Consider the following 57,671-nt stretch of genomic DNA (forward strand, 5'->3'; position numbering starts at 1 on the left):
AAGACGGTGGGCCGGGGGCCGTATGCGTGCCCCGCGTGTGCGCGGCTTCTCGATGTCCGTCAGCGGCGTGTTGCGCAGAGCCGGACGCGAGCGCAGGAGGTGTCCGGCTCGGGCGAGGAAGTCGTCGGTGTCTTCGGTGAGTTGCCGGTCGTCCGGGCGCATGCCTCAGGGTGCCTGGTGCACTCGGTCCGGCGGAGCACGTGACCGGGTACGAGCCGCCACCGCGGCCGGTCCGACAGCTCTTTCCCGGGCTCGTCTCTCTTATGCTCACGGCATTCGAACGATCCTTCAGGAGCAGCGAGATGAACCGACGCACCCCCCTGGCAGCCGTGCTGACGCTGATCGGGCTGCTGTGCGGATGCGGCTCCGGCTCACCTGCGGATGCGCCACCTTCGCCGGCCGGTCAACAGCCTTTCTGGCAAGCGGAGTTCGACGGAGCGGCGGCCGCCCGCCCGTCACCGAAGGCGTGGAACACCGAAACCGGGAACCGGGAGGCCGAGGGGTGGGGCAACAAGGAGTTGCAGTACTACACGGACGACGCGGCCAACTCCGGCCTCGACGGCGCGGGGCACCTCCTGATCTCGGCGCGTCCGGCTGCCGCCGGATCCGAGCTGCCGTGCTACACCCAGGAGTTCTGCACCTGGACGTCGGCCCGGCTGACCACGGAGGGAAAGGTCGCGCTCACCCATGGACGCGCCGAGATCCGCGCGAAGCTTCCGACCGGCACGGGACTGCTGCCGGCGATCTGGATGCTGGGCGACAACGGAGTCGAGTGGCCCGGGCAGGGCGAGATCGACATCTGTGAGGTGGTCGGCGGGGAACCGGGAACGGTGTACGGCACCGCGCACGGGCCCACCTACTTCAACGAGAACGGGATCGGCGGCTCCTTCACCCTGCCGGCCGACGCGTCGCGGGCGTTCCACACGTACGCGATCGACAAGCAGCCGCACCGCATCACCTGGTCCGTCGACGGGAAGCCGTACTTCACCCTGACTCCGGCAAAGCTGCCCGCACCGGGCGACTGGGTCTTCGAACAGGACATGCATCTGCTGCTCAACGTCGCCGTCGGAGGCGACTGGCCCGGCCCTCCCGACGCCTCTACGCCGTCGCCCGCGACGATGACGGTCGACTACGTGCGCTTCTACGGGGAGGGCCGGGCGTGACGGTCGTCCTCCGGCCGACGAGGGACTCGTCCCGGCCCCCGCCGGGCGAAGGGCTCGTCGCGGCCTCGGACAAGGGCGCCTAGCGGTTGACGGAGCGCATCCCCGCCTCGTCGTACCGCTCGCCCGCCGCCTCGGGCAGCTCGGCGTCGATACGGGCCAGGTCGTCCTTGGTGAGCGTGATGTCGACCGCGGCGGCGTTCTGCTCCAGGTAGGTGCGGCGCTTGGTGCCCGGGATCGGCACCAGGTCCTCGCCCTGCGCCAGCACCCAGGCGATGGCCAACTGGGCCGGGAGCACGTCCTTCTCGGCGGCGATCTCCTTCACCTTTGCCGCAAGCCGCAGGTTCGCCTCCAGGTTGGCGTCCTGGAAGCGCGGGTTCTCACGGCGCCAGTCGTTCGCGTCCAGCTCGTCCGGCGAGCTGAACCGCCCGGCGAGGAAGCCGCGGCCGAGCGGCGAGTACGGCACGAAACCGATGCCCAGCTCACGGCAGGCGGGCAGCACCTCGGCCTCCACGTCCCGTGACCACAGCGAGTACTCGCTCTGCACCGCGGTGACCGGGTGCACGGCGTGGGCGCGCCGGATGGTCTCCGCGCTCGCCTCGCTCAGACCGATGTGCCGCACCTTGCCCTCGGCGACCAGCTCGCCCAGCGCACCGACCGTCTCCTCGATGGGTACGTTCGGGTCGACCCGGTGCTGGTAGTAGAGGTCGATGTGGTCGGTCCCCAGACGCTCCAGGGAGCCGAGGACCGAGCTCCGGACATGCTCGGCCGAGCCGTCCTGCGGTCCGACCGTGCTGATGTCCCCGGGTACGGCGTTGTCCATCCGGTAGTTGAACTTGGTCGCGATCACGTACTCGTCGCGATGCCCGCGGATCGCCTCGCCGACGAGCGACTCGTTGGTGAGCGGCCCGTACATCTGCGCGGTGTCGAGGAAGTTCACCCCGACCTCGAGGGCGCGCCGGATGGTCGCGATCCCCTCCTCCTGGTCGGTCGATCCGTAGAAGGCGGACATCCCCATGCACCCCAGGCCGATGGCCGATACCTGGAGGTCTCGCAGACTGCGCTTCTGCATGCCGTGTCCCAGCCTTTCCATGCCGTTCGTTCGTCGTTCGGACGCCACGAAGCCCTCATCCATCCAGCCACGATTTCCACCGCCCGGCATCCCATGAGAGGCCCCGGGCGACACGGGCCTCGTGCGCCGCGGTGTGCCTGCGACACTACGACCTGAAGCGCACTCCAGCGCAAGCCGGCCGTTCCGCCGAAGCAGCCGGGGTGGGAGCGGCCGCCGCCCTCGGGGCTGACGCCGTCAGCCGGGGGTGCCCTGCCGCCGCTGGATGGGAGGAACGGCCGGATCCGCGAGGGATCTTGGACCCGGTCTCTCCTCGGGGGCACGGCCGGCCGGGACGACGGCGGCAGACGGCCGATTCCGCGTCCACGCCTGCGACGGTCAAGGAAACGGGTCCGGTTCCCGCGAGAACGGTGAAGAAACCAGGGAAATCGGCCGTGTGTTCCTTCATTCGCCGGGCACAAGGAGCGTCGGAGGTTGATAACTATGGTTCCCCTGCTTCTCGTTCTGCTGCTGGCCCTGATCCTCTTCGGCGCGGGTTTCGCGCTGAAGGCACTCTGGTGGATCGCCGTCATCGTGCTGGTCGTCTGGCTGCTGGGCTTCGTCATGCGCAGCGCCGACACGGGCGGCCGCAAGGGCCGCTGGTATCGCTGGTAATCCGCCACGCGCGACACGCCTGGGGGCCCCGGAAAGACATCCGGGGCCCCCAGGCATGTCCCGCCGTCGGAACCGCTCTCCGGACAAATGGTGTAGACACCAACCTCCCGGGCACCCGGCCCCGTGGCTGGGGGCCGGTGGAGCAGCGGAACCTGCACCTCCAACCACCGGACCCCAGCCGACCCGGCCCGCGGCCCGCGCCCGGGGAGTCGCATCCGTGACCGGATGCGACTCCCCGGGTGAGGCGGGTGAGCCGCCCTACTGCGGATCCGCCCGGCCGGAGGGTCTACGCGCGGCGACCGCGGTCCAGCTCGCGCACGAGGCGGCAGCGCGTCATCGGTACCGGCCGTCCGGCCGACCGGGAGACGGTGCTCGCGCTGGGCCCACACGCGTTCCTGGGCCCCGAGACCGATCGGCTCCAGGACGCCGGCCGGTGGGCGTGGCGTCCGACGTGATCGGCGGTGACATCCTCGACCGCTCTGCCGCACTCGTACGCGCCGGCGGCACACTCGTCACCATCACCCGGCCCCTGCCGTGCGGCCCGCGGACGGCCGGGCGGTGTTCTTCGTCGTGGAACCCGACCGCGCGCGCCTCGCGGAGCTCGCACGGCGACTGCGTGACGGAAGGCTCGCCGCGCAGATCGGCGAGGTGCGGCCGCTTGCCGAGGCGGCCGCCGCCTTCGCCTCTCGGCGACGCGTCCCGGGCCGGACCATCGTCCGGGTCGCCGAGGGCCGGGACTGAGAGAACGCCGCCGAGAGAACCGGCCGATTCTCCCATTTGTGCGCTTTATCCATGATCGCCCTATGCTGTTCTACGGGAGAGCTCGAGGCAGTCGACGTGCCGGCTCGGTGCCGGCGGGAAGCGGGCTTCCATGGCTGAGCGATTCAAAAGGTCCGGGCTGGTCGGTGAAGTGTCGGCCGAGTTCGCCGGCACCATGATTCTCATCCTCTTCGGCTGTGGCGTGGTGGCCCAGGTGGTCGCCGGCGGAGCGCTTACAACGCCACCCGGAGGGCTCGGAAACCACGACAGCATCGCCTGGGCCTGGGGCCTCGGCGTCACCCTGGGCGTCTACGTCGCCGCGCGGCTGAGCGGCGCCCACCTCAATCCGGCGGTGACGGTCGCGCTGGCCACCTTCAAGGGCTTCCCCTGGAGCAAGGTGGCGCCCTACGCGCTGGCCCAGACCGCCGGCGCGTTCGTGGCGGCCCTCATCGTGCGGTGGAACTACACCGAGGCACTGGCGAAGGCCGACCCCGGACACACCATCAAGACCCAGGGCGTGTTCTCCACGCTCCCCGCCAACGGCAACCCGAACCTGCCGGTCCACGAGTGGGGCGCGTTCCGTGACCAGATCATCGGCACCGCGATCCTGCTCCTGCTGATCCTGGCCGTCACGGACCTGCTGAACACGCCGCCGGGAGCCAATCTGGCCCCGTTCATCGTCGGCCTGATCGTCGTGGCCATCGGCATGGCGTGGGGCACCAACGCGGGATACGCGATCAACCCGGCGCGTGACTTCGGGCCCCGGCTGGCCAGCTTCTTCACGGGCTACGGCACAGCATGGCGAGATCAGTACGGGAATCTCTACTTCTGGGTGCCGATCGTCGGTCCGCTGATCGGCGGCCTGCTCGGCGCCGGCCTCTACAAGGCCTTCATCGGCCGGTTCCTGCCGACGGCGGAACCGGAGCCTCCCGGCCGAGTTCCGGCCCCCGAGGAATGACACCCACAGCAGAGGCGGCAATCCATGGCTGACTTCGTGGGCGCGGTGGACCAAGGCACCACCAGCACCCGATTCATGATCTTCGACCACTCCGGCAACGAGGTGGCGAGGCACCAGCTGGAACACGCCCAGATCCTTCCGCGCTCGGGGTGGGTCGAACACGACCCCGTGGAGATCTGGGAGCGCACCAACTCGGTGATGCAGAACGCGCTGCGCCACGGCAACCTCGCCCCCGAGGACCTGGCCGCGATCGGCATCACCAACCAGCGGGAGACCACGGTGGTGTGGGATCCGCGCAACGGACGCCCCTACTACAACGCCATCGTCTGGCAGGACACCCGCACCGACTCCATCGCGGCGGCCCTGGAACGCTCGGGCCAGGGCGACGTCATCCGCCGCAAGGCGGGGCTGCCCCCGGCGACCTACTTCTCCGGCGGCAAGATCCAGTGGATCCTGGAGAACGTCGACGGTGTCCGCGAGGCGGCGGAACAGGGCCACGCCCTCTTCGGCAACACGGACGCCTGGGTTCTGTGGAACCTGACCGGCGGTCCCGACGGCGGTATCCACGCCACCGACGTGACCAACGCCAGCCGCACCATGCTGATGGACCTGGAGACCCTCGACTGGGACGACGAGCTGCTGGGCTTCTTCGACATCCCCCGGCAGATGCTGCCCACCATCAACGCGTCCTCCCACCGCGAGGCGTTCGGCGTGACCCGCACCTCCCGGCCGCTGCGCGCCGCCATCCCCATCACCGGGGTGCTCGGCGACCAGCAGGCCGCCACGGTGGGGCAGGTCTGCTACGCGCCGGGCGAGGCCAAGAACACCTACGGCACGGGCAACTTCCTGGTCCTCAACACCGGTACGGAACTGGTCCGTTCGCAGCACGGTCTGCTCACCACCGTGGCGTACCAGTTCGGCGACAGCCCGGCGATCTACGCCCTGGAGGGCTCCATCGCCGTCACCGGGTCCGCGGTGCAGTGGCTGCGCGACCAGATGAAGATCATCAAGGACGCGGCGGAGAGCGAGACGCTGGCGCGCACCGTCGACGACAACGGCGGGATGTACTTCGTTCCCGCCTTCTCGGGTCTGTTCGCCCCGTACTGGCGCTCCGACGCCCGCGGCGCGATCGTCGGGCTGGCGCGTTACAACGACAACGGCCACCTGGCCAGGGCCACCCTGGAGGCTATCTGCTACCAGAGCCGCGACGTGGTCGAGGCCATGGAACAGGACTCCGGAGTCCACCTCGACGTGCTCAAGGTCGACGGCGGCGTCACGGCCAACGACCTGTGCATGCAGATCCAGGCCGACGTCCTCGGCGTACCGGTCAGCCGTCCGGTCGTCGCCGAGACCACCGCGCTCGGCGCCGCCTATGCGGCGGGTCTGGCCACCGGATTCTGGCGCGACACCGACGAACTGCGCACCCACTGGCAGGAGTCCAAGCGCTGGGAGCCCCAGTGGTCCGACGACCAGCGCACGGAAGGGTACGCGGGCTGGAAGAAGGCGGTGGAGCGCACGCTCGACTGGGCCCAGGTCGAGTAGTCCCCGCGACAGCAGGCGAGCGCCGCCCGTGAGCGTCGGGCGGCGCTCGTCCGTTGCGCGCCGCCGAACCGCCCGGTCGGCTCCGCCGGGCACTGCTCAGTTCGGCTTCAGGTCCGTGTGCAGCAGGTGGTGGTCCGAGTACGGGGTGGGCCGCACGGCGTGTCCGAGGGGGGTGAGGCCGCGCAGGAAGACGTAGTCGAACTTGCTGTGCCAGTCGGTGGTCGGCTCGCAGGCGCCGGCGGACGAGGGACGGCACTGCGGGTCCGTGTCCGTGGCCAGTGCCCACATCGGGGCCAGTTCGGCAGCTTCCGGCACCGCGTTGAAGTCGCCGAGAACGACGGCTCGGTCGTACCGCGCGACGGCCGCGGCGAGTACGCCGACCTGGCCTGCCCGGACCTCTTCCTGACGTCGTTCGGCGAGATGGGTGTTGAAGACCCGCACCGGCCTGCCGCCCACCGTGGTGGTGACCGCCATGTACCCGCGGTCCTCGGATCCGCCGTCGGGATATTCCACATGGACGCGGTCGGTCATCGGGGTCGACGACAGGAGCGCTTCGCCGTAGCCGCCCGGATTCCACGGCGCTCCCCCGCAGCGGCCCCAGCTCTGCAGAACCGACCCGTACTCGACGTGGTAGACCAGCCCGTAGCGGTTCTCCAGGTGATCCCGGATCTGCTCCACGTCGCGTACGCATGCTTCCTGCAGGCCGATGACCTGGGGCGCGTACTTCGCGATCTCCGCCGCCCGGTCGACGTCGCTCTCCTTGCAGGGGTTGCAGATGTTCCACGTCATGACCCGGTCGGGCACGACGTGTTTCACGGCCCCGGCGGGCGGGGGCTTGCCGGAGGAGGCGTCGCTCGGTCCGCCGGGGCCGACGAGCACCAGACAGGCCACGATCACCGCGCCCACCAGCCACCACGTGCCTCTTCCGAACACCGTCGCCTCCTCAGCGTGACGCACAGCGCATCTGACGTCCCTGTGGACGAGGTTATGGGACGAGGGCGTCGGCAACACGTCAACACCGAAGCGCGCACTGCCCGCCCGGCCGCCCCGGTGGCGGCGGAACCCGGGGCGCCGGCTGTGGAAGGCCGGCGCCCCGGGACCGGTGCGCGGGGGCGGTGCGGAACGTCAGCCCACGGCGCCGATGCGCTCGACACGCTCGTCCACGCCGTTACGGAGTTCGCTGAGCGTCGTGCCGGGCGGTGCCGTCTTCGGGGTGGAGGAAGGCGGCTGCGTCTCGTCCGCGCAGGTCGTGCCCGAGGCCGGGACCTTGAGGTCCACCAGGTAGTCGATGACCGCGTCCGTCGCGCAGGCGCTGCGGCCGAACGCCGTGTGGCCCTCCGCCTGGAAGGTGAGCAGCGAGGCGTTGTCGAGCCGCCGGGACAGCGCCACCGCGTCCTGGTACGGGGTGTCCGGGTCGCCGGTGGTGCCGAGGACGAGGATCGGCGCCGAACCCCTCGCCCGGTAGGAGCCGTCGTAGCGGCTGACGTGCTCGCCGGGCCACTGGACACAGGCGGTGGCGTGCTGGTGGTCGTAGGTGGGAGGGCCGTACGCCATCGCCGGGCCGAGCAGCGGCGCCGCCTTGGCGTTGGCCGTGACGTTCCGCTTCAGCAGACGCAGGTCGCTCGGGTAGTCCCGGTCGACGCACTCGACGGCCACGTTCGGGCCCAGGAAGTCGAAGCTGGCCGGGGACGGCGGCCGCAGCAGGAAGGACGTGTTGTCCCGCAGCTGGGCCTTGCGCAGTGCCGCGCCGAACTCGGGCCAGATGACCTTGCCCTCGTTGATGTTGAACATCAGCCGGTAGACCAGCGTGTAGCCGTTGGCCCGGCCGCCGTTCGCGGTCGGCACGGGGTTGGCGTCCAGGTCGGCCTTCAGCTTCTCGAACGCCGCGCGCGGGTTGCCGTCGCCGAACCCGCAGGTGGCCTGATCGGCGGCGCACCAGTCCAGGAAGCGGCTCATCGCGCCGTCCAGCGCCAGGTACTGAGGCCGGTCGTAGGCGTACGGGCGGTTGGCGTAGTGCACCGGGTCGTACGCGCCGTCGAGGGTCAGCGCCCGCACCCGCTTGGGGAACATGGCGGCGTAGACGGTCCCGATGTAGGACCCGAACGACCTTCCGTAGTAGGTGAGTTGCTTCTCCCCGAGCGCCTCACGCAGCAGGTCGATGTCCCGGGCGACGTATGCGGTGCCGATGTAGGGCAGGAGGTCGCCGGAGTTGTCCACGCAGGCCTGGTCGAATTCGGCGGCCTGACGAAGCGCCGGCTCGTAGGCGTCCGGACCGGGCACGCCCTTGGCCTCCGTGACGGCCCGCGTGTACCGCGCGTCGTCGAAGCAGGTCAGCGGCGAACTGCGGCCGACACCGCGGACGTCGTAGCCGAAGACGTCGAACGAGTCGCGCAGGGCGGCCGGCAGGTCCGCGTAGTTGTTCCGCACGAAGTCCACACCGGAGTTGCCGGGGCCGCCCGGCTGCATGAAGAGCGTGCCCTTGCGCTTCGTCGGGTCCGCGGCCTTCTTGCGGACCACCGCGAGGGTGATGGTCTTGCCGTGCGGCGTGCGGTAGTCGAGCGGAACGTCGGCGTTCGCGCACTCGAAGCCGTCCTGGCAGTCGGTCCAGGCGAGCGAGGGCACGGTCGGCTTGCCGGCCGTCTTCGGTGAGGCCGTCGCCTGGGTCGCCGTCCCCGACACGGCGGCCATGAGCGCGGTGAGCGCGACTCCGACGGCTGTGAGTCGTCCGAGGCGTCTCGGTATGCGTGGTCGAGTGGTCATGATGTTCTTCCCCCTGGGTCGGTGTGTGGCCGAGCGCACGCTGCGCAAGGTGAGTTCGGCCAACTGGACAGAGGGGAAAAGAGCGACGACGGTGCCCCGACGGCCGACTATTTCACCGCCGAGTTCGGTCCGCCCACGGCGTCCGGCCGTTCCACGGACCCGCACACCTGCCCGGTCGTGCCCCCTCTCCCTCGTGGGAACCGGTCCCTTTGCCACCGGAGTTCAGCGCGGCAGGCAGCGTCCCGCGCCGGCCGGTCCCGATAGGACGGCTTGCGCAACCGCCCCGGGACCGGCTCGACCGTCCGCTCTCGTTGAACGAGCTTCTCTGCTCGGCCAGTTGCGTGGTAGTCGCCCGATGACCAGGGGCATGCGGAGACCGCCGGTACGCCGCTCGAGTCGAGCACCCCGAGGCGGCCGCCTGCGCCTGTCGTTCGAGACGCTCGTGCTCGCGGACGAGAGTCGGCGCCCGGTGGTGCACATGCCGGACTGCGACGCCACGGCCACCGCGCTCGACCGTCCCGACAGCGCGCAGGCCGGGAGCTCTGTGAGCGGTGATCGGCTGACGTTCGCCGGGGGCAGCGTGTTCCCGGCCGGGCGGCGGGCCTACGGTGCGCACGGTCGTCCGGGGTGGGCCGATCGCCGCCCTGCCGGTGCCTATGCGGTGCCGGGACCGTCGAGAAGGCCCAGCAGCACGGCGGCCTCGGCGCGCAGTCGCGCGGCTCGGTCGGCGTGCGCGGGCGTGGTCAACTGCGCGGCAGCCTCGAGGCGTTCGGCGACCTCGGCTCGTACGACACCCACCACGTCGGGCTCGCTCAGCTCACGCCGTACCGCTTCGGTGGTGCCGGCACCGACCGGCGAACACTCCAGCGCCCCACCGCGGAGGTCGGCTTCGTCCACGGCCACCGCCTCGGCGTTGTCCAGGGCGGCGAGGGTCGTGCGAAGGGCGTTCACCCTGACCTTGTCCCGGGCGCGCATCGCTTCCGGCAGTGCCTGACGCATTCGGAGACGCAAAGACATGCGGGTGACCCTACGGCGGCGGCCCCTCGGCCCACAACGCGGCGCAAGCGCGAAACGCCCATGGAGGACGGGGTCGGCGGAGGGTCTCCGGGAAGCCGTCGGCGCGCATACCGGCAGGTGGCTTCCGGCCCGCCGCGCCACCACCCTCTCCGTGAGCGATGGCTCAGCGGTGCCGTGCGGGCTCGGCGCACGCGGCCGCGCCCGGGGTCACGCCCTGCGGGCTCCCGCGCCGCCGCCGCGTGCGCCGTCCAGGGCGATGCGTGCCGTGATGCGTTTGCCGACCGGTTCCTGCTCGATGAAGAGGCTCTCGGTGACGGCCTTGACGATCTCCAGGCCGTGCTGACCGATCCGGCCGGGATCGGTCGTCCTGGCCGCGGGGACGACGGGGTCGCTGTCCCAGACGACGACGTCCACGCCTGTAGTGGTGATGCGCAGTTCCAGCAGCACGGGGCCGGGGGCGTACTTGAGGGCGTTGGTGACCAGCTCGCTGACCACCAGCTGGGTGATGTCCCTCGCCCGCTCGGAGACCGACAGGTGATGGTCGGTGCGGGCCTTCTCGAGGAAGGCGATGGCATGGTGCCGGGCATCGGCGATGCAGCCGTCGCCTCCGCCCAAGGCGTAGCCGGCGCGCATCAGGTGTTCGTCCGGTGCCGTACCGCCGTCACCGTCGGTATGCAGTCCCACGTGTTCGCCCTCACTCCCCCCGTTCACGCGCGCCGGTACCCGCGATCCCGCCCTGCATGCATGTCACGCAGGGTGTCGTGCGACACAGCCGTCGGCAGCGGCCCCCGGAGCGCCCGCCGTCCCCGTACGGCGGGATGGCCGCGCCGCCGACCGGGCAAGCCCAGGCGCAGTCGGTCACGGGGAGGGTGACGGACATCGCGAGGGCCGGCAGGGCCGACCGGGTCCAGGGCGAGGCCCGGCGTGCGACGGGGGGCGGGCGGAAGCGGCGAACAGGGCTTGAGGCGCGAGCCGGATTCGATGGCCGCCCAGGGCGTTGCCGCGGGGGGCCGGTCCGGCACGCTTCACCACACGGTGCGCTTCCCTTCGCAGACCAGGCGGGCGACCCCTGCGAAGCTGCCAGACATCCCCCTCGTTCCACACCTGGACCACCCCTCCATGCTCGCGGGACCGATACCGCGCCCAGCCTTCCACGCGGGTCCGGCACAGCCCGCGGGACGGCGCCGGGCATCGCCTTCGGGGGGCTCCGATCGCCGGGCCCCGGCCTGCCGCCGCCCCCTGTAACGCCATCCCGTGACTTGAGCGGAAAACGCGTCGGGGAAATCATTTGTAAAGCGTCCGCCCCCTGCGCAAGGACCCACGCGGCGCGGCACGTTGACGGCATTCCGCGGTGTCCCGACCGCCGTAGCTCCGACCGAGGTGGAGTCATGTCTGCTGCCCAGCACACTTCGCTGCCGTTGACGGCAGCCCAGAGCGGGGTCTGGTTCGCGCACCAGCTGAATCGGAATTCTCCCGTGTACAACGTCGGCGAATTCGTGGAAATCCACGGGCCGGTCGACGCGGACGTATTCGAGACGGCCCTGGAGCAGGTCGTCCGCGAGGCCGGAGCGCTGCACATCCGGCCCGCCGAGGAACGCGACGGCCCACGGCAGGCACTCGGTGCTCCGCCAGGACCCCGGCTGACCAGGCTGGACCTTTCCGGCGAGGACGACCCGGAGGCGGCGGCGCGCGCGTACATCGCGGCAGACCTGGCGCGACCCGTCGACCTGGCGCACGGGGAGCTGTTCGGGTACGCGCTGATCAGGCTGGCCGACGACCGCTGGTTCTGGCACCAGCGCTACCACCACCTCGTCGTGGACGCGTTCGCGGCCGCGGCCGTCACCGCCCGCGTGGCCCGTGTCTACACCGCCCTGGCCGCCGGTGAGCCGACGGACGAGGGGGCCTTCGCCCCGTACACCGCGCTGCTGGACGGTGAGACGGCCTACCGCGACTCCGAGCAGTACCGCAAGGACCGGGCGCACTGGAGCGAGCGGTTCGCCGACCGCCCCGAAGAGATCGCCACCTTCGCCGGCTCCGGTCGCACCGCGCCGCCCTCGGACACGTTCCTGCGCCACCTCACACGTCTGTCCCCGGACGTGATGGACAGCCTGCGCGCCACCGCACGGGCCTCCCGTACGACCTGGTCGGCCGTCGTCGTCGCCGCTGTCGCGGCACATCTGCATCGTGTCACCGGAATACGTGACATCACCCTCGGAATTCCCGTCTCCGCCCGTCACGGAGCCGAGGCCAGGAACATTCCGGGAATGGTGTCGAACGAACTCCCGCTCCGCGTGAGCCTTTCCCCGGACATGACCGTCGGAGAGGTACTGCGCGAGGTGTCCGGAGAACTCAGGAAGTTGCTGCGCCACCAGCGTTACCCGTATGGGGATCTCCGCCGCGATCTGCGCCTGCTCGACGAGGGCCGGCATCTTTTCGGCCCCATGATCAACATCATGCCCTTCGATTTCGACGTCACGTTCGCCGGGCATCCCCTCACCGTTCACAACATGTCCAACGGGCCGGTCGGCGACCTCTCCGTCTCCGTCTACGAACGCTCCGACGGCAACGGGCTCCAGTTCTCCTTCGACGCCAACCCCGCACTGTACGAGGCGGGTGAACTGGCCCGGATCCAGGAGCGTTTCCTGGCCTTCCTCTCCGCCATGGCCACGGCCGACCCCGCCCTGCCCCTCGGCCGGCTGGACAGCCTGACCGGCCCGGAGGCCGAGAAGGCGATGTCCGGCGCCGACGCGCCCTCGCGTCCCATCGCCCCCGCCACCGTCGCCGACCTGTTCGCCTCACAGGCCGCCCGCACCCCCGACGCCCGCGCGCTGGTCTCCCCCGGCCGCACGCTCACCTTCCGCGGTCTCAACGCCTCCGCCAACCGACTGGCCCATCTCCTGGCGGGCCTCGGCGTCGGACCCGAGCAGTGCGTGGCGCTGGCTCTGCCGCGCGGCGCCGACACCGTGGTCGCCATGCTCGGTGTCCTCAAGGCCGGCGCCGCCTATGTCCCGCTGGACCCGGACCACCCGGCCGAACGCACCCGGCAGATCCTCACCGAGGCCGACCCGGCGCTCATCCTGACCACCGCCGATCTCGCCGACGCCCTGCCCCGGGACGACGACGCCCGGCTGCTGCTCCTCGAGGACGCCGGACTCGGTCTGCCCGGGCTGCCCGACACCGACCCCACGGACGGCGACCGCACCCGGCCCCTGCTGCCCCGGCACCTCGCCTATGTCATCCACACCTCCGGATCCACCGGCCGCCCCAAGGGGGTCGCCGTCGAACACCGCAGCCTGAGCAACCTCTACGAGCACCACCGGCGGGTCTTCGTCGAGCCCGCCGTGGCGGAGGCCGGCGTCGACCGCTTCCGGGTGGCGCTGACCAACGCGTTCGTGTTCGACGCCTCCTGGACCGCGCTGCTGTGGCTCGTCGCCGGGCACGAACTGCACGTCGTCGACGACGCGACCCGACGGGATGCCGGTGCGCTCGCCGGGTACGCCGCCCGGCACGCCATCGACCTGCTCGACACCACGCCCACCCACGCCCGTCAGCTCCTGACCGCCGGGCTGCTGGACGGCGCCCACCGCCCCCGGGTGCTCGTACTCGGCGGGGAGGCCGTCCCGGACGACCTCTGGACCCGGCTGCGCGCCGTCCCGGGCCTGACCGCCCGCAACGTCTACGGGCCGACCGAATGCACCGTCGACTCGATGTACTGCGATCTTCGCGTGGCGGCCACCCCCACGATCGGGCGGCCCGTGGACAACCTGGGCACCCGTGTCCTCGACAGCGCCCTGCGCCCCGTCGCGGACGGCGCCGTGGGCGAACTCTTCCTGTCGGGCGCCGGTCTGGCCCGCGGCTATCTGGGCCGGGGCGCGCTCACCGCGGAACGGTTCGTGGCCGATCCGTTCGGCGCTCCCGGCGCACGGATGTACCGCACGGGAGACCTCGTCCGCCGCGGCCCGGACGGTCTCCTGGTCTACGTGGGCCGGGCCGACACCCAGGTGAAGCTGCGCGGCTTCCGCATCGAGCCCGGGGAGATCGAGTCCGTCCTGGCCACCCATCCGTCCGTCGCCCAGTGCGGGGTCGTGGTGCGCGAGGACCGCTCGGGGGTGCGCAGGCTCGTGGCCTACGTGGTGCCCGCCCCCGGGGCCGGCGTGCCGGAGGCCGGAGCGCTGCGGGAGCACCTCGCCGCGTCCCTCCCCGAGTACATGGTCCCGGCCGGCTTCGTCGCCCTGGACGCCCTGCCGCTGACCCACAACGGAAAGCTCGACCGCGCCGCCCTGCCCGTCCCGGAGATCACCGCCGCGGCCGGCAGCCGCGCGCCCCGCACCCCGGTCGAGAAGACGCTGTGCGCCCTGTTCGCCGAACTCCTCGACGTGCGCGGCGTCGGCATCGACGACAGCTTCTTCGCCCTCGGCGGCGACTCCCCGCTGGCCGTGCGGCTGTCCGCCCGGGCCCGGGAGGCGTCGGTCGTCATCGATCCCCGGGACGTGTTCCAGCACAAGACGGTCGCCGGCCTCGCCGAGGTGGCGCGCCGACCGGGGCCGGACCAGGAGTCGCCCGTCCGCTCCCGCCGCCCGCTGGTCCGGCTCGACGACCGCGAGCGCGCGGCCCTCGCCGTCTCCCACGCCGGGCACACCGCCGTCCTGCCCCTCACGCCGCTCCAGGAGGGCATGCTGTTCCACGCCCAGTACGAAGGCGCGGCCGGCGCGACGTCCGGCATCGACCCCTACATCGCGCAGAGCGCGTACGAAGTGTCCGGCCCGCTGAGCCCGGGCCGGCTGCGCGCCGCATGCGACGCCCTGCCGGCCCGGCACGAGTGCCTGCGGGCGGCCTTCGTCGCCACCGGGTCCGGCCGGGCCGTGCAGGTGATCACCGCGGCGCGCGGCGTGCCGTGGACCGAACTGGACCTGTCAGGACTGCCGGAGGACGGCCGGCAGGAACGGATCGCCCGCGAGCTGGCCGCCGAACGTGCCCGGCCCTTCGACATGGCCGCCGCGCCCCTCGTGCGCTTCCTGCTCGTCCGGCTGGCCGCCGAACAACACGTCCTCGTCGTCACCGGCCACCACATCGTCCTCGACGGCGCCTCGCTCGCCCTGGTGCTGGACGACCTTCTCGCCGGATACGCGGGCGGGGACCTCGGCGCACCGGCTTCGCCGACTCTGCGCGACTACGCCGAATGGCTCGCCGCACAGGACGCGCAGGCGGCCGAGAAGGCGTGGGCCGACGCGCTGGACGGCGTGCAGGAGCCGACGCTCGCGGTGCCGGACGCGGACCTGGGCCGGGCGCCCGTCCTCGCCGAGGAGGTCCGGGTGTCCCTCGACCCGGGCCGCACCACCGCGCTGACCGCCGCCGCCCGGGCCCGCTCCCTCACGCCCCACACCGTCGTCCAGGCCGCGTGGGCGGTCACTCTGGCGCAGCTGACCGGCCGTGACGACGTCGTCTTCGGCACCACCGTCTCCCTGCGCCCGGCCGAACTGCCGGGTGTCGACCGGCTGGCCGGACTGCTGATCAACACCGTGCCGGTACGGGTGCGGCTCGACCCGGCGGAACCGCTGGAGCGGCTGCTCGTCCGTCTCCAGGACGAACAGGCCGCGCTCTCCCCCCACCACCACCTGGGCCTCGCCGCCCTGCGCCGGACCACCGGACTCGACCGGATCTTCGACACCTCCACGGTCTTCGAGAACCACTCCGGTGGCGCCGACGCGCTGCGGGAGCCGGCCGGGCTGACCGTGCGCGCCGCCGGCAGCCTGGGAGCCACCCACTACCCCCTCACGCTCATCGCCGAACCGGGCGAGCGGCTCACCCTGCGGCTCGCCTACCGCCCCGACCTCGTGGACCGCGCCACCGCCCGGGCCGTCGTCGGGCGGGCGGCCCGCTTCCTGGAGGCGTTCACCACCGCGCCGCACGCGCCGCTCTCCGCCGTCGACCTGCTCTCCCCGGCTGAGCGGTCCCGCGTACTGCACGAGTGGAACGCGGCCGTCGCACCCCCTTCGGACACCGCGATCCACCGGCGGTTCGCCGAACAGGCGGCGCGCACGCCCGACGCCGTCGCGGTCACGGGCGCGGCGGGCACCCTCAGCTACGCCGAACTCGACGCCCGTTCGGACGAGTTGGCTCACCGGCTGCTGGCTCTCGGTCTGCGGCCCGAGGAGCGGGTCGCCGTCCTCCAGGAGCGTTCGCCCGAACTGATCGTCTCGCTGCTGGCCGTGCTCAAGGCGGGCGGCGCGTACATGCCGCTGGACGCCCGCTCCCCCGCCGACCGGCTGCGCGCGATGACCGGCCGCACGCGGGCCCGCGTCCTGCTGACCGACCTCGCCTCGCAGGACATGGCACGCGACGTGGGCCCGGGGCGGATCCTCGTCGTGGACGAACCCGGCCCGGCCGTGGCCGAGGCCGTGGGCCCGCTCCCGCAGGTCGACGCGGACCGGCTCGCCTACGTCCTGTTCACCTCGGGTTCGACCGGTGAGCCCAAGGGCGTCGGCGTGACCCACCGGGCCGTGCTGGACCTCACCGGGGACAGCGCGTTCGACGCCGAGGCCCACCGGGCGGTCCTCCAGCACTCCACCCAGGCCTTCGACGCGGCGACGTACGAGATGTGGGTGCCGTTGCTCAACGGCGGCCGGATCGTCCTCGCGCCGCCCGGCCAGCTGGACGGGCCGCTGCTGGAACGGCTCGTCGCCGAGCACGGGGTGAGCGCGCTGTGGCTGACGGCAGGCCTGTTCCGGCTGCTGGCCGAGGAGTCGCCGGACAGCTTCGCCGGGCTGCGGGAGGTGTGGGCGGGCGGCGACGTCGTCCCCGGCCGGGCCGTCCGCGCCGTCCTGACCGCCGACCCGGCCCTCGTCGTCGTCGACGGCTACGGACCCACCGAGACCACCGTGTTCGCCGCATGCCACCGGATGCGCGCCGGGGAGGACGTGCCGGCGACGGTGCCCGTCGGGCGGCCGCTCGACGGCATGCGCGCCTACGTCCTGGACAGCGCGCTGCGGCCCGTTCCGCCGGGCGCGGCCGGTGAACTGCATCTGGCCGGCGCCGGACTGGCCCGGGGGTACCTGGACCGTCCGGAGGCGACCGCCGAGCGCTTCGTCGCCGACCCCTTCGGGGCACCTGGCGGGCGCATGTACCGCACCGGTGACCTGGTCCGCTGGACCGACCGGGGTGAGCTGGTCTTCCTCGGCCGCGCGGACGACCAGATCAAGGTCCGCGGGTTCCGGGTCGAGCCGGGCGAGATCGAGGCCGCGCTGGCCCGGCATCCCGCGGTGGCCCAGTGCTGTGTGGTGGCGCGCGAGGACACTCCCGGCGTCAAACGGCTGACCGCGTACGTGGTGCCGGCCGGTGGCGAGGCGCCGACGGACGCCGGACTGCGCGCCCACCTGACCCCTCTGCTGGCCGACTACCAGGTACCCGCCGCGTTCGTGACGCTGCCGGCGCTGCCGCTGACCCGCAACGGCAAGATCGACCGAGGTGCTCTCCCCGTCCCCGCCGTCACGGCCGACGCGGCCGGGCGTGCCCCGGCCGGCCCCCGCGAGGAACTCCTGTGCACCCTCTTCGGCGAGATCCTCGGCCTCGACGCGGTCGGTCCCGACGACAACTTCTTCACCCTCGGCGGTGACTCCATCCTCTCCGTCCGGCTGGTCGCCCGGGCCCGCCGGGCGGGACTCGTCCTCACCGCCCGGGACGTCTTCACGCACCGCACGCCCGCCGCGCTCGCCCCGGCCGCCCAGGACCTGGTCCCGCAGCTGCCCGACCTGGCCGAGGAAGCCGACCTGCCGCCGATCGCCCTGCCCGACGACGAACTGGCCGAACTGGTGGCCGCATGGGAGTCCGCCCAGTGAACGCGACACCTGACACCGCGCCCCGGCCGACCACCGGAAGCCGCCCCGACCTCGACATACTCCCCCTGACGCCCCTCCAGGAGGGCATGCTCTTCCACGCCCTGTACGACGACGAGGGCAGCGACGTGTACACCGTGCAGACCTCGCTGGAGCTGACCGGCCCGCTCGACCGGGCCGTCCTGCGCACCGCCTGCGAGGCCGTGCTGACGCGGCATCCGGCGCTGCGGGCGGGGTTTCTCCAGCGCGGGACGGGACGGGCCGTGCAGATCGTGCCGCGCGCCGTCGAGGTGCCCTGGGCGGAGGACGACCTGAGTCCGATGCCCGCGGCGGAGCGTTCCGCCGCGCTCGACCGGATCACGGCCGAGGACCGTGAGCGCCGCTTCGTCCTCACCGCCCCTCCGCTCGTACGGTTCCGGCTGCTGCGCATGGCCGCCGAACGGCACGTCCTGCTCCTGACCAACCATCACATCCTGCTGGACGGCTGGTCGCTCCCGCTGGTGCTGCGCGATCTGTTCGAGCTGTACGACCGGGGCGGCAGCGCCGACGGGATGCCCCCGGCGCCCTCCTTCCGCCGGCATCTCGCCTGGCTGGCCGCACAGGACCGGGGGGCCGCCGAGCGGACATGGCGCGCCGCCCTCGGCGACCTGGACGAACCCACCCTCCTGGCGCCCGCCGGGGCGGGCGGCGGACCGTCCGCGTTCCCCCGGCGCGTGGTCACCCACGTCCCGGAGCCGCTGACCGCGGAGCTGACCCGGTTCGCCCGTTCCCGGGGCCTCACCGTGAACACGCTGGTGCAGACCGCCTGGGCGCTGTCGCTGGCCCGGACGACCGGCCGCCAGGACGTGGTCTTCGGGACGACCGTCTCGGGCCGCCCGGCCGAACTGCCCGGCGTGGAGGAGACGGTGGGCCTGTTCATCAACACGGTGCCGGTCAGGGTCCGGCTGGACCCGGCCGAACCGTTCGACGCCCTGCTGCGGCGGATCCAGGAGGAACAGGCCGCACTGCTCCCGCACCACCACCTCGGCCTGGCCGACATCCAGCGGCTGACAGGTCTCGGAGACCTGTTCGACACCGCGGTCGTCTTCGAGAACGCCCCCTTCGACGAGGAGTCGCTGGACCGGACGTTCGGCGGCGTGCGCGTCGCCCTCCTGGAGGACACGGCCACCACGGGCACGATGCACTACCCCCTCAGCCTGACGGCCGTACCCGGGCGGCGGCTGCGCCTGGACCTCAGCCATCGCGCCGACGTCGTGGACGAGGCGTCCGCCCGGCGGCTGGCCCGCGGTCTGGTGCGGATCCTGGGCGCCCTGGCCGCCACCCCCGGGCTGCCCTGCGGCAGCGTCGGCGCGCTCGACACGGAGGACCGGGCGGCCCTGACGGCCGCCGGCACCGGACCGGCCGTCCCGCATCCGGTGACCACGCTGCCCGAGCTGTTCGCCGCGCAGGCCGCGCGCACGCCGTCCGCGCCCGCCGTCGTCTTCGAGGGCACGACCCTGACGTACGCCGAACTCGACGCGCGTGCCCGCCGGTTGGCGCACGCCCTGCGGGCCCGGGGCGCCGGCCCGTCCCGGATCGTCGCCGTGGCCCTGCCCCGCTCCATCGACCTGCTGGTGACGCTGTACGCCGTGCACAAGGCGGGAGCCGCGTATCTGCCGGTGGACCCGGACTATCCGCCGGACCGGGTGCGGTACATGCTCGACGACGCGTCCCCCGCCCTGGTGGTGACCCCGGAGGTGTACGGCCGGCTGGCCGAGGAGGCCGTGGCCGACGGCGCTTGGCTGCCGCGCGTCGACCCGCGCGAGCCTGCCTACCTGATCTACACCTCCGGTTCTACCGGCCGCCCCAAGGGGGTGCTCGTCCCCCACCAGGGCATCGTCAACCGGCTGCTGTGGATGCAGTCGGCCTATGAACTGACGTCGGCGGACCGGGTGTTGCAGAAGACGCCGTCCAGCTTCGACGTGTCGGTGTGGGAGTTCTTCTGGCCGCTGATCACCGGGGCCACGCTGGTCGTGGCCCGGCCCGAGGGGCACAAGGACCCCGAGTACCTGGCGGAACTGATCCGCCGCGAGGGCGTGACGACGGTGCACTTCGTGCCGTCGATGCTGGAGTCCTTCCTGCGGGCCCCCACGGCCGCCGACTGCACCCGCCTGCGCCGGGTCCTTTGCAGCGGCGAGGCGCTCCCCGCCTCCCTCGCCGACCGCTTCCACGACGTCTTCGACCCCTCCGACACCGAACTCCACAATCTGTACGGCCCGACCGAGGCTTCCGTCGACGTCACCCACCGGCGCAGCCGCCGCGGCACGCGGACCGCCTCGGTGCCCATCGGCCGCCCGGTCGACAACACCCGCGTGCACGTCCTGGACGCCGGTCTCCAGCCGGCCCGCCCGGGCGCCCCCGGCGAGCTGTACCTGGCGGGCGTCCAGCTCGCCCACGGGTACCACGGGCGGCAGGCGCTGACCGCCGAACGCTTCGTCGCCGACCCGTTCGGGCCGCCCGGCTCGCGGATGTACCGCACCGGCGACATCGTGCGCTGGACCGACGACGGAGAACTCCTCTACCTGGGGCGGGCCGACGACCAGGTGAAGATCCGCGGCTTCCGCATCGAGCTCGGCGAGATCGAGGCCACCCTGGCCCGTCACCCGTCCGTGGGCACCCCGGCGGTCGTGGTCCGCGAGGACCAGCCCGGCGTCAGACGCCTGGTCGCCTACGTGGTCCCCGCCGACCCGGCACGCGCCGCCGGGTTCGACGCCGGGGAACTGCGCGCCCACTGCGCGGACGGCCTGCCCGAGCACATGGTCCCGCAGGCGTTCGTACCGCTGGAACGGCTCCCCCTGTCGCTCAGCGGAAAGCTCGACCGCAAGGCGCTGCCCGCCCCCGCGTTCACCACCGTCGGCGGACGGCGCGCCGAGGGGCCCGTGGAGGAGACGCTGTGCGCGCTCTTCGCCGAGGTGCTCGCAGTGCCGGTCGTCGGGCCGGACGACGGCTTCTTCGAGCTCGGCGGCGACTCCATCCTGTCCATCCAGCTCGTCGCCAGGGCCCGCCGCGCGGGACTGACCCTCACTCCGCGCCAGGTGTTCCAGCACCGCACGGTGGCCGCGCTCGCCGCGGTGGCCGCTCCCTCGGACACGGCGCCCGCCACCGAGCCCGTCGACGCCGGCACCGGACCCGTGCCGCCCACGCCCATCGTCCACTGGCTGCACGGACAGGGCGGGCCGGTGGCCGGGTTCCACCAGTCCATGCTGGTGCGCGTCCCGGCCGGGCTTCGGGAGAAGGACCTGCTCACGGCTCTCCAGGCGGTCCTCGACCGGCATGACGCGCTCCGTCTGCGGCTCGGCGTCGGCAGCGCGGGCGCGGGCGACGCCGACGGCCGCTGGACGCTGGAGGTCGGCGCGCGCGGCAGCGTGCCGGCCGCCGACTGTCTCACCCGGCACCGCGGCCCCCGCGCGACCGTGGCGGAACTGGCCGCGGCGGCCCAGCGCACACTGGATCCTCACGGCGGCCGCGTCCTGCGGGCCGTCTGGCTCGACCGCGGCGAGACGGAACCGGGCCGCCTGCTGCTGATGGTGCACCACCTCGCCGTGGACGGCGTGTCCTGGCGGATCCTCCTGCCCGACCTCGCGGCGGCCTGGCGGGCGGCGGTGGCCGGACAGGACGCCTTCGACGCGCTGGAGGCGGTGCCGACCTCCCTGCGCACCTGGTCGCACCGGCTCACCGAGGCCGCCCACTCCCCGGCGCGCACGGCGGAACTGCCCCTGTGGCAGGAGGTGTCGGCCGCCGAGGACCCCTTGCTCACCGCCCGCCCGCTCGACCCGGCCCGCGACGTCTACGCCACCCGCGAGGACCTCACCCTGACCCTGCCCGTCGAGGAGACGGCCGCGCTGCTGACCGCCGTGCCCGAGGCGTTCCACGCCGGCATCGACGACATCCTGCTGACGGCCCTCGCCCTGGCCGTCGCCCACTGGCGCGGACCGGACCTGCCCGGTGGCGTCCTGGTCGACCTGGAGGGCCACGGCAGACAGGAGGAGATCGCCCCCGGGCTCGATCTCTCGCGCACGGTGGGATGGTTCACCACCCTGTATCCCGTACGCCTCGACGCGGGCGCCACGGACTGGGAGGACGTCTGGGCCGGCGGGACGGCACTGGGCCGTGCCGTCAAGACCGTGAAGGAACAGCTGCGGGCCGTACCGGACCGGGGCATCGGCTACGGACTGCTGCGCCACCTCAACCGCGACACCGGTGCGCTGCTCGCCGCCGGCCGCACCCCGCAGATCGGCTTCAACTACCTGGGCCGTTTCGCCGCGGGCCGTACCGCAGACTGGGAGGCCGCCGACGAGGCCGACGCCGTCATCTCCCCGGCCGACCCCGGGATGCCGCTGCCGCACGCCGTGGAGCTGAACGCCGCCACCGAGGACCGACCCGACGGGCCGCGCCTGGTCGCCCACTGGTCCTGGCCCGGCGAACTGCTCGACGAGGCACGCCTGCGCGACCTCGCCGACACCTGGTTCCGGGCGCTGCGGGCACTCGTCGCGCACACCGCCGGTACCGGAGGGGGCGGCCTCACCCCGTCCGACCTCGGGGTGGTGAGCGTCGCCGGCGAACGGATCGGCCAGGACGAGCTCGACGCGCTGGAGGCGCGCTGGGCCCGGCACACGGTGACCGACGTGCTGCCCCTCACGCCCTTGCAGGAAGGGCTGTTGTTCCACGCGCAGTACGACGAGGAGACGGCGGACGTCTACACCGTGCAGCTGGCCCTCGACCTGGACGGCCCGCTCGACCGTGACGCCCTGCGCACCGCCTGCCGGGACCTGGTACGCCGGCACGCCCCGCTGCGCACCGCCTTCGACACCCTCGCCTCCGGCACCCCGGTACAGGTGGTCCTGCGGGACGTGGAGCCGTCCTGGGCCGAGCACGACCTCTCCCCCGGCGGGCGGGAGACCGGGCGGGCCGAGCTGCTCGCCGCGGACCGGGGCGCCCGCTTCCCGCTCACCGGTCCGTCCCTGGCCCGCTTCACCCTCGTACGCGGCACGGCGGAGCACCACACCCTGCTCCTGACCGCCCATCACCTCCTGCTCGACGGCTGGTCCCTGCCGGTGCTGCTGCGTGACCTGTTCGCCCTGTACGAGGCCCGGGAGACCGGCGCGGGCCACCTTCCGAGACCGCTGTCCGGGGCCACCGTGCGGGAACATCTGGCCTGGCAGACAGGGCAGGACCGGGACGCCGCGGAGAAGGCATGGCGGGACGCGCTCGACGGGCTCGACGGACCGACCCTGCTGGCACCGCACGCCGCACGCGGCGGCACGCCCTTGCTTCCCGAGCGGGTCGTGACGGAGCTGACGGAGACGGAGACCGCCGCGCTGACCGCGCTGGCCCGCAGGCACGGGGTCACCCTGAACACCGTGATGCAGACGGCCTGGGCACTCGTCCTGGCCGAGGCGACGGGACGGCGCGACGTGGTCTTCGGCGCCACCGTGTCCCTGCGCCCCCCGGAGCTCCCCGGCGTGGAGAACGGGGTCGGGCTGTTCATCAACACCGTGCCGGTGCGGGTGCGTCCCGTCCGGGGCGAACCGCTGGAGCGTCTGCTCACCCGCGTCCAGGACGAGCAGTCCGCCCTGGCGCCCCACCATCACCTCGGTCTGCCCCGCATCCACGCGCTGGCCGGCGGCGCCCCGCTCTTCGACACCTCCACCGTCTTCGAGAACTACCCCGCCGACACGGCCGAGGTACGCGCCGGAGCCGTCCGCCTGTCCGGTCTGGAGGGCCGGGACGCCTACCACTACCCGATGACCCTGATGGGCGTGCCCGGCGACCGCCTGCATCTGCAACTCCGGTACCGGCCCGACCTCTTCGACCGCGACACCGCCGAGCGCGTCGCGGCGAGGCTCCACCGGGTCCTCACCGGACTCCCCGGCCGGCCGGCCGCCGCGGAGGGCCCCGTGGACGCCGTACGCGCGCTGTTCGCGGACGTCCTCGGCCTCGAACACGTCGGCCCCGACGACGACTTCTTCGCCCTGGGCGGTGACTCGCTCCGCGCGCTGCGGCTCACCGGCCGTGTCCGCGCCCTCGGCCTCGATCCGCGGCTCCCGGTGCGCGCGGTCTTCGACCGCCCCACCCCTCGGGCGCTCGCCCGACGTCTCGGCTGATTCCTCGGCCATCCGACACCCACCTCGGGACACCCATGTCCCCACACCAGGAGGACCCCTCATGAGCAGCCCCTTCGACAACCCCGACGGCACCTTCCTCGTCCTCGTCAACGACGAGAACCAGCACTCCCTGTGGCCCTCGTTCGCCGAGGTTCCGGCGGGCTGGACGGTGGCCCGGCCGCAGGGCTCGCGCCAGGACTGCCTGGACTACATCGGCGAGCACTGGACGGACATCCGTCCCGCGAGCCTGGTCCGGGCGATGGACGCCGACGCCGCGCCCGCACGGTGAGCACACCCCTTCCGGTCACGGCCGTCGCCTTCCTCGCCCGGGCGAGCCAGCTCGGCCTCTTCTCGGCGGAAACGCTCATCCTCCTCGACCAGGGAGTCGCCGCGGACGCGATCGGACTGGTCATGGCCGCGGCCGCGGCCGGCGGGGCGCTGGCCCAACTCGCCGCGGGCCGCTGGGGGCACCGCTGCCGCACCACCCGGATGACACTGCTGGGCACGGGGGTGCAGAGCGCCGGCTGTCTGGCGTTCGCCACCTTCACTCCGTGGTGGAGCCTGGCCGCCGCCGACTTCCTGCTCATGGCGGGGGCGGCCCTGACCGCGACGGGGCTGCGCGCCACCGTGGCGGCCCGGGCATCCGGTGGCCGGTCGCAGGGGACGGGGCGCCTGGAGCGCGCCTACGGCCGGCTGACGGCCGCGCAGATGCTGGGCGCCCTGGTGGGTCCGCTCGGTGCGGGAGCCGTGCTCCTGCACGGCGGCACCACGTGGGCGGCCTGGGCGGCCACCGCCGTCGCCCTCGCCGCGGCCGCGCCCGCGGTCGCGGCGGACCGGCGCGAGCGCGCCGCGGCGAGCCGCGCCGGGGTCGGGCGGTCGGCGGTGGAGAGGGATCTGCCCGGCGCGGCGAAGGAGGCCACGCCACCGAGGTCGGCCGATACGCCGTCGGCGTGGACGGATGCCCCGCCCGCGTCGGCGGATACCCGGTCCGTTCCGGCGAGCACCGTGCCCGCCCCGGCGGACACCACGACGCCGTCGGCGGCCGCCCCGTCCGTTCCGGCGGACATGCCCCGGCGCGCCTCGTCCCGGCCGGCTCTCCTCCGCGAGGCGGCGGCCGGTCGCCGGCCGCCGCTGCCGGGCGCCCTGTGGCCGCCCCTGGTCCTGCTGTTCGGCATCACCGCGCTCTACGGGGGCTACTCCGTGGTCTGGGCCGTGTACCTCCGTGACCTGGGCGCCCGCGACTCCCTCATCGCCTGGTCCGCGGCCTGTCTGGCGCTGCCCGCGCTCGTCCTCTCGCCCCGGGCCGGCGCCGCCCTGCCCCGGGTGTCCCGCCGCCTCCTCGTCCGCTGCGCGGCACTGCTCCTCGGCTGCTGTGCGTGTCTGTACCCGGTGCTCGGCTCGGTGGCCGCGGCGGTCGCCCTGTCGTTCACCGAGGGTGTCCTCCTTGCCGTCGCCCTGCCGCTCATCTCCGCGCAGGTGGCCCGCGACGCCGGCCCCGGCGGCACGGCGAGGGCCTTCGGCCTCCTCGGCACGGCGGACGCCCTCGGCAGTGCCCTGGGCACCGCGCTGGGCGGCATGCTGCTCGCCCGGGGAGGTGCGGCCGAGGCCTTCCGGTTCAGCGGCGTCCTGTGCCTGCTCTGTGTGGCCGCCTCCGTCCGAATCCCCGCGCGCCCTTTCGTGGCCGCCTCCTCACCTCGCTCCCCTTCGTCGTCCGTCCCTTCCGTCCCGTCGTGCCTCTCCTCACCAGAAACCGGCAGGTCCCCGCATGTATCACGGACTCCCCCTCGAATACGTCCTGTCCGCCGCTGAGACGGAACAGATCCAGGAGGCGCTCGCCCTTCTCCGCGACTCCAGCGCGCCCCCCGCGCGGCCCGCCTTCTACGACCGTCACTGGGACGCGGCGTCGCACCTCCCACCCCGGCTGCGCACCTTCCTGGAGCACTTCCGTCGCGCCGAACCCGCCGCGGCGCTGGTGATCCACGGTTTCCCGGTCGACGACAGGGCCATCGGACCGACCCCGGCCCACTGGGCGGACGTGCCCGTCGACGCCCCGCCCCTGGACCAGGAACTGTTCCTGGCCATGGTGGGCACGGCCCTCGGCGACCCCTTCACCTTCTCCACCCTCCAACTGGGCCGGGTCGTGCAGAATCTGCTGCCCATCCGCGGCGACGAGCAGCGGCAGAGCGGCCACGGCAGCGAGTGCCTGCTGGAGTTCCACACCGAGGACGGTTTCCACCCGGGCCGCTGCGACTACCTGCTCCTCCTCGGGATGCGCAACCACGAGCGGGTGCCGACGATCGTGGCGTCCGTGCGCGACGTCAAGATCAGTGACGAGACGGCGGACCTGCTCCGCACGCCGAGCTTCCTCATCCGTCCCGACGACGAGCACGTACGCCAGCTCCAGGAGCGCCACCCCGGCCACCCGGCCCTGGCCGGCATGCTGCGGATGCAGTCCGATCCCCGGCCGGTGCCGGTCCTGTCGGGTGACCGGGAACGCCCCTACCTGCGGATCGACTACCCGTTCATGACGTGTTCCGGCGAGGACGGGGCCGCTCAGCAGGCGCTGGACGAGCTGATGGAGGAGCTGGAGCGGGTCCAGCTCGACGTGGTCGTCGAGCAGGGCAGCCTTGCCGTGGTGGACAACTACGTCGCCGTGCACGGCCGCAGGCCCTTCCACGCCGCGCACGACGGGACGGACCGCTGGCTGAAACGCATGATCGTCAGCCGTGACCTGCGCAAGACCACCCCGTACGCCTCGCCCGGCGACGCGCGGGTCCTCTTCTGACCGCGCTCCGACCCCGGATCCCTCACCACTCCCCTCACCACTCCTTTTCCTCGTTCCCCTCACCGAAAGGAACGGCAGACATGCGCACCATCGTCGTGTCCGGTGGCTCCAGCGGCATCGGCCGGGCCACCGTCGAGCGTTTCGCGCGAGCGGGTGACCGTGTGATCAGTCTGGACGTCGCCGAACCCCAGGAGGAGCCCGGCGGTCCCCTGTCCTGGATCCGCTGCGACGTCGCGGACTGGCAGGCCGTCGACGACGCCCTGGCCCGCGTGCACCGGGACCACTCCCTGGACGTCGTCATCGCCAACGCCGGCATCAGTGTCCGCCACGGCGTCCTCGACATCACCGAACAGGCCGCACGCCGCGTGGTCGACGTCAACCTCCTCGGCACCCTGGGCCTGTGGCGCAGTGCCGCCCGTCTCATGGCGGACGGCGACGGCGGGGTCCTCCTCGCGACGGCGTCCGTCAACGGCCGTCGCGGCTACCCCCACTACGCCGACTACAACGCCACCAAGGCCGGCATCATCGCCCTCACCCAGACCTTCGCCCTTGAACTCAGCCCCCGCATCCGGGTGGCCTGCGTGAGTCCCGGAGCCGTCCTGACACCCATGCAACTCGCCGAGTACACCGACGACATGCTGGCCGACGTCAACGCGCGGATCCCGGCCGGCCGGCATGCCCGGCCCGAGGAGATCGCGGCGGCCTTCCACTATCTGGCCTCGCCCGAGGCCGCCTTCCTGACCGGCCAGGAGCTGGTCGTCGACGGCGGTGAGACGGCAGGCGCGACCACCGCCGAGTTCGGCACCGCCGTACGCGCCGGCGTGCCGGCCTGAATCCGTACGACACCCCTGCCGCCCTCCGTGACCGCCGTCCCGCCCGACTCCCCGGCCGGGCGGGACGGCGGCTCGCGCCGGGGGCCGAACAGACCCCACGCCCCGAAAGGCAGGACATCACCATGAAAGCGACCACCCGGGAAGCCGTCACTGCGGCGGGCGGCACCGACACGGTCCCGCCGGAGTCGTTCCGTGAGGTGATGACCCGCTTCGCCGGCAGTGTCACCGTGGTGACCGCCCACAACGGGACGCGCCCGGTCGGCTGCACCGCCACCGCGGTCCTCTCCCTCACCGACCGGCCGCCCACCCTCCTCGCCTCACTGGCCTCGGACAGCGCGACTCTCCGGCACATCAGGGCCGCAGGACTCTTCGGCGTGAGCGTGCTGCCCTACCGGCTCCGCTCGCTGGCCGCGCGGTTCGCCGAGCTGCCGGCGGACCGGCGTTTCGACGGGGTCGACCACACCTCCCCGCACGGTGCTCCCCTCCTCGGCGGAGCGGTGGCCGGTGTGGTGTGCCGCGTCACCCGGTACGTGTCCCTCGGGGACCACGTGCTGGTCGTCGGTCACGTGATCCACGCGGAGACCGACGAGGACGCCGAGCCGTTGATCCACTTCGCCCGTCGGCAGACCCGGCCGCAGATCCGCACACAGACCCGGACGGAGGTGTGACATGGAGGTCCACACGTCCCGGACCCGGGGCCCGTCCGCCTGGTTGCGCCGCTACGGCGCCGAGCCGCCCGCGGCCGAGGCCACCCTGGTCTGTCTGCCGCACGCCGGCGGCGCGCCGACGTTCTTCCGTGACTGGCCGGAGCTGATGTCCCCCCGGGTGGACGTGCTCGCGGTGTGCTATCCGGGGCGTCAGGACCGCTTCCACGAGCCGCCGGTCACCGGCATGGCGGAGCTGGCCGACGCGGTCGCCACCGCACTCGTCCCGCTCGCGGACCGGCCGCTGGCCGTGTTCGGGCACAGCATGGGCGCGGCCGTCGGGTACGAGGCGGCACGGCTGCTGCGGGCGCGTCACGGGATCGAGCTGTCGTACCTCTTCGTCTCCGCGATGGTGGCGCCGCACCGGCTCCGCAGGCGTTCGCGGCATCTGCTGTCGGACACCGAGCTGACGGCCGAACTCCTCGCCCAGGGCGGCACCGACGCCGGGGTCCTGGCCGACGACGAGCTGCGTGCCCTCGTGCTGCCCGCCGTCCGGGCGGACTACCGGCTCATCGAGACCTACCGGCACGACGCCGGGGCCGAGCCGCTGGACACCCCGGTCGTCGCGTATCACGGGCTCCAGGACCCGGCCGTCACCGAGGCGGCCGTACAGGAGTGGCGGCGCCACACCCGGGGGACGGCAGAGGCCAGGTCCTTCCCGGGCGGGCACTTCTATCTGCGCGAGGCCCGGCGGGCGCTGACCGCCGATCTGCGCGAGCGGCTCCTCGCGACGGCGCGCCCGCTCACCAGGCCGGCGGGTGCAGTGCCAGGACGAGCAGCGTGCACGGGGAATGAGCCCCGTTGAGGGCGTAGCCGAAACCGCTGGGCACATAGAGCGCTTCCCCGACCCTCAGCCGCAGTTCCAGAGCACGGTCCAGTACGGCGCGGGTCTGTCCGGGCGGCGGGGGTTCCACCCGGCCTCCGCAGCTTCCGCGCACGGGCAGGAGCACCAGGTCGGTCGCCGCGGTGTTGCCGGTGCTCTGCGCACCGGTGTGCAGGGTGACGTACGAGCTGCCGACACGGCAGCCCAGCAGTTCACCGAGCCCGCTGGTCAGCCGCGCGGTCCCGGCGGCCACACCGTCCGGCTCGGAGTCCGGGCCGGGCTCAGGTGGCGGGGCCGTGCGTCCGCGCCGTACGCCGTCGCCCTCCGACAGCACGGCGTCGACGCCGTCCGGCCACACCAGGGCCGGTCCCCTGTCCCGGTGGACCGACAGACACAGGGCCAGATCCCTGACGAAGAGCTCCGGCCCGGACATGCCCTCCCGACGGTCTTCCGCGTAATCCACGTCCCGCTCCGCTCCGCATCGCACCCGCAACGTCCCGCGTGCCGTGGTCCACGCGCGGACGGCCCGTCCGTGGTGCACGGGACATCCCGGGAAGGGCAGGTCTCCTGTTGTTCCGCCACATGACCGCGGGCCGGGCGGCGTCCGTGGCGTCGGCCCGTTCCCGCGGTTTGCAGAAACTGTGGTGCACGCGGCGGGGGTTGCGGCAGTCCCGGGATCACGGTACCGAACCGGTGGCGGCCCGTCGCCACCGGGCGGAGGCCGCCCGGGCGGTCCGTGGCGTGCGCTCGCGTCAGCCCTCGGATCCCGCCTCCGGCGCTTCGTCGAGGAGCCCCTGCTGCGCCGCGAGGACCCCGGCCTGGAAGCGGCTCTCGGCCCCGAGTGTCTCCATGATGTCGGCGATGTGTTTCCTGGCGGTGCGCAGGGACATGCCGATCCGGCGCGCGATGCTCTCGTCCTTCAGGCCGGCCGCGAGCAGCCGGACGATCGTGCGGTGGATGTCCTTGGCGACCAGTTCCAGGCCGTCGGCGGCGGCGTCGGAGAAGGGTGCGGCCTGCGTCCACGCCTGCTCGAACACCTCGCAGAGGTAGTGGACGACCGACGGTTCCCGGATCACCACCGCCCCCCAGGTGCCGCCGCGTTCGGGGACGAAGGCCACCTTGCGGTCGAAGACGATCAGCCGGCCGAACAGTTCGTGCGCGGTGCGGTATTCGGCGCCGAGGGCGGACACGGTCGCGACGTAGGCCTGGCTGGGTCCGTTGAAGCGTGCCGTGTGGTGGTAGAGCGTGCGCATCCGCACCCCCCGCGACAGCATCGCGGTGTCGCGGGCCAGAGCCTCCTGGAGGACCTCCGGGACCCGGTTCCCGCCGGGCTGACTGGTGAGCATCTCCTCGGCGCACTCCTCGGCGGCCCGGTTGAGGGCGGCCCGCACCTCCTCCACGCCGGGGATCACCTCGAGGTCGACGGACTCCCGGTTGAGGCTGTCCCGGTAGTGGCAGCGCAGATCGGCGAACTGGTCGCGGATCCGGTGCAGTTCGGCCTGCTGGGTGCGGATCGCCGACTCCATGGAGATGGTCACCACGGCGGCCACGAGGTCCGGGTCGACCGGGCGCAGCCGCGCCGGATCGTCCAAGTCCGCTTTGAGCAGGCCGAGTTCGGTCAGGGAGACGACGGCTGCGAGCACCTCCTCCCGGCTGAGGCCCAGTTCCCGGGACGCGCGCTCCGGGTCCATGCGTTCGTTGGCCGCGACCCACCGGTACAGGGCGACTTCCCTGTCACTGGGTCTGGCAGGCGGGTCGAATGCCCGGTTCTGTTCAGGTATAACCACTACATCCCCTGTTCGTTTTGCTGCGGGGCAGCTTGGTGAGCCCCTTCATCGCTGGTCATGGCCGCCGTCGGCACGGAAGTCTTGGGGCACCGGAGATCGAATACACGGAACTGCCGGTTCCGCTCGACGAATCACCATCAGGAGCGCCCCACATGAAATCCATCCGTGCCGCCGTCGCAGCCTCCGCCGTCGCGTGCATCGCATTCGGTGCGTTCACCGGAACGGCCGCCATCGCGTCGGCTCCCACGTCCGGAACGGCCGCGCATTCCGTGCTCGCCGGCGGCGGAGGGACGGACGGGGACAGCGGCTGGGGCGGCCGCGTCATCAACGACGCGGTGACCGGTGCGGCCGGCATCACCCTCTCCGGTGACAGCGGCTGGGGCAGCTCGGGCAGCTGAACCGGTCCGCACGCCGCTCGACGAGCTGGGGCGACGGCGCGACGACTGGAACGCTGAGGGGAACGGCGTGTCCGAGACCTGACATGACCCCAGGTCAGAACGCCGCCCCCGGACCGGGCAGACGGTCACCACTCGGTTTGCACACCCCCACCGTGTCGTCCCCCGACCACGGGCGCACCTTAACCCGCGTCACCCGCACTCGGCTCGGCGGCGCGCGAAACGTGCCCGGGAGTCCTGTCCCGCCGGCCCTGCGACGACCCGGCGACGGCCCGGCCGCGAGGCCCTCGCGTTCACCAAGAAAGGCACACCTGTGAGTCCGTTCACCGTCGAAATACTGAAACAACTCAGCGACCGTGAGCTCGAAGTGCTCGGCTATCTCGCCGAGGGCCACACGTATTCCTCCATCGCGCGCAGAATGAATCTGAGTCCGCACACCGTGGACACCTACCTGCGCAGAATCCGGGGAAAGGCGGGAGTCAGCAACCGGGCGCATCTCATGGTGCTGGCCTTTCAGGTCTCCCGGCACCACGAGTTCGGGCTGGCGCAGGCGTGAACTCCTGACCTCCTCGACGACGGCGGAGGGCGCCGGTGGGAATCACCCACCGGCGCCCTCCGCCGTCGTGCCGTGCGTCCCTGCGCGGCACACCGCTCAGCCGGCGGCCACCGCCGACCGCTCGCGCCGCTCCACCTCCTGACGCACCAGCGGCAGCAGCGTCCGGCCGAACTCCTCTGCGTCCCGCAGCGGTTCGTACCCGCGCAGCACGAAGGTCGTCACGCCGATGTCCATGTAGTCCAGCAGCGCCCTGGCCACCGTCTCGGGGGTCCCCACCAGCGCCGTGGAGTTGCCCGCCGCCCCGGTGGCCGCCGCGGGCGCGGTCCACAGGGCCCGGTCGTGGCGCTCGCCCTTCGCCGCGGCGGCAAGCAGCCGCCGGGAGCCGGCGTTCTCGGGACGCGCCGAGGGGCCGAGCGGAAGCGGCGGCCGGTCGCGAGCGAAGAAGGAACCCGCCGTGCCGCGGCGGCGGATCGCGTCGAGGACCCCGTGCGCCCGCTCCCACGCCTCCTCCTCGGTACGGCCGAGCACCGGCCGGAACGACACGCTGATCGTGGGCGGCGCCGTGCGTCCGGCCGCGCGCGCCGCGGCCCGCACGGCCGCGATCTGCTCGGCGGTCTCGGCCAGCGGCTCGCCCCACAGCGCGAACACGTCCGCGTGCTTGCCGCCCACCCGGTGGGCGGCAGCCGAGGATCCCCCGAAGTACAGGGGTATCCGCGGGCGTTGCAGCGGCCGCACCTCGGAGCGGAAGTCCTCGAACCGGTAGAAGCGGCCCGCGTGGCCGAAGCCCTCCTCCTCGGTCCACGCCCGCCCGACCACCTCCAGGAACTCGTCGGTGCGCGCGTAGCGGTCGTCCTTGTCCAGGTGGTCGCCGTCGCGACGCTGCTCGGCGTCGTTGCCGCCCGAGATGATGTGGACGGCGAGTCGTCCGCCGCTGAAGTGGTCGAGGGTGGCGAAGGACCGCGCCGCCACGGTGGGGGCCAGGACACCCGGCCGGTGGGCCAGCAGCAGCCCGAGGCGGTCGGTGTGCGCGGCCACGTGGGCGGCGACCTGGGCGCCGTCGGGCGAGCTGGAACTGTGCCCGATCAGCACGCGGTCGAACCCGGCCTCCTCGTGCACGCGCGCGAAGCGCCGGGTGAACCCGGGGTCGACGGCGGGCCCGTGGGAGCCGCCCTCGGAGTCCCTGGTCCCGATCATCCCGATGAACTCAACCGGCACGGTGGTCACCGCCTCGTGTCGCGAGGGTCAGGGCGTCCGCTCCGCGCGGGCCGGCACCGGCCGCTGCTGCCAGCGCCGCCCGGTCCAGCTTGCCGTGCGGGGTGAGCGGCAGCCGGTCGAGATAGCGCAGGCGCTGCGGCAGCATGTGCGCGGGCAGCCGCCCGGCGAGGTGCTCACGCACGCGGTCGGGGGGCAGCGCGTCGCGGTCGGCGACCAGACAGGCGCCGAGCACGGGCGTACGGCCGCTGTCGTCGACGAGGCAGGCGGCGCCGCCGACACCGGGGAGCGCGCGCAACTCGGCCTCGATCTCGCCGAGTTCGATGCGGAAGCCGCGCAGTTTGACCTGGCCGTCCATCCGGCCCGCGTAGTACAGCAGGCCGTCGGCGTCGGCGAAGGCCCAGTCGCCGCTGCGGTAGCGGCGGCCCGTTCCGTCCGCGGCGGCCGGGAAGCGCTCGGCGGTGAGTCCGGGGCGGCCGAGGTAGCCGTGGCTCACCCCCGCACCACCGACCCACAGCTCACCGGGCTGCCCCGGCGCCACCGGCTCTCCCCGTGCGTCGCGCAGTTCGACGGTCAGGTGGTCCAGGGGCCGCCCGATCGGGGTGCGGCCGCCGGCGGCCGCGCGCAGCACGTCGGGCGTGACGGTGCAGTGGGTGACATGGACGGTGGTCTCCGTGATGCCGTACATGTTGGTGACGGTCGCGGCGGGCGCCGTCCCCGCCTCCCACCAGCGGCGGACGTCGTCGGGCACGAGTGCCTCGCCGCCGAGGACGACATGGCGCAGGGCCGGCAGCCGCAGCCCGCCTGCCGCGGCCTCGGTGACGAGGTTGCCGAACGCGGAGGGCACCTGGTTGAGCACGGTGACCCGCTCGGCCGCCAGCAGCCCGGCGAAGGCCTCGGGGTCGGCGGCGGTCTCCCGGTCGACGAGCACCGCCCGGCCGCCGTACAGCAGGGCGCCCCAGATCTCCCAGACGCTGAAGTCGAAACTCCAGGAATGGAACAGAGTCCACACGTCGTCGGCTCCGACGTCGAACAGGGGCACCGCGGCGTCCAGCAGAGCCAGCACCTGTGCGTGCCCGACGACGCAGCCCTTCGGGGCGCCGGTGGAACCCGACGTGTAGATGGTGTAGGCGGTGTCCGACGGCAGGACGGGGGCGTCGTCGGTGTCGGGGGCGGGCGGACGGGCGACGAGGACGAGCGGCCCCAGGTCGGCGAGCACCGTCTCGCCGGGCTCGGGCGGCCCTTCGGAGAGGAGCAGCCGAGCACCCGAGTCGTCGAGCAGATAGCGCTGCCGCTCCCGCGGATACCCGGGGTCGACCGGCAGATAGGAGGCTCCGGCGCCCAGGATGCCGAGGAGCCCGGCGAGGGCGTGCCGGGACCGGCCGGCGCGCAGCGCGACGGGCCGGCCCGCGCCGACCCGGCCACGCAGGGCGCGGGTGACGGCGTCGGCGTCCTGGGCGAGCCGGCCGTAGGTGACCGATCCCCGGTCGTCGGTGACGGCCGTGCGACCGGGCTCCCGGGCCGCCACCGCACGAAACCGCGCGTCGAGCCGGTCCACCCCGTCGACGGCCGCACGGACCGGCTGCGGGACGGGTTGCGCGACGGGTTGCGGGGGCTTCATACGGCACTCCTGTCGTCCGTCGCGGCGGACCGCTCGTGGGTCAGGGCGTGGGCGAGGTAGCTGGCCACGTCGTCGGGGGTGGTGCCGCGCCCGAAGACGCGGTCGGCGCCCAGTTCGGCGGCCATGGCGGGGTCGAAGCGCGGGCCGCCCACCACGAGCAGGGGGCGGGTCCGCCCGGCGAACGCCGCGTCCAGTTCCGCGCTGAGTTCACGCACGTTGGTCAGGTGCGCGTCGCGCTGGGTGACCGCCTGGGAGACCAGGACGGCGTCCGCGCGTTCGCTCACCGCCCGGCGCACCAGGTCGGTCACCGCGACCTGGGCTCCGAGGTTCACGACCCGCATCGAGTGGTAGTACTCGAGGCCCTTCTGCCCGGCGAAACCCTTGACGTTGAGGATGGCGTCGATGCCGACGGTGTGGGCGTCCGTCCCGACGCACGCGCCGACCACGACCAGTTCGCGTCCCAGGCCCTGGTGCAGGGTCTCGTCGACCTCCTGGGCCGACAGCAGCGGGTACTCCCGCTCCAGGACGTCGACGGTGTCCAGTTCCACCCGGTGGGCGACCGCGCCGTACACGACGAAGAAGCTGAACTCGGTTCCCACCGGCCGGGCGTGGACCAGCAGGGGACGTTCCAGGCCCATCCGGCGGGCCAGTTGGAGGGCCGCGGCCTCGGCGAGGGGGCCGTGCGGCAGCGGGAGGGTGAACGACAGCTGCACCATGCCGTCGTCGGTGGTGTCCCCGTAGGGGCGGACCGCGGGCGGCGGTCCGGCGGGGGTGTTCATCGCTGGTGTCCTCCTTCTGGGCCGGGATCCCCGGACGCGTCCAGTAGTTCGATGGCGGGGTTGCGGTAGCCGGGAGCGCGTGCGGCCACCCCGTCCCGGCCGCGGCCGCCGTCGACGGGACGGCGCATGCCGCCGAAGGTGCCCTCGGCGATGGCGTCCAGCAGACCGCGGTCGCACAGGCGCTCCAGCAGGTCGACGGCCTCGCGCAGCACCGTGTCCGCGCGCCGGGTGATCACACCGCCGGGCACGGGCCGGAAGTCCTCCTCCAGGGCGCCGGCGGCCTCCATCACGTACCGCACGTTCTGGAGCGCCAGGTCGCGGTCGGAGAGGAAGGGGGTGACGACGGCCTCGGTCATCATGCCGACCAGCAGGATGTCCTGCCGGGTCAGGGCCCCGGCCAGGTTGAAGAACCCGTTGAGCAGATAGCCGCGGAAGACGTCACCGGTCATGTGCCGGGTCGGCGGCATCCACTTGAGCGGGGCGTCGGGGAACAGCTCGCGGGCGAGCAGGGCATGGGACAGTTCCATCCGGAACGAGTCGGGCAGGTCCGGGTCGATCTCGAAGGCGTGCCCCAGGCCGAGCTGGGCGTCGGTGAGTCCCGCCTCCTTGCCGAAGTACTCGTTCAGAAGCTGGCTGGCGGTCACCGTGTGGGCCGCCTGCATCGCGTCGGCGGTGGTGAGGTAGTTGTCCTCGCCCGTGTTGATCACGATGCCGGCGCGGGCGTGCAGTTGCCGGGAGAACCGCTGGTCGACGAAGGTGCGGACGGGGTTGATGTCGCGGAAGAGGATGCCGTACATGGAGTCGTTGAGCATCATGTCGAGCCGTTCCAGGCCCGCCAGCACGGCGATCTCCGGCATGCACAGCCCGGACGCGTAGTTGGTCAGGCGGACGTAGCGGCCGAGCCGGGCCGACACCTCGTCCAGGGCGGCGCGCATCAGGCGGAAGTTCTCCTGCGTGGCGTAGGTGCCCGCGTATCCCTCGCGGGTGGCGCCGTGCGGCACGTAGTCGAGCAGCGACTGCCCCGTGGAGCGGATGACGGCGATGACGTCGGCGCCGCCGCGGGCCGCCGCCACCGCCTGGCGGACGTCCTCGTGGATGTCGCCGGTGGCCACGATCAGGTAGACGAGCGGTCCACGGGGCTCGCCCCACTGACGGATCAGGCGCTCGCGTTCCGTGCGGCGGTCGTCGATGACCGCCAGGCCCCGGGCCATGGCCCGGCGGGCGTCGCCCACCGCCTGCTCGGCGGCGGCGCCCTCGGGCAGCCGGAAGGACACGTCCCGGGCGGTGGCGCGGGCCGCCAGCTCGGTGAGGTCGCGGCTCGTCCCGGTGCGCAGCGCGTGCCAGACCGGCAGCGCCACCCCGTGTTCCAGGCCGACCTGGTCGCGCACGGCGTCCACCAGCCGGTTGACCCAGGGGATGCCCTCGGCGTCGGCCCCCGACAGCCCGGCCAGCCGCAGCGCGGCCCGCTCGACGGCCACGGTGGTGTGGGACCGGGCCATGTCCACCACCGGCCGCCCGGCGCGCACGGCCAACTCCCGTGCCCGGGCGGCCAGACGAGGATCGAGCCCCAGCTTGCCGACGGGGGCGGCAGGAGGCCGGGAGACGGCGCTCCCGCCAGGGCCGGCCGAAGCCGAAGAAACGGCGCTGCCGGCCGGGACGGCCGGAGCTCGGGAGAGGCCGGCGTCGGACGGTGCGGCCGGGGGCGGGGAGGCAGCGGCTGCTGTGTGGGGTGGGGTGAGTCTGCGGGCGTACAGCGCGCGCACTCCCGGATCGGTGCGCACCAGTTCCAGGGCCTGTTCGGCGTGGCCGGGCTGGTAGCCGTTGCCGATCAGCATGGTGACGTCGGCGCGCAGCCCCTCGGCGCCGAGCGCGGCCGTGGGGAACGAGGTGGCCATCGAGAAGAAGACGACGGTGCCGCCGTCGCGCGTCGCCAGCACCGCCGCGTGCTCGCAGCCGGGTACGTCGGTGCAGACCACGGTGATGTCGACGGGACCGCCGGCCCCGTCCAGCCGTTCGCTCAGGGCGACGGCGTCGCGGGCATCGGCCCGCAGGACCGTGTCGGCCAGGCCGGACGCGGTGAGCGCGGCCTCCTCCGGGCGGTCGGGGACGACGCCGACGAGCCGTCCGGCGCCCGCGCGGCGGGCGGCCGCCAGCGCCAGGCAGCCCGACTTGCCGGCCGCGCCCAGGACGGCCACCGAGGGCGCGGTTCCCGCCCGGGCGGCGTACTCGGCGACGGTCCGGGCCGTCAGCGCGGGCGCGCCGCACACGTCGAGTACCGCGAGAGAGAGTTCGTCGGGCAGGTCGGCGGGCAGGGCCGCGGCGACGGACCGCCCGAAGAGGACGGCGTGTCCGCGGGCCGGCACGCGCTCCCCGAGCCCGTCCCAGTCGCGCAGCCCGTCCGTCAGCGTCAGCGGGGTCAGGGTGAGGGAGACCAGGCTGGCCACCCGGTCGCCGGGCCGCAGGCCGAGGGGGGTGCGCGGCCCGGCCTCGGCCACGGTGCCGATGAGCATGCCTCCCGAGCCGGTGACCGGGTTGTGCATCTTCCCGCGCTCGCGCACGATCCGGCACACCGCCGCCCGTATCGCGTCCCCGTTCCCGCCGTGCTCCTCGTGCAGTTGCCGGTAGGACGCCGCGTCCAGGTTGAGGTACTCCACGTCGATGCGCAGTTCGTCCTCGCGCAGGGGGGAGTCGGGGTCGAGCCGCTCCGCGGCCTGCGGCAGCACCCCGGCCGGCGCGAGCACCCGGTGCAGTCCGAGCGGTGAACCCTGCGTGTCTGTGGCGGCGTTCACCGGGCCTCCTCCGGCTGCCCCTGCGCCCAGCGGACCTGGCCGGCGTCGGGCAGGGTGTGCAGCGGGTCGTAGTAGTGGTGGGTGCGGCGCAACGCCTCGGGGTCGTCGTGCTCGACCGAGGTCAGGTAGTTCTTGGACCAGTCGGAGATGCCGAGTTCACGGTCGTAGGCGTCGGCCTGGTGTACCCAGCGCTTGCCGACGTAGGGCACGTCGCACACCAGCCGCGGGGTGGCGAAGCCGGGCAGGTAGCCCATGATGGCGTGCTGGAGGCGCTGTGCCTCGGACAGCGGGAGCCGCCAGTGCTCGGCACCGGGCACGATGTCGCAGAGGTAGAAGTAGTACGGCATGATCTGCGCGCTGTCGAGCAGGGCGAAGCACAGGTCGAGCAGGGCCTCGGGCGTGTGGTTGACGCCGTGCAGGAGTACGCCCTGGTTGCGTATGTCGCGCAGGCCGGCGGCCAGCAGCGCGCGGGACGCCTCGGCGACCAGCGGGGTGACCTGCTGGACGGCGTTGGCGTGGGTGTGCATCGCCAGGCCGACGCCGCGCGCGGAGGCCTTGGCGGCGAGCTGGGCCATGCCGTCGAGCACTTCGGGGGCCAGCCAGTGCTGGGGCAGTCCGACCAGCCCCTTGCTGGCGAGCCGGATGTCCCGGACGTTGTCCAGGTCGAGGAGCCGGTCCACGAACGAACGCAGCCTGGGCCAGGGCACGTTGGCGACATCGCCGCCGGAGACGACGACGTCGCGCACGGTGGGGGTGGCGCGCAGATAGGCGATCATCCGGTCGAGGCGGTCCGCAGGGCGCAGCACGAACCGGTACTTGTCGATCTGCGGGGTGGAGGTGCCGACCAGGTCCATGCGGGTGCAGTGGCCGCAGTACTGCGGGCAGGTGGTGACGAGTTCGGCGAGCACCTTGGTGGGATAGCGGTGGGTGAGGCCCTCGACCACCCACATCTCGGCCTCGTGCAGGGAGTCGCGGGAGGCCAGCGGGTGGCTGGGCCACCTGGGGTGCCTGTCGCTGGCGACGGGCAGCATGTAGCGGCGGACGGGGTCGGCGTACCAGGCGGTGGTGTCCGGCTCGGACGTGGGGGCGACGGTGTTGAGGACCTGCGGGGTGAGCAGGATCGGCATGGTCGCGAACTGCGCCTGGTCGGCAGCGAGATCGTCGTAGAACGCGTCGTCGAGCCCGGTTCCGGCCACCTCGCGCAGCTGCCGGACTCCCTTGACGCAGTGGGCGCGCTGCCACTGCGGGTCGCGCCACTCGGCGGGGGTGACGTGCCGCCAGGCCGGGAAGCGCCGCCAGTCGGGTTCGACGGCCTCGTGGCGACGGTAGGCGTACGGCTGGGCGAGCGCCTCGGTCGCTTCCCGGGTGGGCGGGGCGGGCGGCAGGGGTGCGGTTTTCACGGGGTGCCTCGGATTTCTCCCGGCCGCCGGCGGCGGGTGGGGTCTCGGTGCGGGGCGGGGCACGGCCACGGGCGTGTGCGGCCGTCACCTCGGGTGCGGGCCGGAGCCGGATGGGTGCTCCGTCGGATCGGGTGGGACGGCGCGGGACGGGACGCGCGCCGGTGCCCGGTCAGGCGGTGCGGACGTAGACGAACTGACCGTCGTGGTCGGGGCGGCGGACGAAGCCGGCGCGTTCCATGACACGTTGCGAGGGGGTGTTGGCGGGCGTGGTCGTGGCGACGACCGTGGCGACGCCCCGGTCGTCCAGCGCCCGGCGGGAGAGCGCGGCCAGGGCCTCGGTGGCGTAGCCGCGGCCGCGGGCGTCCGGGTGGAGGTCGAAGCCGATCTCCACCGAGCCGTCCGCCGGCGGTCCGTGGAAGCCCATCCCGCCGACGACGCGGCCGTCCTCGGTGCGGACGAGCACGTACATGCCCCAGCCGGGCCGGTGCAGTCCGGCCGCATGGGCGGCGGCGAGCAGACCCGCCGCCTCCCGCGAGCCCTCCCCGGGGGTTCCGCCCAGCCAGTCCAGTCCGCCGGGCCGGCCCTCCCGCAGCTCCAGTGCCTCGGCCGGCAGTACCTCCCGCAGCCGGAGCCGGTCGGTGGAGAGGACGGTGGCCCGGGTCACCGCTGCTCCTGTGCGACGGGGCGAGGGGCCGGCGTGCGGTGGGCGTCGGTGACGGGGGCGACGATGTCGAGGGCGTCGAGGAGGCGTTCGAGGTCCGCGGCCTCACCGACGGAGATCCGCAGGTACCCGTCGAGTCCGAAACGGCCGGCGTCGCGGACGAGGATGCCGTGGTCGCGCTCGAGGAGCCGTTCGGCCCGCGCGGAGTCGGGCACCGGCACGGCGAGGAAATTCGTCACCGACGGCAGCGCGCCGCGCCCCCGGGCGGCCAGGTCGGCCCGGAACCGCTCCCGGGCCACGGTGTTGCCCCGCCGTACCCGCTCCAGGTGGCCGCGGTCGGCGAGCGCGGCCACGGCGGCGGCCTGTGCCGCGCGGTTGACGCTGAACGGCATGCTGCCCTGCACCTGGCGCAGCCGGCCCACGAGGTCGGCGCTGCCCACGGCGTAGCCGATGCGCAGCCCGGCCAGCCCGTGCGCCTTGGAGAAGGTGCGCAGCGCCAGCACGGGGGCGCCGGTGCCGAGGTAGTCGAGGACCTGGGGGGTGCCGGGCGGGGCGAAGTCCAGGTAGGCCTCGTCGACCACGAGGGGGGTGCCGGTGGCGCTCGCCCGTTCGACGAGGAGGTCGAAGGCGGCCCGGTCCAGGGCGCCTCCCGTCGGGTTGTGCGGGTTGCACACGTACGCCACACCCGCGCTGTCGAAGGCGGCGGCCAGGGCGTCGACGCTGTCCACGGGAACCTCGCGGCAGCCGCGCCCGGCGTTCTCCAGGCAGATCCGGTAGCCGGGGAAGGTGCCCGCCGTGGTGACGCCGGGGCGTTGCCGGTCGCCCAGGCAGAGCGCGCTGAGCAGGACCAGTTCGTCGCTGCCGTTGGCGACGGCGACCTGGTCCGGCCGGACGCCCAGCAGCTCGGCGACGGCCCGGGCGGGCGCGGTGCGGGTGGGGTCGGGGTAGGTACCGGTGTCGTCGACGGCCCGGTGGGCGGCGGCCAGGGCGTGTGGGCTGGGGCCGTACGGGCTCTCGCTGAGGTGGAGGCGCGCGGGCGCGCCGGCCGGGGTGCGCGCGACGACGGGGGCGGTCATCGTCCACCGCCGAGCAGCAGGCCGAAGCAGTAACTGCCGGGCTCGGCCTCCAGGGTGAGGAAGCGGTGCTCGGCCCCGGCGGGAACGCGCAGCAGGGCGGGCGAGGTCAGCTCGTGCCGTTCGCCGTCGACGAGGACCTCGATGCGTGCGCCGCCGGGGTGGGGCGAGACCAGGAAGTAGATCTCGTCGACCTCGTGGCGGTGCGGATCGGCGACCGGCTTGCCGACCAAGTGGTCGATGGGGCCCCCGGCCAGCTCGACGGGGACGCCGCCGAACATGTCGGCCGTGAGGTAGAAGGGCGCCGGTGCGTGGTGCCCGGCCACCGGCAGGAACCGGGGGATGTCGGTGCGGATCTCGGCGCCCGCCGCGGGCGGGAGCGGGGCGGGTGCGGGCGTCGGCGTCTCGGTGGTCATCGGGGGGCCTTTCGTCGGTCGGGGGCGGTGAGGGGGCCGTGGCCGGCCAGGTCGCGGGCGCGCACGGTGTGCGTGTCCGCCGAGCCGGGGGCGTCGGCGAAGGTGTAGGTGAGGGCGTCGAGGGCCCGGTCCAGGTCGGCGAGCATGGCTCTGTGGTCGTCGGCCGTGCCCCACAGCACGGCCAGCTCGGCGGTGCCGACACCGGGCGGGATCCGGGTGCCGGGCCGTATCCGGGTCTCGTAACCGTCGAGGCCGGGCACGGCGAGCGCGTCCGCGACCCCCTGCACACCCATCAGCAGGCCGCCCTCGGCCGGGGCGGGCACCGCACGGGCGTACACCACGCGTTCCTGCGGCGCCCAGGTCCCGGGGGCGGGGCCGCCCAGCGCGATCCGGCCCGCCAGGGCCACCGGGTCCAGTCCGCCCGCCAGCCGGCCGAGGCCGCTCTGGAAGCCGCCCAGTCTGCCGTTGACCTCGATCAGCCGGGGTCCGTGCGCGGTGAGTTTGACCTCGGTGTGGGTGATGCCGGTGCGCAGCCCGAGTGCCTCGACGGCGCGGCCGGCCAGATCGAGCACCGCCGCCCGCTCGGCGTCGTCGAGCGGCGCCGGCCAGTAGTGGCCGACCTCGCGGAACGGCGGGGCGAGCGGGAACTTCCCGGTCACCGCCCAGTGCGTGACCCGGCCGTCCACCACCGCGCTCTCCACCGAGACGTGGTCGCCGAACGGGGCGCGGTCGACGCCGGCGAGGTACTCCTCGAGGACGAGGGCCTCTTCCGCCCTCTCGCCGTCCCGGCCGGCCAGCAGCTCCGCCGTGAGCGCGGCCCCGGTGTCCGCGTCGCGCACCGGATGGGTGCTGCGGCTGCCCTCGCCCCGCACCGGTTTGAGGACGGCGGGCAGCCCCACCGCGGCGAGCGCGGGCGCCCAGTCGCGCGGGGTGCGCAGCAACCGGGTCCGCACCGGGTCCACGCCGCGTTCACGGAGCCTGCGCCGCTGCTCGTACTTGTCCGTCAGCAGCCGTACCGTGTCGGCGTCGTGGTAGGGCAGTCCGAGCCGTGCGGCGAGTTCCGCGGTCGTGGCGAGCCGGCGTTCGCTGAAGGTCAGCACGGCGTCGGGACGGTGTGCCGTGAGGAGCGATGCGGCCTTGTCGAGGGCGGCCGCGCTGTCACCCTCCACGGCGACGACGGGCGCCAGGTCGGCCAGGAGTGGCGCGACCTGCTCGGTGTGAGCCGAGCGGCACACGGCGAGGACGACGTCTGCGAGCGGTTCGAGACGGTCCACGATGTCCGCGGGGGCGACGGAGCCGAAGTCGTAGACGACGGTGATCACCGGGCGTGGCATGGCGACCGTCCTCAGGCGTCGATGTGGTCGGGTTCGGGTGCGTGACGCACGCCGGAGAGGGCGGCGGACAGCCCGGTGGCCGCGGGGGCGCCCGTCGTGGCCTCGGCCGTGAACATGCCGAGCGCCGGCTCCAGGCCGTCGATCTCCGCCGGGACGGCACGCGCCGCCTCCCAGTCGGCGCGCCGCAGCCGATAGCGGTCGCTGACGGCGCGCGCCCCGCGGACGGCGTTGATCTGCGTGCCGTCGTGGGAGAAGCCGAACTTGCGGCACACGGCCTGCGAGGCGGTGTTCTCCCGCCGTACGACGGAGAAGGCGTCCTGTGCGCCAAGGCCCGCGAAGGCCAGTTCGAGGACGGCGGCGCGGGCATGACCGCCCAGGCCCATGCCCTGGTGGCGCAGACCGAGCCAGGAGGTCAGGAGCACCTCGCGGGTCACCGCGAAGTCGCGTGCGCCCAGGGACTGGGAGCCCACCACCTCGCCGTCGTGCACCACCACCAGGTACAGCGTCCAGTCGTCGGGACTCCACTGGGCCATGGCGTTCCAGTGGCGTTGGAGGACCCTGCGGGCGACGGTGGCCGGGTCGCCGTCCGTCCACTGCGAGAAGAAGGGCATGAAGCCGGGCGTGTGCACGCCCTCGGCGCCCAGCGCGGCGAGCGCGTCGAGGTCCTGCGGGGTCGGCCAGCGCAGTTCGACGAGCGGGGTGCGCACGGTGATGCCGCTCAAAGGCCAGTGCTGCATGTCGGGATACCTCCTAGGAGCCGCTGGCGGCGGTGACGGGGGCGGATCCGGTGGCCGCGGGCTCGTCGGCCTCGGCTTCCGGCGCCGGGTCGGGCAGGTCGGCGCCGGCCGGCAGGGTGCGGCGCAGGGCCGGTCCCACGAGGGCGACGGCGGCGCAGACGGCGATGAGGGCGACGACCAGCGGCAGGCCGTCGGCGAACGGGAGTGTGGCCCCGGCGAGGAGGGGACCGGCCACCGAGCCGGTGGAGACGGCCACCGACAGCATGGCGTTGACCCGGCCCCGGGCGCGTTCCCCGGCGAGGTCGTTGAGCAGTGCGGTGACCACGGGGAACACCAGGGCCTCCCCCACCGACAGCAGCAGCACCCCGGCCATCGCCGCGCCCGTCGCGGCGGCGCCGTGCTGACGGCCCGCGACCAGGACGAGGGCCCAGGCCGCCACCCACAGCAGGCCGGTGACGGAGAGCACGGTGCTGCGGCGCACGCGCTGGACGCGTTCGCCGAGGACCACCTGGGTGAGCACGGCGACGACGACGTTCACGGCGAAGGTGCCCGACAGTCCCTCCGGGCCCACGGCGCCGCCGGCCGTGAGGTAGCCGGGCAGCCCGGACCTCAGCTGCCCGTACGACACCAGCGAACACAGCGTCACCGTGCCGAGCAGCACCGCGAGGGCCCGGTGCCCCAGCACCTCGCGGTAGCCGACCGGCCCGGCCGGGGCCGTCTTCCGGCTGCCGCGCTCGATGCGCGGCAGCAGCAGCAGGAAGGCCGCGCCGGCGGCCACGAAGGTGGCGCCGTCGGCGATGTAGAGCGCCGTGAAGCGGGCCGCACGGGACCCCGGCCCCGAGGCGGCCACCAGGCCGCCGACGAGGACGCCGAGTCCGGTCATCGCGTTGAAGACGGCGTAGTCGGCCGAGAAGGCGAGCCCGCGCTCGCGGGCCGTGGCGGCGCCGGCGTACAGGTAGCGCAGGACCGTGCCCACTCCGCTGATGCCGAGCCCGTACACCACGGCGGCGGTGAGCGCGGTCGGCGCCGAGGTGACGAAGGCGTACAGGGCGGTGCCCACTCCGGCGACGCACATCACCAGGGTGACGACGGTGCGCGGCGCGAGCCGGTCCAGAACGGCGCCCCAGGCGAGGCCGCCGACCACGGAGGTGGCGGCCTGCACGGCGAGGGTCGCCGCGGGGATCCAGGACGCGAGGCCGCGGACCTGGTCCAGGTAGATCCAGAGGAACGGCAGGACCAGGCCGCCGCCGAAGGAGTTGACCGCGTTGACCGCCAGCACGGCCCGGGTGCGCGGGGAGAACTCGCGCAGGACCGCGAGGGGGTTGGCGCTCACCGGGCTTCCAGGACGTACAGCCACGAGTGCGGGGTGCCGAAGGGGACCGTGCGCACCGGGTGCAGGCCCGCGGCCGCGAAGAGTTCCTCGTACGTCTCCTTGGTGTGCAGAGGTACGCCCATGAGGGCGTGGGCGAGTTCGTAGCCGAGGGAGAACACCGGCAGGCGGGCGGAGCCCTCGGCCTCGGGGCGGAGCATCGTGTCGGCGAGGACGAAGGTCCGGGCGGCGGGGAACGCCTCGCGCAGCCGGGTGAACAGGTGCGGGCGGGTGTCGGGGTCGGCGAGCAGGTCGTGCAGCAGGAAGAAGCTCATCACCGTGTCCACCTCGGCGATGGCGTCGTGGTGGGCCTCGCGGTGACAGACGTCGAGCACGTCGGCGCGGATCGCCCGGACCCGGTCCTCCAGGCCCGCCTCGGCGATGGTGCGCCGGCCGAGTTCGGTGGCGGGGCCGCTGATGTCCAGGCCGAGGCCGCGGGTGCCGGGCCTGGCGCCGACGACCCGGCTGACCCGGGCGGAGATGCCGCTGCCGAGGTCGGCGAGGGTACGGAAGTCGACGCCGGCGAGGACGTCGTCGAGGGTCGTGGACATGAAGGAGCGGTCGTTCTGGCCGGAGCCGAGGGCGACCATCGCCTCGTCGCGCAGCAGGGTGTCGCCGAAGGTGGCCTCGCCGGTGGCCAGTCGGGCGGCGCCGGAGAAGAGGTCGCTGTAGCCGCCGACGGCCCAGGTGAAGTAGCCGCGCATGCGGAGCGTCTCGCGTCCGGCGTCGGTGAGGGCCGCGGTGTCGCCGTCGTCCTCCAGCCGCAGCCAGCCGCAGACGGCCGCGGCGCGCAGTACCTCGCGGACGACGCGTTCGCGGACGGCCGGCCCGGCGGAGCGCACGAAGGCGGGGATGTCCAGGCGGGGTTCGGCGGCCAGGCGGTCCCAGACGCCGAGCCGGTCGAGGGTGTGCACGACGGTCGCGGCGACGTAGCCGTTGAACGCCTCGTCGACGCCGATCGGGGCGGGGGCGGCGCCGTACCAGTCGGCGGGCAGCGCGTGGGGCGGGGTGTGCAGGAGTGTCATGGCGGTTCCGTTCCGGTCAGGCGGGTTGGGGTTGCGCATGCGGGGCGTCGGCGCTCACGAGGCCGACGAGTTCGTCGAGCAGGTGCCGGGGGTCGAGGGTGGCGGTGAGCGGTTCGTAGACGGCCAGGGCCAGGGCCCAGTGGGCGGCTCCGCCGCGCGAGCAGCAGCGCACCAGCGGTGTGTCGCGCAGGAGGAGCGGCTGTCGGGCCGCGTCCAGCACCGCCTCCCGCAGGTGTCCGGGGCCGCCGTCGGGGTCGGGGTCGAGGTGGACCGGCCGGGCGTCCGGGGCGGGCAGGGTGCGGGCCTTCCAGCGTCCGCCCTGTTCACTGAAGACGGTTCGCAGGGCCGGGTGCCTGCGCTGGAGTTCGGCGAAGGCGGCGCCCAGGGCTTCGGGCTCGGGGGGCGGTCCCTCCACGACGGTGGCGACGGCCGCGTTGTGGTCCCCGGAGGAGCCGTGCCGGACCAGGTCGTAGAACAGCCAGCGCTGCTCGTACGGCGTGAGAGGGCGCGTGGCGACCGCGTCGGCCGGCGCGGGGCCGCCCGGTTCGCGGCGCCGGAACGGGTGTCCCGGCAGACGGACCCGGCGGCCGGGGCGGCCGAGTGTGGTGTCGACGTCGTAGCCCTGCCGCCACAGTCCGGCGAGCAGCCGCGCGTGGGTGGTGCCGTCGGACGGGTCGAGGACGAGGGCGTCGACGGCGTCCGGCCGGGGGGTGCCGATCACGACGACGGGCGCTCCGGGGTGCTCCTCGGGGAGATCTTCGTCGGTTCCCGGGATGCCCGCCGCGGCGGCCGACAGGGCGTCCGGCAGGGCGAGGTCGCCGCGTACCGCCGCGGCGGCGAGAGCGCCGGGTCCGGTGCCCCGCACGGCGCACGGGGTCACGCCACGGGCCCTCAGCCAGGCCGCCAGGCCGTAGAGGACGGCGACGGTACGGGCCGCCTCGGCTCCGGTGTGTTCCCGGGCGGCCCGCAGGGCGTCGGCCACCTCCGGAAGGTCCACGGGCGCCGAGGTGACGGGCGCGCCGTCGAGCAGCAGGACAGGTCCGTCGCCCGGCTCCCGCACGGCCGAGGGGGCCGCGAGGGGTTCGGTGTCCGCGAGCAGAGCGGCGACTTCCGCGGTGGAGCCGCCGGTGACGGCGTGCCGGCAGGAGAACCGTTCACGACCGCGCCACAGGGTCAGGGCCACGTCGTCGAGGTCGGCGTCCGGCGTGCTCTCCAGCCACGCGGCGAGGCGTCGGCGCGTCTCGGCCAGAGACTGCGGGTCGCGGGCGGAGACGGCCAGCACGCGCGGGAGGTCCGTCGGGGTCATGGGTCGGTGCACCGCGGGTCACACCCTTTCCGGCTGCGGGACGAGGACGGCCGCGGAGGCGGCCCGGTGCTGCTGCACCACGACGTGGGCGTTGGTGCCGCCCACGCCGAAGGAACTGACCCCGGCGGTGCGCGGCCGGTCGCTCCGCTCGGTCCAGGCGCGGCCCTCGCTCAGGAGGGACAGGCGGCTGTCCGCGCCGAGTTCGTCGATGGGTTCGGCGACATTGGGGGTGGCGGGCAGGTGGCCGTGGTGGACGGCGAGGACCGCCTTGATCAGTCCGGCGATGCCGGCGGCGGTGTTGCAGTGCCCGATGGACGCCTTGACCGATCCGACGGGGACCGGCGGGCCGCTTGGCCCGAGCGCGTCGGCCAGGGCCGTCATCTCGATGGCGTCGCCGAGCCGGGTGCCGGTGCCGTGGGCCTCGACGAAGCCGACGTCCGTGCCGCTGACGCCGGCGGCGGCCAGGGCCTCGCGGACGACCCGCGACTGGCCCTCGACGCCGGGTGCGGAGTAGCCGATGCGCGCCTTGCCGTCGTTGTTGACCGCGCTTCCCCGGATCACCGCGTAGACCGGGTCCCCGTCGCGTTCGGCGTCGGCGAGGCGGCGGAGCAGTACCGCTCCCGCGCCGAAACCGCCCACCGTTCCGGAGGCGCGCCGGTCGAAGGGCCGGCACATGCCGTCGTCGGCGTAGAGGAAGCCCGGACGGTAGCGGTAGCTGCCGTCGGAGGCCGGGTCGAGGGAGACCGCGCCGGCGAGGGCGTAGTCGCTGCTGCCGGTGAGCAGGCTGCGGCAGGCGAGGTGGACCGCGTACAGGCCGGTGGAGCAGGCGGTGTCCAGCAGCAGCGCCTCGCCCCACAGGTCGTGCAGGTAGGCGAAGCGGGAGGCGACGAAGGTGGGGTCGGCGTTGACGACGTCGTCCACCCGGGCCTCGGGGTCGGTGTCGAGGACCTTGGCGCAGCCCGCGTAGAGGCTGGTGCGCGAGGCGATGTCGGACAGCCGCAGGGAGGCGTCCTCGACGGCCGACCACAGCACCTCGTGCAGGACGCCCTGCTGGGGGTCACCGTGGCGCAGGTCGTCCTCGGTGAAGCCGAGGAGGTCGGCGTCGTAGCGTGCGCCCTCGGCGGCCATGCCCCAGCGCGCCACCCGCCGCTGTCCGTCGGGCAGTTCGGTGATGAGCGGTCCAGGTCCCTCGGAGAAGCAGTCGCGTCCGGCGCGCAGGTTGTCCCAGAAGGCGGACAGGTCGGCGGCGCCGGCGAACCGCGCCCCCATGCCGATGACGGCGACGGCGTCGTCGTCGGGTCCGGACGCGGGTCGTGCCGTGAAGCGCGCGGCGGCCGGGTGCGGGGTGTCACCCGTGCCGCCGCCGACCAGCCGGGTCTGCGACCTGACGGTGGTGTGGCGCAGCAGATCGGCGACGGACGGCTTGGTCCCGGTGGTGCGGCGCAGTGCCGCCTGGAGCCGGACCAACAGCAGCGAATGCCCGCCGGCGTCGAAGAAGTTGTCGTCGTCGCCGAAGACCCGCCCGCCCAGCACCTCTCGCCATGCGCCGCGGACCGCCTCGTGCAGGCCCGGGGCGGGGGCGCAGGCGTCACGGGCGCCGTCCGGTCCCGGTGAGGAGGTGGCCGGCGTCTCGGTGTCCTCGGGCCGGGGCAGCCGCCTCCGGTCGATCTTGCCGTTGGGGGTGAGCGGCAGCTCGTCCAGGGTGAGCAGATGGGAGGGGACGGCGAAAGCGGGCAGGCTCGCGCGCAGATGCCGCATGACCTCGGCCCGCACGCCGGGCCGGGCGAACACCGCGTAGCCGACGATCTCCTTCTCGTCCCGGTCGTTGCGGCGGCTGGTGACGAAGGCCGCGGTGACGTCCGGGTGGGCGCGCAGGGCCGACTCGACCTCGCCGAGCTCGACCCGCTGACTCCTGATCTTGATCTGGTTGTCGGCCCGTCCGATGAACTCCAGACGGCCTTCGGCGGTCCACCGCACCCGGTCACCGGTGCGGTAGAGCCTGCCGCCCGGCTCGTCGCCGAACGGGTCGGCCCAGAACCGCTCGGCGGTGCGAGTGGGGTCGCCGAGGTAGCCGAGGGCCACGCCGTCGCCGCCGAGGACGAGTTCACCGGGCATGTACGGCGGCGCGGGGACGAGCGTGTCCTCGAAGACGACGTGGGCTCGGGTGCCGGGGACCGGTGCGCCGATGGACAGGGTGCGGGCCGCCTCCGCGACCTCCTCGACGGGGCACCAGGTGGAGGTGAAGGAGTTCTCCGTGGGGCCGTAGCTGTGGAGCAGGGTTCCCGGGCGGGCCCAGCGCAGCGCCTTGCGCAGATGCGGGACGGAGACCAGCTCGCCGCCGAAGTACACCCGCCGCAGTGTCTGGAGGAGGTCGGGGGCGTCCTCGATGATGCGGTTGAGCAGCGGGGTGGTGACCAGGAGGGTGGTCACGCCCAGGTCGCGGACGGCCGTGCGCAGGGCGGGCGGGTCGAGGACGAGTTCCTTGTCGAGGACGGCCAGCCGGGCGCCGTGCGTGAGGGCGCCCCAGATCTCGTAGGTCGCCCCGTCGAAGTTGAGCGGGGAGAGGTGCGAGACGGTGTCGTCGGGTCCTAGGGGCAGGAAGTCCGGCCGGTGCATGAGGCGCAGCACACCGCCGTGATGCAGCAGGACGCCCTTGGGACGGCCGGTGGAGCCGGAGGTGTAAAGGACGTTGAACACGCTCTCCGGGCCGATGGCGACGACGGGCGGTGTGCCGGGCAGGGCGGCGGCCGCGCGGGCGATGTCCGGCACAGTGTGGACGGGCAGGCCGTCCGGGGTCCCGCCGGTGTCGGCCGACTCGGCGATGAGCAGCCGGGGGCGGGCATCGTCCAGGACGAGCCGCAGCCGGGCGCCGGGATGGTCCGGGTCGAGCGGCAGATAGGCGGCCCCCGCCATGGCGACGGCCAGCATGGCGGTGATCGTGTGTGTGCCGGGCCGCAGCGACAGCGCGACCAGGTCGCCTTCGCGAACGCCGGCCCCGGACCTGAGCCAGTGCGCGGCACGGGCCGCCGCCTCGGTCAGGGCGCGGTAGGTGAGGGTGTGTTCGCCGTGCACGACGGCGACGGCGTCGGGGGCACGCCGGGCCTCCTCCAGGACCAGTTCGGGCACGCTCGAGCGTGCGGCACGGTCCTCCCCGGCCGGAGCGGGTCCGTCGGCCGGAGGCGCTTCGGACAGCGCGGCGAGCAGTTCCCCGCAGCGGGCACCCGGGCGTTCGGCGGCCGACAGCAGCGCGTCGAGCTGGCGGGCCATCAACGCGGCCGAGGCCTCGGTGTACAGGCCGCTGTCGTAGTCGACGCGCAGCACCAGCCGGTCGGTGTGCTCCAGGGCGGCCAGGGCGAGGTCGTACTTGGCCGAGGCGGTGTCGAGGTGCACCACGCGCACTACTGCTCCGGGCACCTGAAGGGCGCCGCCGGTACGGGGCTGGTGCAGGAACACCGCCCGGTAGGCGGGCGTGGCCGCCGGGGGCGGCGGACCGCCGTCGGCGAGTGCCTCCATGGAGTCCAGCACCTGTTCGCCCAGGCGCCGGGCGTGGTCGCCGAACTCCTCGTCGGCCGTCATGCGACTGCGGACCGGCAGCACTCGGGTGAACAGGCCCACCGCGTCCTCGGCGCCGGGCCGGTCACGGCCGGCGAACGGCATGCCCAGGACGCCGTCCTGCTCCGCGGACCAGGCGTGCAGCAGCAGGCTCCACGCGGCGAGCAGGACCATGGCGGGTGACACCGAGTGCTCGACGGCGAGGTCCCGTACGGCGTGGAGCCGTCGCGCGGGCAGAGTGTGCTCGACCCAGCCGGCCGCACCCCGAAGCTGCTGCTCGGCGCGGACCAGGTCGGGCAGCGGGCCGAGGGCGACGGGCTCGTCGGCGAGCAGGTCCCGCCAGTACGGGGCGGGTGCGCGCTCGGCGTCTCCGGCTCCCGCGAGGTCCGCGGCCGCCGCGGCCCGCTCGACTTCGGCGACTTCGGTGGCTTCGGCGACTTCGGTGACCTCCCCGGCGGAGAGCCACGACGGTGCGACCGGTGCGTCGGCGGTGGTGGGCTCGTCGGTGCGGGCGTGGGCTCGGTACGCGGCGAGCACGTCGGCCGCGATGACGTCCAAGGTGCGCCCGTCCGCGACGATGTGATGCACCGTCAGGACAACCAGCGCGCCGTCGTCACAGCTCAGCACCTCCGCGCGCAGCAGGGGCGCGCCGCTCGGGTCCAAGGGCCGCTGCGCCGCCCTGACGGCCTCCTGGCGCATGGCGTCGGAGTGGCATGAGCCGGAGTGCCGTACGACGCTCAGGGGAAGCGGCGCCGACGGCTCCGGACGGAACAGGAGGTCCCCGTCCTCCGTGTCGAAGCGGCCGGCCAGTGCGGGCCGGCGGGCGAGCAGGTCGAGGAGGGCCAGCCGCAGGGCCGGTACGTCGAGGTCGCCGAGGAACTCCAGGGCCACCGGCACGTTGTAACGGCCCGACTCCGGCTCGCAGCGGTCCGCGAGCCAGATCTCCGTCTGTGCGGCCGAGACGGGCAGCCCCGCCGGGTGGCCGCTCATGCGCGCTCCTCGGGCGCGTCGGCAGCGAGCGCCCGCGTCAGTCCACGCACCGTGGCGTTGCGGAAGAGGACCCGCACCGGAATCTTCCGGCCCAGCGCCGCGCCGAGGTCCCGGACCACGTGAAGGGCGCCCAGGGAGTGGCCGCCGACCTGGAAGAAGTGGTCCTCGTCGGTGAATTCGTCGTGTCCGAGTGCGTCGGCCCAGGCGCTGCGCACCAGTTCGGTGAGCTCGCCGGTGTCGCGTGTCCCGGATTCGGTCGCCGTCACGGCAGTCGTGTCCTTCCGTTTCTTCGTCTCGGCCGTTCTGCGTGCCGGCCGTCAGTCGTGCCGGCCGTTCCGCGTGCCGGCCGTGTGGGGGCCTCCCTCGCCCACGGCGCCCGAGGGGGCCGGTGCTCGTCCGGCGCCGAGGCGGGTGTTCGCCCAGGCCGCCGTCAGCTCGGGCGGGTGCCTGCTCGGGCGGGGCCGTGCTCCGGCGGCCCCAGGCTCATGCGGGTGTCGGCTCGTCGGGCACCAACGCCCGGTAGGTCTCGTCGACGGAGTCCCACAGCCGTGGGAAGAGGCTTCGCTCGGCCATGGCGCGAACCCCCGCCGTGGACTGTCCGCGCAGGCTCTTGGGCAGGTCCTCGCGGGTGTCCGGGCCGGCGGACGCAGCGGTCTGCGGGTGGCCGCCGAGCTGGGACCACACCAGTCGCAGATGATGGTGCTTCCAGGCCGCGACCGCCCCGTCGAGCCGCAGCAGCGCCTGCCGTACGAGGGCGAGGTCGGGCGCCCGGTCCTCGCGGGCCGGCGACCCGCCGCGGCCCTGGGCCGCGATCAGATCCCGCACCCCGATCCCCTCGCGGGCGACGGCGTCCTCCGTCTCCTGCCACAGCGCGGTGGCCGCGCGGCGCAGATTGCGGGCGCCGGGCGAGTCGAGACCCGTGGTGTTCTCGGGGAAGGTCTCCCGCATCAGCAGCAGGCTCTCCTGCGGGAGGAAGTCCACCAGCACCCGCAGCGCCCCGACCGCCACCTCGCCCATCGCGGCGGCGCGTTCCAGCAGCTGGGCGGCGAGCAGGTAGTCGCCCTCGCGCAGCCCTCCGGCCGCACGACGCATCTCGTAGTGCATCTCGCACCACGCGTACTCGGTGATCAGGTGCACCGTCTGGAACAGCCGCTGGTCCGGGTGGACGAGCCCGTCCTCCGGCAGCAGGGCCGACAGCGCGGCGGTGAGCCGGGTGTCCTCCTCGTAGTTGCTGCCCCGGTCGTACTCGTACACGAAGAGGCGGTTGCTCTCTTCGGGGTTCATGATCCGGCGGGCCGTTCCGGGCCTGCCGGGCTGCGCTTGTCTGCTCATCGTGGTGGACGCCTCCGGGCGTGGGTCGGGTGCGGGGGCCTGTTCAGCCGACGAGGGCGCTGTGCCGGTCCGGCGCCGGGAACAGCCGGTTCTCCAGGACCGCCGCGAGGTAGGGCACGCCTTGCGTGTATCCGGTGCCGGAGCGTTCGCCGATCATCCGTACGGCCAGGCGGTAGTGGGTCTGCTTCCACCGCTGGTGCACCGATTCCAGCCGGTCCGCCGCCGCCCTCAGCGCGGCGTCGTCCGCCGGGTCCAGCCGGTGTGCGGCGATCAGGGCGTGCCAGGTGCCCTGGACGGTGGCCTGTCCGTTGACCACACGCTCGCGCACCGGGGGCACGGAGGTGTAGGCGGAGGAGGCGAGCCGCGCGAGGCTCGGTGTGGAGCACAGCGACTCGAAGGTCTTGTAGCCCGCGGACTGGATGGCGCTGGCGCCCTCGGTGAAGGTCCGGAACGTCTGGAAGGCTTCGGGCCGCATGGTCGCCAGCAGCGAGAACAGGGGCAGGGATTCCTTGAGGACGTCGGCCACGGTGCCGACGTGTTCGGCGGACTCCCGCGGCCGGCCGCCGTCGAGCAGCCGTACCGCCGTGGCCAGGGCGGACGACATGAAGGTGAACGTGGTCTCGAACGACTGGAGGGTGCGCAGGAACAGGTACTCGTCGTGGAGGACGTACACCGGTTGCACACTGGCCGACAGCACCAGGGTCTGCTCCGGTGCCGCGGAGCGCAGGATCTCCGCGGCCAGCGGACCACCCGGGGTGCGGCCGGGGACGGAGGCGACGGCGGTGGCGTCCACGACCCCCGGCGCCAGCGCGCGCAGGGCGGCGGGCTCCATCACCCGTACGGCCAACCGGGCACGCTTGGCGACCAGTTCGGCCGACGGCGGCATGCCGTGCGGTGCGTCGGGGGTGTCGCCGGACGCCCGCTCCCCGAACCGCATGAGATCGGCGAGCAGGAGCAGCACCGCCTCGTCACGTGAGCGCAGTGCCTCGCGCCGGTCGGCCGGCGCCGGCCGCGTCAGCAGGGACAGAGCGGTGTAACTGGCGTAGTCGTAGCGGCCGTCGTGCTTGTCGAGGACGACGTCGAGGAACCTGCGCAGGAAGGTCGGTTCGTCCCGGCTCTCGGCATCGGGCTCGGGCAGCGACCGGCGTATCCCGTCCAGCAGGCGGAGCAGTCCATCGTCCAGGAAGTGTTTGCCGACCGACCGCAGGTGCCCGAGCACGAGGGTGTAGGGGAACTCCGCGGGCCCGCCCGGCGCCGTCCAGGCGCGCAGCCCCTGAACGACGTCGACCGCGGGAGGCGCGGGCGACGGGATCGCCGTCCGGGCGCCTTCTGCGGACGTCATGCGCTTTCCCGGGACGTCTTCGTGCCGGAGCCCCCGAATGCGTTCCTCACTGGGGGCAGGGAATGTCGAGCGACCATGGAATGGTGTCCTTTACTCGGGACGAGTGGCGACCGCGAAACTCCTTGGCGCTTGACCCTTCGAATTTCAGGGCCGGCCGCGATCGCTTTCAGGACGAGATCCTCCGCCTGTCACCCGTGACTCCCAAGTCACCAATATCCGGTCACGAATATCCGGTCACGCACGAGCGGTCCCGGGTTCGCGTGAGCCGCCGCGCCCCGGAACCGCCGTCCCGGCGGCGTCCCGGCCGAGGTCACACCACCCGGCCTGTCACCTCGCGAGGCTCTGCGGAATGCACTCCTCGTCCCGTCCGTCGCCACGTCGGCTCCGCCGCACATCGGGACGCCACGGTTCTCCGCGGTCACCAGGCAGCGCCGGCCCACCAGGAAAACGATGGATTCCGGAGAATCCTCGTCACTGCGGAGGCGGACTTCGGCGTTTCGTCGCACGGAAACAGTGGTCGACCCGGAAATCGACCTGACGGTCCTTCTTTCCGGTGACCGTCGCTTCGAAGGCGATCGGACAGCCGCGCAATGTGTCGGCGGTGGGCTGAGCGCCTTTCGCGCCCTGCCCGGCACGGGGGAGCGTCAGGGTCGGCGGGCGGCTCGGCACCGGGGCGCCGTCGTCCGCCGCGGGCTCCGACACGGTTCCCGCACCGGCCAGAAGGACCGCAGCCGCATGTCCCAGGACCCGGCGACGGCTGCGGACCGGTGCGGTCCTCGCCGCGAGGACGGCCACGTCGGTCTTCTCGGCGTACTGCCGGATTTCAATCCGGCGTCCGTGGTCCGATCCGGGCGGCAGACGCTAGTGCCGCGGCGGGCAACGTTTGCCCGTCAAGGAGCGGCGTCCGGTGCGTGCTCTCGGCGTGCCGGCCGGAAGTCCTCGTACTGGACGTACCTGGGCTTTCGGCCGGTACGGCGAGAGTGCGTGCCGGGCGTCGCGACGGGGCGAACGTTGCCTGTCGCGGCACTAGAGCAGGCGCAGGACGCCTACGACCTTCCCGAGGATCTGCGCCTGGTCGCCCCGGATCGGCTCGTAGGCCGGGTTGCGGGGCATGAGCCACACCTGCCCGTCCTGCCGGCGCAGCACCTTGACGGTGGCTTCGTCGCCCAGGAGCGCGGCGACGACGTCGCCGTGATCCGCGCTGTCCTGGCGCCGCACGGTCACGATGTCGCCGTCACAGATCGCCGCGTCGACCATGGAGTCACCGGAGACCGTCAGCGCGAACAGATCGCCGTCGCCCACGACCTGCCGGGGCATGCAGTAGACGTCCTCGACCATCTCCTCGGCGAGCAGCGGGGCGCCTGCGGCGATCCGTCCGATGAGGGGCACGTCCACCTGTGCCTGGCTCCTGGCGCCCTGGTCGGGCGCCGCCCACGGGGACCGGACCCGGTAGGCGCGCGGACGGTGCGGGTCGCGGTAGAGAACGCCTTTGCGCTCCAGCGCCATCAGCTGGTGGGCGACCGAGGACGTACTGGCGAGCTCGACAGCCTGACCGATCTCACGCATCGACGGCGGGTAGCCGCGCCGGTCGACCGACTCCGAGATGTAGCGGACGATGGCGGACTGACGGCTCGTCAGCTCGCCGGCCGCAGCCCGAGGACCTGGGGGCCGGCCCCGGCGTGGGGTCGCGCTGCTTTCCATTCCGGGCACCTCCGCACAAGATCGTTCGGAATGACCCTAACCCGCCCTCGCCGGAAAATGGAACACCTTGTCGAATCTCTACAGTTCGGCGGGGCCCGCACGACCTCGGGGAGCGCTGTCCGACGCCCGGAATGTCCCGCGTCCGGGAACATCACGCGACACCGGCGCGTGAGCCTCTTCCAGCGCTCCGACCGAGCCGTCGTGCCTGCGCGCACCGTCTCGGAGCACGGTGCGGCGGTCCGCGCTAGCGGGTGACCACGCTGAACACCGGGTACGTCCGGGGCTGTACGTCCGACAGGCCGAGCTCCCGCAGGATCGGCATGAGGGTCTCGCCGAACTGCCGGAACGCCTCCTCGGACTCCCAGACGTCCACGACGAGCCAGCCGTTGTCGGTGGGGGCCGAGGTGTGCGAGATGAGACCGTCCACCGGCCAGTCGGCGGGGCTCTTGACCGGCCCGGGCCGGCCTGCCACCTTCTCCGCGCTCTGCTCGTACTGGGCCTGGGTCATCCCCGGCATGTCGAGAACCACGACGATGGCCATTTGAGTTCCCTTGCGAAGAGGTACAGGATCTTCCGGCCAGTCGACCAGCCCGGCGGGCCGCCCGCACGCGGGCCTGAGCCAGACAGGGCAAGGAGAGCGGCTGCTACGGCCGGGGCCCGCGTCGGACAGGACGCCGGTGACGAGGGGCCCCTCCCATCGTCTGCGGCCCTGCTCGCCGCGGCCGTGCAACCCGACGGGGTCCCCGGGCGTGACAAGGGGGTGAGGGCACGACCCCTCATGTCAGTGATGTGGAGGGGGCAATGCGTGATGCACGTGTCTTCGACGACTTCTACGCCGGCGCCGTGCGTCGGCTGACCGGTCAGATGTACGCGATGACCGGCAGCCTCACCGAGGCGGAGGACCTGGTGCGGGGCGCGGAGAAGTACTTCACCAGGGCCGAGGGCGGCGCGTGGACCTTCGTGGCCGGTGACGGGTTCCCGCGCGATCCCCGGGGCTGCGCCGCCGTTCAGGAGATCCCGGCGCCCCTGGCCGCGCTCTGGGGCGACTGCCTCGCCCGGCCCTGACCGCCCACCGCTGCCGCACCGACCCGGCGGGCCGCTTATTGCGTTGCCGTCGGCCGGCCGGGTCGGATAGGAATCGTGCATGCTGAGGGGCGACAAGGTCGGGCTCAGGGCCCGCCACGAGGACGACATCCCGATCCTGCATGCGGAGCTCTACGACGACGTGGTCACCCAGTCGCGGGCCAACGGGCGG

Annotated in this window: 42 protein-coding genes and 1 pseudogene (1 of these 43 running past the window's edge); 17 read left to right on the forward strand and 26 right to left on the reverse strand. The window is 73.5% G+C overall.

The genetic code is table 11. From position 1 onward, the window contains the following. The first annotated feature begins 302 nt into the window (after nucleotides 1-302). On the forward strand, nucleotides 303-1,163 hold the full coding sequence (locus OHS71_RS02765) for a glycoside hydrolase family 16 protein (protein WP_328476393.1): 861 nt from the start codon (nucleotides 303-305) through the stop codon (nucleotides 1,161-1,163). 79 nt (nucleotides 1,164-1,242) lie between these two features. On the opposite strand, the gene OHS71_RS02770 is transcribed toward OHS71_RS02765, so the two are convergent. Then, nucleotides 1,243-2,232: an aldo/keto reductase gene (locus tag OHS71_RS02770; protein WP_328476394.1), complete on the reverse strand. Its 990-nt coding sequence runs from the start codon at nucleotides 2,230-2,232 to the stop codon at nucleotides 1,243-1,245. Between the two features lie 480 nt (nucleotides 2,233-2,712). Between OHS71_RS02770 and OHS71_RS02775 the strand changes: the two genes are divergently transcribed. From OHS71_RS02775 to glpK, 4 genes and pseudogenes are all read left to right on the forward strand, one after another. Then, a complete protein-coding gene (locus OHS71_RS02775) occupies nucleotides 2,713-2,883 on the forward strand; it encodes a DUF5670 family protein (protein ID WP_030933194.1) in 171 nt (56 codons plus the stop codon). A gap of 301 nt (nucleotides 2,884-3,184) precedes the next feature. Then, nucleotides 3,185-3,624 (forward strand): annotated as a pseudogene (locus OHS71_RS02780) (zinc-binding dehydrogenase); the annotation flags it as partial. 130 nt (nucleotides 3,625-3,754) lie between these two features. After that, nucleotides 3,755-4,600: an MIP/aquaporin family protein gene (locus tag OHS71_RS02785; RefSeq protein WP_328476395.1), complete on the forward strand. Its 846-nt coding sequence runs from the start codon at nucleotides 3,755-3,757 to the stop codon at nucleotides 4,598-4,600. Between the two features lie 24 nt (nucleotides 4,601-4,624). Next, on the forward strand, nucleotides 4,625-6,142 hold the full coding sequence (gene glpK / locus OHS71_RS02790; protein ID WP_328476396.1) for a glycerol kinase GlpK: 1,518 nt from the start codon (nucleotides 4,625-4,627) through the stop codon (nucleotides 6,140-6,142). Between the two features lie 96 nt (nucleotides 6,143-6,238). On the opposite strand, the gene OHS71_RS02795 is transcribed toward glpK, so the two are convergent. The 4 genes from OHS71_RS02795 to OHS71_RS02810 form a co-directional block, all read right to left on the reverse strand. After that, nucleotides 6,239-7,075 (reverse strand): endonuclease/exonuclease/phosphatase family protein, encoded by an 837-nt coding sequence (locus tag OHS71_RS02795; protein WP_328476397.1) that lies wholly within the window; start codon nucleotides 7,073-7,075, stop codon nucleotides 6,239-6,241. A gap of 192 nt (nucleotides 7,076-7,267) precedes the next feature. Beyond that, a complete protein-coding gene (locus tag OHS71_RS02800) occupies nucleotides 7,268-8,902 on the reverse strand; it encodes an alpha/beta hydrolase (RefSeq protein WP_328476398.1) in 1,635 nt (544 codons plus the stop codon). A 654-nt stretch (nucleotides 8,903-9,556) separates the two neighbouring features. Then, complete coding sequence (locus OHS71_RS02805) at nucleotides 9,557-9,877, reverse strand: hypothetical protein (RefSeq protein ID WP_328484374.1); 321 nt, start codon at nucleotides 9,875-9,877, stop codon at nucleotides 9,557-9,559. 249 nt (nucleotides 9,878-10,126) lie between these two features. Next, a complete protein-coding gene (locus OHS71_RS02810; RefSeq protein WP_443047150.1) occupies nucleotides 10,127-10,552 on the reverse strand; it encodes an ATP-binding protein in 426 nt (141 codons plus the stop codon). Between the two features lie 755 nt (nucleotides 10,553-11,307). Between OHS71_RS02810 and OHS71_RS02815 the strand changes: the two genes are divergently transcribed. The 8 genes from OHS71_RS02815 (at nucleotide 11,308) to OHS71_RS02850 (ending at nucleotide 29,021) form a co-directional block, all read left to right on the forward strand. Continuing rightward, nucleotides 11,308-17,754, forward strand: coding sequence for a non-ribosomal peptide synthetase (locus OHS71_RS02815; protein ID WP_328476401.1), 6,447 nt, complete (start codon nucleotides 11,308-11,310; stop codon nucleotides 17,752-17,754). After that, entirely contained in the window at nucleotides 17,751-23,894 is a 6,144-nt protein-coding gene (locus OHS71_RS02820; protein WP_328476403.1) for a non-ribosomal peptide synthetase, read from the forward strand. Before OHS71_RS02815 ends, OHS71_RS02820 begins: the two co-directional genes overlap by 4 nt. A 61-nt stretch (nucleotides 23,895-23,955) precedes the next feature. Further along, the gene (locus OHS71_RS02825; protein WP_328476405.1) at nucleotides 23,956-24,183 is read left to right on the forward strand and encodes an MbtH family protein; all 228 of its coding nucleotides are present in this window, start codon (nucleotides 23,956-23,958) and stop codon (nucleotides 24,181-24,183) included. Further along, nucleotides 24,180-25,703 (forward strand): MFS transporter, encoded by a 1,524-nt coding sequence (locus OHS71_RS02830; protein ID WP_328476407.1) that lies wholly within the window; start codon nucleotides 24,180-24,182, stop codon nucleotides 25,701-25,703. The genes OHS71_RS02825 and OHS71_RS02830 overlap by 4 nt, the downstream gene beginning before the upstream one ends. Continuing rightward, nucleotides 25,660-26,679 carry a guanitoxin biosynthesis L-enduracididine beta-hydroxylase GntD gene (gntD, locus tag OHS71_RS02835; RefSeq protein WP_328476409.1) on the forward strand — a complete coding sequence of 340 codons (1,020 nt, stop codon included), beginning with the start codon at nucleotides 25,660-25,662 and terminating at the stop codon, nucleotides 26,677-26,679. The genes OHS71_RS02830 and gntD overlap by 44 nt, the downstream gene beginning before the upstream one ends. Nucleotides 26,680-26,759: 80 nt before the next feature. Next, entirely contained in the window at nucleotides 26,760-27,512 is a 753-nt protein-coding gene (locus OHS71_RS02840) for an SDR family NAD(P)-dependent oxidoreductase (RefSeq protein ID WP_328476411.1), read from the forward strand. Nucleotides 27,513-27,634: 122 nt separating this feature from the next. After that, entirely contained in the window at nucleotides 27,635-28,180 is a 546-nt protein-coding gene (locus OHS71_RS02845) for a flavin reductase family protein (protein ID WP_328476413.1), read from the forward strand. A gap of 1 nt (nucleotide 28,181) precedes the next feature. Further along, nucleotides 28,182-29,021 carry a thioesterase II family protein gene (locus OHS71_RS02850; protein ID WP_328476415.1) on the forward strand — a complete coding sequence of 280 codons (840 nt, stop codon included), beginning with the start codon at nucleotides 28,182-28,184 and terminating at the stop codon, nucleotides 29,019-29,021. Here OHS71_RS02850 and OHS71_RS02855 read toward each other — a convergent pair. Both OHS71_RS02855 and OHS71_RS02860 read right to left on the reverse strand, forming a co-directional pair. Next, nucleotides 28,960-29,502 carry a hypothetical protein gene (locus OHS71_RS02855; RefSeq protein ID WP_328476417.1) on the reverse strand — a complete coding sequence of 181 codons (543 nt, stop codon included), beginning with the start codon at nucleotides 29,500-29,502 and terminating at the stop codon, nucleotides 28,960-28,962. The two genes, OHS71_RS02850 and OHS71_RS02855, sit on opposite strands and share 62 nt — an antisense overlap. Nucleotides 29,503-29,791: 289 nt before the next feature. Beyond that, entirely contained in the window at nucleotides 29,792-30,730 is a 939-nt protein-coding gene (locus OHS71_RS02860; protein WP_328476419.1) for a helix-turn-helix transcriptional regulator, read from the reverse strand. Between the two features lie 248 nt (nucleotides 30,731-30,978). Between OHS71_RS02860 and OHS71_RS02865 the strand changes: the two genes are divergently transcribed. Beyond that, a complete protein-coding gene (locus OHS71_RS02865; protein WP_328476421.1) occupies nucleotides 30,979-31,224 on the forward strand; it encodes a hypothetical protein in 246 nt (81 codons plus the stop codon). A 310-nt stretch (nucleotides 31,225-31,534) separates the two neighbouring features. After that, nucleotides 31,535-31,777 (forward strand): response regulator transcription factor, encoded by a 243-nt coding sequence (locus OHS71_RS02870; protein ID WP_328476423.1) that lies wholly within the window; start codon nucleotides 31,535-31,537, stop codon nucleotides 31,775-31,777. Between the two features lie 96 nt (nucleotides 31,778-31,873). On the opposite strand, the gene OHS71_RS02875 is transcribed toward OHS71_RS02870, so the two are convergent. The 19 genes from OHS71_RS02875 to OHS71_RS02965 all read right to left on the reverse strand — a co-directional run bounded on the left by OHS71_RS02875 (nucleotide 31,874) and on the right by OHS71_RS02965 (nucleotide 56,957). Next, nucleotides 31,874-32,992, reverse strand: a complete 1,119-nt coding sequence (locus OHS71_RS02875; protein ID WP_443046838.1) for an LLM class flavin-dependent oxidoreductase — start codon at nucleotides 32,990-32,992, stop codon at nucleotides 31,874-31,876. Further along, nucleotides 32,982-34,610 (reverse strand): amino acid adenylation domain-containing protein, encoded by a 1,629-nt coding sequence (locus OHS71_RS02880; RefSeq protein WP_328476427.1) that lies wholly within the window; start codon nucleotides 34,608-34,610, stop codon nucleotides 32,982-32,984. Before OHS71_RS02880 ends, OHS71_RS02875 begins: the two co-directional genes overlap by 11 nt. Continuing rightward, complete coding sequence (locus OHS71_RS02885; protein WP_328476429.1) at nucleotides 34,607-35,389, reverse strand: OAM dimerization domain-containing protein; 783 nt, start codon at nucleotides 35,387-35,389, stop codon at nucleotides 34,607-34,609. Before OHS71_RS02885 ends, OHS71_RS02880 begins: the two co-directional genes overlap by 4 nt. Next, nucleotides 35,386-38,178 (reverse strand): lysine 5,6-aminomutase subunit alpha TIM-barrel domain-containing protein, encoded by a 2,793-nt coding sequence (locus tag OHS71_RS02890; RefSeq protein ID WP_328476431.1) that lies wholly within the window; start codon nucleotides 38,176-38,178, stop codon nucleotides 35,386-35,388. The genes OHS71_RS02885 and OHS71_RS02890 overlap by 4 nt, the downstream gene beginning before the upstream one ends. Continuing rightward, nucleotides 38,175-39,578: a KamA family radical SAM protein gene (locus tag OHS71_RS02895; RefSeq protein WP_328476433.1), complete on the reverse strand. Its 1,404-nt coding sequence runs from the start codon at nucleotides 39,576-39,578 to the stop codon at nucleotides 38,175-38,177. Before OHS71_RS02895 ends, OHS71_RS02890 begins: the two co-directional genes overlap by 4 nt. A 169-nt stretch (nucleotides 39,579-39,747) precedes the next feature. Beyond that, complete coding sequence (locus OHS71_RS02900; protein WP_328476435.1) at nucleotides 39,748-40,242, reverse strand: GNAT family N-acetyltransferase; 495 nt, start codon at nucleotides 40,240-40,242, stop codon at nucleotides 39,748-39,750. After that, the gene (locus OHS71_RS02905) at nucleotides 40,239-41,315 is read right to left on the reverse strand and encodes a pyridoxal phosphate-dependent aminotransferase (protein ID WP_328476437.1); all 1,077 of its coding nucleotides are present in this window, start codon (nucleotides 41,313-41,315) and stop codon (nucleotides 40,239-40,241) included. The genes OHS71_RS02900 and OHS71_RS02905 overlap by 4 nt, the downstream gene beginning before the upstream one ends. Further along, entirely contained in the window at nucleotides 41,312-41,728 is a 417-nt protein-coding gene (locus OHS71_RS02910) for a cupin domain-containing protein (RefSeq protein WP_328476439.1), read from the reverse strand. The genes OHS71_RS02905 and OHS71_RS02910 overlap by 4 nt, the downstream gene beginning before the upstream one ends. Then, nucleotides 41,725-43,062, reverse strand: a complete 1,338-nt coding sequence (locus OHS71_RS02915; protein ID WP_328476441.1) for an ATP-grasp domain-containing protein — start codon at nucleotides 43,060-43,062, stop codon at nucleotides 41,725-41,727. Before OHS71_RS02915 ends, OHS71_RS02910 begins: the two co-directional genes overlap by 4 nt. 11 nt (nucleotides 43,063-43,073) lie before the next feature. Further along, on the reverse strand, nucleotides 43,074-43,799 hold the full coding sequence (locus OHS71_RS02920) for a GNAT family N-acetyltransferase (protein WP_328476443.1): 726 nt from the start codon (nucleotides 43,797-43,799) through the stop codon (nucleotides 43,074-43,076). A 13-nt stretch (nucleotides 43,800-43,812) separates the two neighbouring features. Then, nucleotides 43,813-45,132: an MFS transporter gene (locus tag OHS71_RS02925; protein ID WP_328476445.1), complete on the reverse strand. Its 1,320-nt coding sequence runs from the start codon at nucleotides 45,130-45,132 to the stop codon at nucleotides 43,813-43,815. Continuing rightward, nucleotides 45,129-46,193: an SAM-dependent methyltransferase gene (locus OHS71_RS02930; RefSeq protein WP_328476447.1), complete on the reverse strand. Its 1,065-nt coding sequence runs from the start codon at nucleotides 46,191-46,193 to the stop codon at nucleotides 45,129-45,131. Before OHS71_RS02930 ends, OHS71_RS02925 begins: the two co-directional genes overlap by 4 nt. A gap of 16 nt (nucleotides 46,194-46,209) precedes the next feature. Continuing rightward, entirely contained in the window at nucleotides 46,210-47,499 is a 1,290-nt protein-coding gene (locus tag OHS71_RS02935; RefSeq protein ID WP_328476449.1) for a CurL C-terminal domain-containing protein, read from the reverse strand. Between the two features lie 18 nt (nucleotides 47,500-47,517). Further along, nucleotides 47,518-52,041 carry a non-ribosomal peptide synthetase gene (locus OHS71_RS02940; RefSeq protein WP_328476451.1) on the reverse strand — a complete coding sequence of 1,508 codons (4,524 nt, stop codon included), beginning with the start codon at nucleotides 52,039-52,041 and terminating at the stop codon, nucleotides 47,518-47,520. Then, nucleotides 52,038-52,307, reverse strand: coding sequence for a phosphopantetheine-binding protein (locus tag OHS71_RS02945; RefSeq protein WP_328476453.1), 270 nt, complete (start codon nucleotides 52,305-52,307; stop codon nucleotides 52,038-52,040). Before OHS71_RS02945 ends, OHS71_RS02940 begins: the two co-directional genes overlap by 4 nt. Nucleotides 52,308-52,524: 217 nt before the next feature. Beyond that, nucleotides 52,525-53,373: a hypothetical protein gene (locus OHS71_RS02950; RefSeq protein ID WP_328476455.1), complete on the reverse strand. Its 849-nt coding sequence runs from the start codon at nucleotides 53,371-53,373 to the stop codon at nucleotides 52,525-52,527. Between the two features lie 43 nt (nucleotides 53,374-53,416). Then, the gene (locus OHS71_RS02955; RefSeq protein ID WP_328476457.1) at nucleotides 53,417-54,715 is read right to left on the reverse strand and encodes a hypothetical protein; all 1,299 of its coding nucleotides are present in this window, start codon (nucleotides 54,713-54,715) and stop codon (nucleotides 53,417-53,419) included. A 1,026-nt stretch (nucleotides 54,716-55,741) separates the two neighbouring features. Continuing rightward, a complete protein-coding gene (gene lexA / locus OHS71_RS02960; protein ID WP_328476459.1) occupies nucleotides 55,742-56,416 on the reverse strand; it encodes a transcriptional repressor LexA in 675 nt (224 codons plus the stop codon). A gap of 244 nt (nucleotides 56,417-56,660) precedes the next feature. Continuing rightward, on the reverse strand, nucleotides 56,661-56,957 hold the full coding sequence (locus tag OHS71_RS02965; RefSeq protein WP_328476461.1) for a hypothetical protein: 297 nt from the start codon (nucleotides 56,955-56,957) through the stop codon (nucleotides 56,661-56,663). Nucleotides 56,958-57,217: 260 nt separating this feature from the next. On the opposite strand from OHS71_RS02965, the gene OHS71_RS41260 reads away from it, so the two are divergent. Next, nucleotides 57,218-57,481, forward strand: coding sequence for a hypothetical protein (locus OHS71_RS41260; RefSeq protein WP_443046839.1), 264 nt, complete (start codon nucleotides 57,218-57,220; stop codon nucleotides 57,479-57,481). A gap of 79 nt (nucleotides 57,482-57,560) precedes the next feature. Further along, nucleotides 57,561-57,671 carry the start of a GNAT family N-acetyltransferase gene (locus tag OHS71_RS02975; RefSeq protein ID WP_328476463.1) on the forward strand. 477 nt of this gene lie beyond the right edge of the window, so only the first 111 of its 588 coding nucleotides appear in the window; the start codon lies at nucleotides 57,561-57,563; the stop codon falls past the right edge of the window.

The sequence above is a fragment of the Streptomyces sp. NBC_00377 genome, assembly GCF_036075115.1.
Taxonomy (GTDB): Bacteria; Actinomycetota; Actinomycetes; order Streptomycetales; family Streptomycetaceae; genus Streptomyces.

Excerpts from the sequence above, each read along its gene's own strand:
- OHS71_RS02840 (WP_328476411.1), top strand. The coding sequence starts at position 26,760 with ATGCGCACCATCGTCGTGTCCGGTGGCTCCAGCGGCATCGGCCGGGCC.
- OHS71_RS02950 (WP_328476455.1), bottom strand. The coding sequence starts at position 53,373 with ATGAGCAGACAAGCGCAGCCCGGCAGGCCCGGAACGGCCCGCCGGATC.
- OHS71_RS02965 (WP_328476461.1), bottom strand. The coding sequence starts at position 56,957 with ATGGCCATCGTCGTGGTTCTCGACATGCCGGGGATGACCCAGGCCCAG.
- OHS71_RS02800 (WP_328476398.1), bottom strand. The coding sequence starts at position 8,902 with ATGACCACTCGACCACGCATACCGAGACGCCTCGGACGACTCACAGCC.
- OHS71_RS02860 (WP_328476419.1), bottom strand. The coding sequence starts at position 30,730 with ATGGACCCGGAGCGCGCGTCCCGGGAACTGGGCCTCAGCCGGGAGGAG.
- OHS71_RS02935 (WP_328476449.1), bottom strand. The coding sequence starts at position 47,499 with ATGACCCCGACGGACCTCCCGCGCGTGCTGGCCGTCTCCGCCCGCGAC.
- OHS71_RS02765 (WP_328476393.1), top strand. The coding sequence starts at position 303 with ATGAACCGACGCACCCCCCTGGCAGCCGTGCTGACGCTGATCGGGCTG.
- OHS71_RS02775 (WP_030933194.1), top strand. The coding sequence starts at position 2,713 with ATGGTTCCCCTGCTTCTCGTTCTGCTGCTGGCCCTGATCCTCTTCGGC.
- OHS71_RS02930 (WP_328476447.1), bottom strand. The coding sequence starts at position 46,193 with ATGACACTCCTGCACACCCCGCCCCACGCGCTGCCCGCCGACTGGTAC.
- OHS71_RS02850 (WP_328476415.1), top strand. The coding sequence starts at position 28,182 with ATGGAGGTCCACACGTCCCGGACCCGGGGCCCGTCCGCCTGGTTGCGC.
- OHS71_RS02810 (WP_443047150.1), bottom strand. The coding sequence starts at position 10,552 with ATGCGCGCCGGCTACGCCTTGGGCGGAGGCGACGGCTGCATCGCCGAT.
- OHS71_RS02825 (WP_328476405.1), top strand. The coding sequence starts at position 23,956 with ATGAGCAGCCCCTTCGACAACCCCGACGGCACCTTCCTCGTCCTCGTC.
- OHS71_RS02920 (WP_328476443.1), bottom strand. The coding sequence starts at position 43,799 with ATGCAGCACTGGCCTTTGAGCGGCATCACCGTGCGCACCCCGCTCGTC.
- OHS71_RS02845 (WP_328476413.1), top strand. The coding sequence starts at position 27,635 with ATGAAAGCGACCACCCGGGAAGCCGTCACTGCGGCGGGCGGCACCGAC.
- OHS71_RS02805 (WP_328484374.1), bottom strand. The coding sequence starts at position 9,877 with ATGCGCGCCCGGGACAAGGTCAGGGTGAACGCCCTTCGCACGACCCTC.
- OHS71_RS02940 (WP_328476451.1), bottom strand. The coding sequence starts at position 52,041 with ATGAGCGGCCACCCGGCGGGGCTGCCCGTCTCGGCCGCACAGACGGAG.
- OHS71_RS02915 (WP_328476441.1), bottom strand. The coding sequence starts at position 43,062 with ATGCCACGCCCGGTGATCACCGTCGTCTACGACTTCGGCTCCGTCGCC.
- gntD (WP_328476409.1), top strand. The coding sequence starts at position 25,660 with ATGTATCACGGACTCCCCCTCGAATACGTCCTGTCCGCCGCTGAGACG.
- OHS71_RS41260 (WP_443046839.1), top strand. The coding sequence starts at position 57,218 with ATGCGTGATGCACGTGTCTTCGACGACTTCTACGCCGGCGCCGTGCGT.
- OHS71_RS02815 (WP_328476401.1), top strand. The coding sequence starts at position 11,308 with ATGTCTGCTGCCCAGCACACTTCGCTGCCGTTGACGGCAGCCCAGAGC.
- OHS71_RS02865 (WP_328476421.1), top strand. The coding sequence starts at position 30,979 with ATGAAATCCATCCGTGCCGCCGTCGCAGCCTCCGCCGTCGCGTGCATC.
- OHS71_RS02785 (WP_328476395.1), top strand. The coding sequence starts at position 3,755 with ATGGCTGAGCGATTCAAAAGGTCCGGGCTGGTCGGTGAAGTGTCGGCC.
- lexA (WP_328476459.1), bottom strand. The coding sequence starts at position 56,416 with ATGGAAAGCAGCGCGACCCCACGCCGGGGCCGGCCCCCAGGTCCTCGG.
- OHS71_RS02955 (WP_328476457.1), bottom strand. The coding sequence starts at position 54,715 with ATGACGTCCGCAGAAGGCGCCCGGACGGCGATCCCGTCGCCCGCGCCT.
- OHS71_RS02885 (WP_328476429.1), bottom strand. The coding sequence starts at position 35,389 with ATGAACACCCCCGCCGGACCGCCGCCCGCGGTCCGCCCCTACGGGGAC.
- glpK (WP_328476396.1), top strand. The coding sequence starts at position 4,625 with ATGGCTGACTTCGTGGGCGCGGTGGACCAAGGCACCACCAGCACCCGA.
- OHS71_RS02905 (WP_328476437.1), bottom strand. The coding sequence starts at position 41,315 with ATGACCGCCCCCGTCGTCGCGCGCACCCCGGCCGGCGCGCCCGCGCGC.
- OHS71_RS02880 (WP_328476427.1), bottom strand. The coding sequence starts at position 34,610 with ATGAAGCCCCCGCAACCCGTCGCGCAACCCGTCCCGCAGCCGGTCCGT.
- OHS71_RS02770 (WP_328476394.1), bottom strand. The coding sequence starts at position 2,232 with ATGCAGAAGCGCAGTCTGCGAGACCTCCAGGTATCGGCCATCGGCCTG.
- OHS71_RS02910 (WP_328476439.1), bottom strand. The coding sequence starts at position 41,728 with ATGACCACCGAGACGCCGACGCCCGCACCCGCCCCGCTCCCGCCCGCG.